The following is a 57,671-nucleotide window of genomic DNA, read 5'->3' as shown; positions in this document are numbered from 1 at the left end:
AGGCCGCCGCCTGCGACCCGGACCGGCGCGTGGTCTACCTGACGGAGGACGAGCCCGACGGCTGCTTCTACCGCTACGCCCCCGAGGTCTGGGGCGACCTGTCGCGCGGGCGGCTGGACGTGCTGTGCGAGTCGGCGGGCGGCGGCGTGGAGTGGCGCGAGGTCCCGGACCCGTCGGCGCCGCTGTTCGGGAAGCAGACGCGCCACCAGGTCCCCGCCGCCCTGCGCTTCGACGGCGGCGAGGGCTGCCACTACGCCGACGGCACCTGCTGGTTCACCACCAAGGGCGACAACCGGGTGTGGGCGTACGACGCCGGGCGGGGCGGGTTGTCGGTGGCCTACGACGCGGACTCCCCGCTGGACGGCGTGGACAACATCACCGGCACCCCCGGCGGCGACCTGTACGTGGCGGAGGACGGCGGCAACATGGAGATCAACGTCATCACGCCCGAGGGCGTGGTGGCCCCGGTGGTCCGGCTCGACGGCCACGAGGACTCCGAGATCACCGGGCCGGCCTTCTCGCCGGACGGCTCCCGGCTGTACTTCTCCTCCCAGCGCGGCACCCTGGGCGACCCGGCCGGGCTGGGCGGCATGACGTTCGAGGTGTCGGGGCCCTTCCGGCGCTGACCCCGCCCCGCCCGCACCCCGCCCGCCGTTCGCCTCCGCGCCACGCGCGCACCCTCCCCGGGTCGGCCCGACTCCCCTACTGTGAGCGCGATTTGACCCCCCACGCGGAAGGCGGCGCACATGGCACAGCAGTGGAGAAACCGGCTGGCGACGGCGGTGGCGGCGGCCGGGATCGGCACGGCGCTCGTGGCGGTCCCGCCGGCCGGGGCGGCGGACACCGGCGCGCTGCCGTACTCCGGCACCACCTCCGTCGGCGTGCACAACGCCTACGAGAAGGACAAGTTCACCTACCTCGCCGACGCCCTGGACTCCGGCGCCTCGCTGCTGGAGCTGGACGTGTGGACCAAGTACGCGGGCGGCTGGCGCGTCTCCCACGACAACCCGCTGGCCAACGACAACAACTGCGAGAACGCCTCCTCCCCCGCCGAACTGCGCACCAGGCCGCGCAACCAGAGCCTGGCCGGCTGCCTGTCCGACCTGCGCGCCTGGCACGACGCCCACCCCGGGCACCGGCCCGTCCTGATCAAGATCGAGATGAAGGACGGCTTCGCCGGCAACCACGGCCGCGGGCCCGCGCAGTTCGACGCCCTGGTGACGCAGGAGCTGGGCGACGCGCTCTACCGGCCCGGGGAGCTCGCCGCCGGCCACGCCACGCTGGACGACGCCGTACGGGCGAAGGGCTGGCCGGGCCGGAACGCGCTGGCGGGGAAGTTCCTGATCCACCTCATCCCCGGCACCGTCGAGGAGTCCAACCCCTTCGACTCCCTGTGGACCGACCGCGAGTACGCCGCCCACCTGCGCGGCCTCGCCGCCGCCGGACGGCTGGGCGAGGCCGCCGCCTTCCCCGCCGTGCACCGCGCCGAGGCCGGGGACCCGCGGACCCGCTACGCCGACGCCTCGCTGCGCCCCTGGTTCGTGGTCTTCGACGGCGACGCCTCGGCCTACGTCTCCGGCGGCATCGACACCGCCTGGTACGCCCGGAACCGCTACCTGCTGGTCATGACCGACGCCCACGGCGTGGCGCCCGCCATCAGCCCCACCGCTCCGACGGAGGCCCAGGCGCGCGACCGGGTGGCGCTGCTGGCGGCCGAACGGGCGAGCTTCGTCACCTCCGACTGGACCCGGCTGCCGTCCGTCCTCTCCACCGTCCTGCCGCGCGGCTGACGGCCGTTGGCGGCCCTATCGTGTGAGCGCCGGCGCCCACGGGGGGCTGTCCGGGCGTCGAGAGGGAGCTGCCGTGCGTGTTGTCCTGGCCGAGGACCTGTTTCTGCTGCGCGACGGCCTGGTACGGCTGCTGGAGGCGTACGACTTCGAGATCGCGGCGGCGGTGGACAACGGACCGGAGCTGAGCAGGGCCCTGGACGAACTGGACCCGGACGTGGCGGTCGTCGACGTCAGGCTGCCGCCGTCGTTCACCGACGAGGGGCTGCAGTGCGCCCTGACGGCCCGCCGCAAGCGGCCGGGGCTGCCGGTGCTGGTGCTCTCCCAGCACGTCGAGCAGCTCTACGCGCGCGAGCTGCTGGCCGACGGGAACGGCGGTGTCGGCTACCTGCTGAAGGACCGCGTCTTCGACGCGGACCAGTTCACCGATGCCGTCCGCCGCGTGGCGGCGGGCGGCACGGCCATGGATCCGCAGGTGATCCAGCAACTGTTGACGCGGCGTGAGGCGGACCGGCCGATGAGCCGTCTCACACCGCGCGAGAAGGAGGTCATGGAATTGATGGCTCAGGGCCGGTCCAACGCGGCCATCGCGGCGCACCTGGTGATCACCGAGCGGGCGGTCGCCAAGCACACCTCCAACATCTTCGGCAAGCTCGGGCTGCCCCCCTCCGACGACGACAACCGCCGCGTCCTGGCCGTCCTGGCCTACCTGGACCACGGCGGCCGGGGAAGCCAAGGGGGGCAGGGGTGAGCCGGCGGCCGGCCCCGGCCTCCCCCGCGGCGGACGCGGCCGAGGCGGCGGACGCGGTGGAGGGCACGGGAGCCAGGGGGCTGTCCCGGCGCGTGGTGCTGGGCGCCGGAACGGTGGCGGCGGGGCTCGCCGCCGCGGTCGGCCCGGGCCTGGCGACGAGCGGGGGCGGTGCGGCGGCCGCCGCGCCGCCCTTCTCCGTCGAACCCGCCGCCGCGGCGCTGCGCCGGCTGCTGCCGGACCACGCCGGGCAGTTCCGGCTGACCGCGCTGGCCCCCTCGGGCGGCGTCGAGCGCTTCCGGGTCGCGGGCGCGGCGGGGCGGGTCGAGGTGGCCGGGACGAGCCCGGCCGTCCTGCTCACCGGGGTCCACTGGTACCTCAAGGAGAGCTGCTCCGCGCACGTCTCCTGGGCGGGGCGGCAGCTCGATCTGCCCGCCACCCTGCCCGCGCCCGCGCGCCCCCTGGAGCGCTCCACCACGCTGCCCAACCGCTTCGTGCTCAACGACACCAACGACGGCTACACCGCCCCCTACGCCGACTGGGCCTACTGGGAGCGGCTCATCGACGTGCTGGCCCTGCACGGCTGCAACCAGGTGCTGGTGATCGCCGGGCAGGAGGCCGTCTACCACCGGCTGCTGAAGGACTTCGGCTACTCCGACGCCGAGGCCCGCCGCTGGCTGCCCGCCCCCTCCCACCAGCCGTGGTGGCTCCTGCAGAACCTCAGCGGCTACGGCGGCCCGCTCAGCCCGGAGCTGATCGGGCGGCGCGCCGAACTGGGCCGGCGCATCACCGCGCGGCTGCGGGAGCTGGGCATGCACCCGGTGCTGCCCGGCTACTACGGCTCGGTGCCGAAGGACTTCGCCGCGCGCGTCCCCGGCGCCCGCACCGTCCCGCAGGGCACCTGGCACGGCTTCGCCCGGCCCGACTGGCTGGATCCGCGCACCTCCGCCTTCGCCGACGTCGCCGCCGCCTTCTACCGGCACCAGCGGGAGCTGTTCGGCGAGGCGCGGCACTTCAAGATGGACCTGCTGCACGAGGGCGGGACCGCCGGCGACGTGCCCGTGGCCGACGCGGCGCGCGGTGTCGAGACCGCCCTGCGCAAGGCCCATCCGGAGGCGGTGTGGGTGATCCTGGGCTGGCAGGACAACCCGCGGCGCGAGCTGGTGGACGCCGTCGACAAGCGGCGCATGCTCATCGTCGACGGCATCTCCGAGCGCACCGAGACCGTCCACGACCGCGAGGCCGACTGGAACTCCACCCCCTACTGCTTCGGCGCGATCCCCAACTTCGGCGGCCGCACCCTGCTCGGCGCCAAGACCCACGTGTGGAACGAGCGCTTCCACGCCTGGCGCGACAAGCCCGGCAGCGCCCTGGCGGGCACCGCGTACATGCCGGAGGCCGCCGACCGCGACCCGGCCGCCTTCGACTTCTTCTCCGAGCTGGCCTGGCGCGAGGGCCCGGTGGACCTGCCCGGCTGGTTCGCGCGGTACGCCCGGTACCGCTACGGCGGCGCCGACCCGCGCGCGGAGGACGCCTGGCGCGCGCTGCACGACACCGCCTACCGGCACCGCGCCCGGCTGTACGGCTTCCCCCACGACAGCCTCTTCGCCGCCCGCCCCGACCTCGCCGCGACCCGGGCCGGCCAGTACGGGCCCACCGAGCTGACCTACGACCCGGCGCGCTTCGACGCCGCCCTCGACGGACTGCTGGGGACGGCCGCCGCACTGCGCGGCAGCGACGCGTACCGCCACGACCTGGTGGACGTCGCCCGGCAGGCCCTGGCCAACCGCAGCCGCCTGCTGCTGCCCCAGCTCCGCGCCGCCTACGAAGGCGGCGACCTGGCGTCCTTCCGGGAGCTGTCGGCGCTGTGGCTGCGGCTGATGACGCACGCCGACGAGCTGGCCGGAACCCACCGGCTGTTCCTGCTGGGCCCGTGGACGGACGCCGCCCGCCGCATGGCGGCCTCCCCGGCCGAGGAGGCGGAGCTGGAGCGCACCGCCAGGGTCCTGCTGACGGTGTGGGACGGGCGCGCCGCCTCCGACGCCGGGAAGCTGCACGACTACGCCAACCGCGACTGGCACGGGCTGATCGGCGGCTTCTACCTGCCGCGCTGGCGGCGCCTGCTGGACGAGCTGGACGCGGCGCTGGCCTCGGGGGGACGGCCGGAGCCGATCGACTGGTACGCGGTCGAGGAGCCCTGGACGCGGGAGCGCGAGGACCACCCGCTGCGGCCGGTGGGCGATCCGTACGCCATCGCCGCGCGGGTCCGCGACGTCCTCGCCCGCGCGCCCTACCAGGGGCGGCTGGAGGCGGTCGCCGAGCCGGCGGTGCTGGCGCCGGGCGGGAGCGGGGTGCTGACCGCGTCCTTCACCAACACCAACGGGCTGCGCGCCGCCGGCCCGGTCGACCTCGCCCTGTCCACCGGCTCCTCCGGTCTGGAGGCGGCGCCGCTGGACCCCACCACCGTGGACCGCGTGCCGCCGGGCGGCCGGGCCCGGGTGCGCTGGCGGGTGACCGCGCCCGGCCGGCCGCTCACCGCGCCGCTGCGGGAGCTGCCGTACAGCCTGACGGCGCGGTACGGGCCCGAGGGCGGCGGGCGCCGGGCGCGGACGGGGCACCGCGGGGGGCTGTTCCTGGCCGGGCCGCTCCCGGCGGGCCTGCGCACGGTCTCCACCAACGGCGCGGTCTTCGGCCGGCTCGGCGCGCGGTACGCCGTCCACGGCGGGGGCGCGGACCTGTGGAGGGACACCGCGGAGTTCGGCGCCCTGTACCGGCCGGGCGGGCTCGGCGAGCGGGGCTCGGTGACCGTGCGGGTCGACTCCCAGGCGGAGACCGGTCCGTGGGCGCGGGCGGGGATCCTCGTCCGCCGCGACCTGTCGCGGGCGGGCTCCCCCGGCTTCGTCAACCTGTCGGTGACCCCGGGCAACGGGGTGGTGCTGTCGTACGACTCCGACGGGGACGGCGCGCTGGACGCCTACCGCCGGATCACCGGGGTGCGGGCCCCGGTGCTGCTGCGGCTGCGGCGCGCGGGCGCCGAGTACACCGGCGAGCTGTCCACCGACGGCGGCGCGAAGTGGCGGACGGTGGCGACCGTGCGGGTGCCGGGCGCGACCGGGCGGCAGGACGCCGGACTGGGCATGACGGCGGCCGGCGGCGGGCGGAGCGGCACGGTGGAGTTCTCCGGGTGGCGGACGGACTGACGCGCGGGGGGACGGGGGGCACGGGGGCGGACGGCCGCGCGGCCGTCCGCCCCCGCGGGCGGGGACGGCGGGCGGAGCGCCGCGCTCGCTAGGGTGTTCCCATGACCACTGGGGTACGCCGCAGGATGGGTGTCGAGGAGCGTCGGCAGCAACTGATCGACGTCGCGCTGAGGTTATTCAGCGACCGTCCGCCGGAGGACGTCTCCATCGACGACATCGCCACCGCGGCCGGGATATCGAGACCGCTGGTCTACCACTACTTCCCGGGCAAGTACAGCCTCTACGAGGCGGCGGTGCGGCGGGCGGCCGACGAGCTGTCCGCCCGTTTCGACGTGCCGCGCGAGGGTCCGTTCAGCATGCGGCTGCTGCGGGTGATGGGCCGCTACTTCGACTTCGCCGAGGAGCACGCGCCGGGCTTCTCGGCGCTGCTGCGCGGCGGTTCGGCGCGGAGCGAGGCCGTGGTCGAGGAGGTGCGGCAGGCCGCCTACGAACAGCTCCTGGCCCATCTGGAGCTCACCGACCCCGGACCGCGCATGTCCCTGGTGCTCCGCACCTGGGTCGGTGTCGCCGAGACCACGGCGCTGAACTGGCTGGCCGACCGCTCGATACCGCGCCGGGAGCTGGAGCGGCAGCTCGTCCACGACCTGCTGGCCCTGGCCGCGGTGACGGCCGCCTTCGACGGGGAGACGGCCGAGGTGCTCCACCGGGTCGTCGAACAGGAGCCCGCCGACGGCCCGTTCGCGGAACTGGTGGCCCGGCTGCTGGCACTGGTCCCCGGCACTGTCGGCGGCGGCGGGTAACTTCGGTGGTGTGACCCATGGACTGACGACCGGAACACGGGGCCTGCGCTCGCTCGTGGCCTCGGCCGGGCTGCCGCCGGGCACGCTGGTGGACCGGACGGTGCTCGGCAGACTGCCCGAGCCGCTGCTGTGGCGCGCCGACGGGCCGGCCGGGCCCGACGACTGGAGCCGGATGCTCCCGGTGCGCGACGCCACCGGGCTGTGGCCCGTGCTGCTGGGCGCGCACGTCCGCGGCACCGCCGTGGAGGACGACCTGCTGCCCGGCGCGGGGGCCGGGGAGGCGGACGGGGTCGACGCCGCCGGGGCACTGGCCGCGTGGTGGCGGGAGCACGCCGCGCGGGAGCCGGCCGGGGAGACCTCCGGTGAGGTGCCGGCGTTGCGGCCGTACGGCAGGCGGTGGCCCGGGCCCGCGCGTCCCGCCCCGGGCGCCGGCGACCCGGACGCGGCGGCGGCCGGAGCGGCCCGCGCGCTGGTGGCGCGCAGCACCCTGCGCGACCCGCGCATCGCCCTGGTCCTGGCGGGGCGGAGCGCCGACGTGCCCGCCGCGATCGGCTGGGCGGGCACCCTGGCGTACGGCGGGCACACCGCGCCGTTCGGCGCCGTGCTGCGCTCCTGGGAGGAGCGGTTCGGGACGCGGCTGGTGGCGCTGGAGCCGGACGTGCTGCACCTGTCGGTGCCGGCCCCGCCGCGTACGGCGGCCGAGGCGCTGCCGGTGGCGGCCGAGCACTACGCGTTCTGCCCCGCCGTGGTGCGGCAGGGGGCCGGATCGCTGGCGCGCTACGCGGAGAGGTGGCTGGCCGGCCGGAGCGTGTGGTCGTTCTGGTGGGACTGAGCCCGCCCGGCGGACCGCACGGGGACGGGCGCGGGCACGGACGGACAGACACGGGCAGACACGGGCACGGACGGCGGGGCGGGGCGGGACCGGTCTCCCGGCCCCGCCCCGCCCCGTCCCGGGTCACCGCCCCGCGGCGGTCACCGCGCGGCGAACACCGCCACCGTGCGCGGCGGCACCGTGAAGGCGCCCTCGCCGGCGTCGAACGCGGAGTCCTTCACCACCGCGTCGGAGCCCTTCGCCTGCACCGGGTGCAGGGCGTAGGAGGCGCCGGCGAGCGAGGAGACGGTCTGGGTCTGCCGCTCGGGGGTGGCGTTGAAGACGACCACCAGGTCGCGGTCGCCGTCCCGCAGGCGCATCGTGATCACGCCCGGGGTCTCCTCCCGGCCCGACAGCGGGAAGGACAGCGCCCGCTGCACGTCGGCCGCCGTGGGCCGGCTGAAGACCTTCTCGGTGGAGCGGATCTCCAGCAGGTCGCGGTAGGCCGCCGAGGCGCCCTCGATCTCCGCGCAGGACGGGGAGAGCGTGGGCTCGGTCAGCAGCGGCTTGGCGTACGGCCACTTGTCCTGGTTGTCCCAGGCCGGGGGCAGACCGCGGCCGAAGCCGTTGCCCGCCCGGCAGTCCCAGTGGATGGAGTTGTACCAGTCGCCGGAGTTGAAGGAGTTGCGGTCCAGCGACTTCGACCGCAGCAGGTCGGTGCCCGCCTGGCTGAGGGCCGGCCCCTGGGAGAGGGCCGCGGTGGCCATGGCGAGGACCTGCATCCGGGCGCGGTCGGCGGCCGGGGTGTCCTTCGGCAGCTTGAACGCCAGGGCGTCGTAGAGGGTCTCGTTGTCGTGGGCGTCGGCGTAGGCGAGCGCGTCGCCGGGGGCGGCGGCGTATCCGGCCGGTGAGCCGTTGTAGTCGACCTGCGAGCCCGTGACCCGCTTCCCGGAGGTGTCGGTGAAGGCGTAGTCGGCGAGGTTGCCGGACAGGCCGACCTTGATCAGGTCCTGGTGGTGCAGCAGCCGCGCGCGCTGCTCCTGCCTGCTGCCGTTCGAGGCCGAGGAGTTGGGGTCGGTGTACAGGCCGCTGGCGAAGCCCTGGACGCCGGGGTCGGCGTCGAAGGGGCCGCCGCCGCGCACCGCGTCGCGGGCCCGGTCGGAGAAGGTGGCGATGCCGGTGCCCGCCATGTTCTTCTGCGTGGCCTGGACGAAGCGGGCGTCGTCCGCCACCTCGCCGAAGTTCCAGCCCTCGCCATAGAGGACGATCTTCTTCCCGTCGACGCCGTCCTCGGCGGGGGTGAGGGAGTCCAGCGCCTCGCGGACGGCCAGGATGTTGGCCTTGGGGTGGTGGCCCATCAGGTCGAAGCGGAAGCCGTCCACCTTGTACTGCCTGGCCCAGGTGACGATGGAGTCGACCGTGAGCTTGCCCATCATGGTGTGCTCGGGCGCGGTGTTGGCGCAGCAGGTGGAGGTGGCGACGGTGCCGTCCTCCAGCAGGCGGTGGTAGTAGCCGGGCACGATCTTGTCCAGGACGGACTTCTCGTGCTGCCCGGCGGCCATGGTGTGGTTGTAGACCACGTCCAGGACGACCCGCAGCCCGGCCTCGTTCAGGCTCTGGACCATCCTGCGGTACTCGACGGTGCGGGTGGTGCCGTCGGCGTCGGTGGCGTAGGAGCCCTCGGGCACGGTGTAGTGCAGCGGGTCGTAGCCCCAGTTGTAGGCGTCCCGGTCGCGGACCTCTCCGACGCACTCCTGCTGCTTCTCGGAGTCGGCGGGCAGCTCCGCCAGGTCGCAGCCGGGCTCGGCGCGGTCGGCGGGGCGCTCGGCGATGGAGGCGATGTCGAACGAGGGCAGCAGGTGGACGTGGGAGGTGCCCGCGTCCGCCAGCTCCTTCAGGTGCCTCATGCCGTCGGAGGAGCCCTCGGTGAAGGCCAGGTAGCCGCCGCGGTGCCGCTCGCTCACCGTGGGGTCGGCGACGGAGAAGTCGCGGATGTGCAGCTCCTGGATCTGCGCGTCGCGCAGCTCGCCGGCCTCGGGCTTGTCCAGCGTCCGCCAGCCCTTCGGGGCGAGCTTCGGGTCGGACAGGTCCACCACCAGGCTCTTCTCCGAGTCGGTGGTCAGGGCGGTGGAGTACGGGTCGGTGACCTTGTTGGTGACCAGCTTCCGCACCGAGGGGGCCCAGACCGTCACGTGGTAGCGGTACGGCTCGCCCTTCCAGCTCCGGTCGCCGCGCACGCTCCACACGCCGGTGGCGTCGTCGCGCCGCATCCGCACGGTGCGGCCGTCCAGTTCGAGGGAGACGTTCCGGGCGGTGGGCGCCCACAGCGACAGGGTGGGGCGTCCCGTGCGGTCGAAGACCGGGCCGAGGTCGGCCTTCGCGGCCTTCGCCCCGTAGAGGTCGTCGAGCACGCCCGGGATCTGCACCCCGGTCGCCGCCAGCAGCGCGCCCTCGGCGTTGCGCTGGGTGGCGACGACCTGGCCGCGCAGGGCGGTGCGCACCCGGTCGCGGTCGCGGGGGTCGACACGGAAGGCCGGGTAGTCCCCCAGGTGCGGGAACCTCTCCTTCTGGGCGTCGGTGAGCCCGCCGGGCACGGGGTTCAGGCGCAGCCAGCGGCCCTCGTGGTTCAGGGCGCCGTCCTCGGCCGCGATCGTGCCGCGGGCGTCGTAGGCGAGCTGCTGGCTGGTGGCGCCGGTGGCCTCGACCTTCCAGGCGACGGTGTCGCGGTCGATCCACTGGGCCTCGGCCCTGCCCAGGTCGAGGACGGGGGCGCTGCCGGTGGTGGGCAGCAGGTAGCCGGGGGTGCCGCCGAGCTTCCAGACCTCGCGGCCGTGGGAGGCGAAGTCCAGCGACTGGTCGGCGTTCTCGTCCTTGGTGTCGCCCTTGTGGATGATGTAGCTCAGCGAGGTGGCGCCCTCGGCGAGCGGGACCTCGAAGGTGACGCCGAAGGCGTCCTCCCGCACCGGCATCAGCGGCTTGGACCACTCGGTGGGCTCGGCGGCGCCGGTCCAGGTGTGCAGGCCCCAGCCGTCGTAGTCGCCGTCGGCGCGGTGGTAGTGCAGGACGGCCTTCTTCCCGTCCTGCGGCGGGTAGACGCCGTCGGGCCGGGTGCTCAGGGCCTCGCCGCCGCCCTGCTCGACCCACACCTCGCCGGTCCTCGCCAGGTCGATCGTGCGCTCGGGGCCGTCCGTCGCGCCGTCCTTGGCGATGGTGAAGGACACCTCGCCCTCGCCGTCGGCCGGCCTGATCCAGGCGAAGGCGCCGTAGGCGTCGCGGCCGGTGAAGTCGGCGGTGCGGTCGCCGGCGACCAGCTTCCAGCCGTCGTAGTCGCCGTCGGCGCGCTGGTAGTGGACGACGGCCCAGTCCCGCTCGACCGCCGAGGGCCTCTCGGGCGGCGGCGCCTGGCCGGCGGTGGTGGAGGCGGTGTCGGAGGCGGTGCGGCCCTTGCTGTCGACCACCACGGCCTTGTAGCGCAGCGGCGTCCCGGCCTTCACCTCGCGGCCGAGGTGCTGGGTGACCTTGTAGGGGGCGTGGTCGGCGGTGCCGAGGGTCTGCCACTTCCCGTCGCCCGTCTGGGCGGCGAAGACGACGCGGTTCAGCCCGCCGCCGTCCCCTCCGCCGACGTCCGCGGTGATCTCCACGGTGCCGGTCGCGCCCGCCGCGGGGGCCTTCAGCTCGATGCCGGGCGCGGCGGCCGGGTGGGCCGACGGCCTGTCGGCCCTGAACACCACGGTGGACAGGGCCGGGACGGTGACGGTCAGCTTGGCGTCGGCGCCGGTGCGCACCGTCGCGCCGCCGCCGTGGAGCTGGCGGAAGGCGGTGTTCGCCGAGCCCGTGGGGATCTCGGCGGTCCTGGCCTCCTCGCTGTTGTTGGCGGCGACGAGGTACTCGGTGCGGTCCCCGGCGTCGGTGCGCGAGAAGGCGTACAGGCCCGGGCCCTTGGCTCCCCCGTCGGCGTACCGCTCGGTCTGGACGCCGTCGCGCAGGGCCGGGTGCTCCCGGGTCAGCTTCGACAGGGCGGCGATGGAGCGGTAGAGGGGGTGGGAGGTGTCGTACGCGTCCTCGGCGTGGGTGCGGTCGGTGCCGATCCGGTCGTTCCTCTCCTCGTCCAGGTAGGCGGGCACCTGGGAGGCGAAGAGGGTCTGGCGGGCGTCCTGGTCGCCGCCGGCGCCGGTGAAGCCCTGCTCGTCGCCGTAGTAGACCACCGGATTGCCGCGGCCGAGGAACATCAGCTCGTTGGCGAGTTCGGCGCGCTTGAGCAGTTCGGCGTCGTCGGCGCCGGGGTTGTCCTGGCGCAGGAAGGTCCCGAAGCGGCCCATGTCGTGGTTGCCGGTGAAGGTGACCTGCTCGTACGCGTTGGAGCGGCCGGTGGTGTAGCGGTAGTCCTGGGCGAACAGGTCCGACAGCCTGGCCGCCGGCCCGCTCTGGGAGGCGTAGGAGCGGGCGGCCTCCTGGAAGCCGAAGTCGAGGGTGGCGTCGAGCTTGCCCCGGGTGACGTAAGGGGCCATGACGGCGGGGTCGGAGGAGTAGACCTCGCCGAACATGAAGAAGTCGTCGCGGCCCTTCTTCGCGGCGTAGGCGTCCAGGGCGGTGGCCCACTGGGTCCAGAACTCCATGTTGACGTGCTTGACCGTGTCGATGCGGAAGCCGTCGATCTGGAAGTCCTTCACCCACCGCTGGTAGATCTTCTCCATGCCCTCGACGACCTCGGGACGCTCGGTCCACAGGTCGTCCAGGCCGTGGAAGTCGCCGTGCAGGGCGCTCTCCCCGGCGAAGGTGGAGTCGCCGCGGTTGTGGTACATGGTCGGGTCGTTGAGCCAGCCGGGGACCTTCAGGTCCTTCTCGGCGGCCGGGACCGTCGGGGTGCGGGGGAAGGACTCGCGGTCGACCTGCGGGAACCTCCCGCCGGCGGCGTGGTCGGCGTCGTCGAAGGGCCGGCCGTCCCCGGTGAGGTACGGGAAGGCGCCCTTGGAGAGGTAGGAGTAGGACTTCTCCTCGTAGTCGACGACGTCGGCGGTGTGGTTGGTGATGACGTCGAAGAAGACCTTCATGCCCTTGGCATGGGCCTTGTCGATCAGCCTGCGCAGGTCCTCGTTGGTGCCGAAGTGCGGGTCGACCTGGGTGAAGTCGGTGATCCAGTAGCCGTGGTAGCCCGCGGAGGCGTTGTCGCCCTGGCCCTGCACCGGCTTGTTCTTGAAGATCGGCGCCATCCAGATGGCGGTGGTGCCCAGCCCCTTGATGTAGTCCAGCTTCTGCGTCAGGCCCTTGAGGTCGCCGCCCTGGTAGAAGCCCTTGTGGGTGGGGTCGTAGCCGGTGGCCAGGCGGTCGCCCTCCAGCCCGCCGCGGTCGTTGGAGCGGTCGCCGTTGGCGAAGCGGTCGGGCAGGACGAAGTAGAACTGCTCCCGCGTCAGGTCGTGCCGCGTGGGTTCGGCGGCCAGTTTCGCGTCGGACGGCGGCGGCGGTGGTGCGGCCTTGGCGGGGGCCGCCGCGGTGATGAGCGTCGCCAGGAGTGCGGCCGCGATGCTCGCGGCCGCTCCTCTGCGCGCCAGGGGACCTGTCACGGGTCGCTCTCCTCGGGTGCGGTGATCTCTGCGTGGTGTGTGGGGGGACCTGTGGGGGGGAGTCCTGCGGAGCCCTGCGGGGGGACGTGGGCCGCCCGGCCCGGCGGCGGGGAAGTGAGCGGGAGCCGGGCGGCCGTTCGGTGGCCGGAGCCGTCCGCGGGTCAGCCGCGCCAGGTGTCGTTCAGGACGACCCTGCCGTCGGCGGGGACGGTGGCGGTGCGGTTGGAGCCGCTCTCCCAGGTGACGTTGCCGCTGCCGTCCTTGCGGAGGTACTTGTACTCGAAGGACGTCCCGGCGGGCAGGTCCACGTCCAGCTTCCACACCGGGTAGCCCGCCGGGTCCAGCTTGAGGGCGCCGGCGGTGTTCCAGTTGCCCAGCTCGGCCCGGTTGCCGGTGACGTGGATGTTCTGGCCCATCACCGTGGTGGCGTTGACGTTGAACGAGGCGCCGTCGGCGGAGTCCCCGGGGTTCCCGCCCGAGCCGCCGCCGGAGCAGGTGCGGGCGCCGACGTGCAGGGCGAGGGCGGTGTTGGCGCCGAGGGTGGCGGTGAACTGGCCGGAGCCGTTGACGGTGACCGTCCTGCCGCTCTGGACGTCGCAGTAGTCGCCCGACGGCAGCGAGGTCTGGAAGGTGCGGCTGAGCGGGGAGCCCTCGTGGTTGATGGCGACGTACGCCTTGCTGCCGCGGCCGAAGGCGATCGCGTCGTTGCCGTTGTCCCACCAGTTGGTGACGGCCTGTCCGCGGGAGACGTTGCGGAAGGCGACCATGGAGGAGATCTCGCGCCAGGCGTGCTGGCACTTCCAGCCGCCGCTGTAGCAGGCGGTCACCGTGCCGCCGTTGGGCGGGCCGGCGTCCTTGTCGCTCCACTCGTAGCCGGAGTGGACGTCCGGGGAGCCGTAGGGCCAGGCCAGCATGAAGACGCCGGCCAGGGTGTAGTTGGCGCCGTCCTTGTAGTTGAGGGTGTCGCCGACGCGCTCGGTGTCGTGGTTGTCGACGAAGACCGCGGACCTGCCGGACTCCATGTAGCCCCAGCCCTCGCCGAAGTTCTTCAGGTGGGCGAGGCTCTCGCTGTTGAAGACGCGCTTGAGGTCGCGGGCGTAGCGGAACTCCTGCACGTCGCCGGTTCCGAGGTACTCGCTGGGCGAGACGGCCTCGCCGGCGCCGTGGATCGCCTCCTGCTTCCAGTAGGCGTTCGGGTTGGACAGCCGGGACTTGATGTTGGCCAGGTCGCTCGCGGGCATGTGCTTGGCGGCGTCGATGCGGAAGCCGTCCACGCCGAGCGAGAGCAGGTCGTTCAGGTAGGCGGCGATGCGGCCGCGGACGTAGTCCTCGCCGGTGTCGAGGTCGGCCAGGCCCACCAGCTCGCAGTTCTGGACGTTGCCCCGGTTGCGGTAGTCGGTGATCTCCGACCGGCAGTCGTCCATGTCCGGGCCGCTGTAGATGCCGGGGTAGTCGTACTTGGTGTACGGCGAGCCGCCGGTGCCGGTGCCGCTGCCCGCGGACATGTGGTTGATCACCGCGTCGGCGACGACCTTGACGCCCGCCGCGTGGCAGGTGTCGATCATGCTCTTGAACTGCGCGCGGTTGCCGAGGCGGCCGGCGATCTTGTAGCTGACGGGCTGGTACGAGGTCCACCACTGGCTGCCCTGGATGTGCTCCTGGGGCGGGGAGACCTGGACGTAGCCGTAGCCGGCCGGGCCGAGGGTGTTGGTGCACTCACGGGCGACCGAGTCGAACTTCCACTCGAAGAGGACGGCGGTGACGTCCTTGGTGCCGGGCGGGGCGGCCTGCGTCGAGTCCGGGACGGCGACGAGGGCCCCTGCCATGCCCGCGACAAGCGCGAGCGCGGCGACCGCTGATCTCTTGGCCACGTTTCCTCCTGTGGGGGGAAGCAGATGCGAATGCCTGCCTGGGGGCAACGCGCCGCGCCCGTAAGGCGGTGGAGCAGTGAATGCTCTTGCTGAAAGAAGGCTGAAAGAACGTGAAAACGTTCGCGCAGCAGACCGTAGACGGGCCCCAAGCGAGCGTCAAGACCCTGGACACGCCCCGGAAACATCGCCGTCTTCTCTGCGCAACCTCTTTCGCAAGAGATTGCACGGTGCTACGTTCAGCCACACTCCCGGTCCGGTCGGCCGGGGGACCAGGCACATGGACCCCACGCGCCCGGCCGGCCGGGCCGGGGCCTCGCGCACGCGCGCGGGCGTCCCGTGCCGTCCCCACCACGTCACGGGCGCACCGGCCCGGCGGCCCGACCGGCCGCCGGCCGTCAGGGGTTCCGTACGCGGCACGGCCGCCGCACGTCCGTGCCCGCCCGGCGGGTACGGGCCGCCCGTCGGCGCCGGCGGGCGCCCGGAGGCGGGGCTGTCAGGTCGCGCGCCTCCGGGCGTCCGCCGGCCGTACCGGCCGCCGTCCGCGGCCGGCCGGCGGAGGGGGGCGGCCCTACGACGGCGGGGCCGTCGAGCCGCGCACCACCAGCTCGGGCTGGAAGACGAACTCCGCGTGCTGCACGGGGTTCCCGCCTATCTCCTCCAGCAGCGCGTTCACCGCGGCGCTCGCCATGGCCTTGACCGGCTGGCGCACGGTCGTCAGCGGCGGGTCGGTGAAGGCGATCAGCTCGGAGTCGTCGAAGCCGACCACCGACAGGTCGCGGGGCACGTCCAGCCCGCGCTGCCGGGCCGCCCGCACCACGCCGAGCGCCATCATGTCGCTGCCGCACACCACGCCCGTGCAGCCCGCGTCGATCAGCGCGCCGGCCGCGGCGTGGCCGCCCTCCAGAGTGAACAGGGTGTGCTGGACCAGGCGGCGGACCTCCCGCTCCGGCACCCCGCGCTCGGCCAGGGCCTCGGTGAAGCCCTCGGCCTTGCGCCGCACGGGCACGTACCGGACCGGGCCGACCGCCAGGCCGATGTGCCGCGGGTCGTGCCCCAGGTCGGTGAGATGGCGTACCGCCATCCGGGCCGCGGCCCGGTCGTCGGGCGAGACGAAGGGGGCGCTGACGTGCTCGTTGAAGCCGTTGATGAGGACGAACGGCACGCCGCGCCCGGCCAGCCGCACATAGCGGCCGGGGTCGGCGGTGGTGTCGGCGTGCAGCCCGGAGAGGAAGACGATGCCGTTGACGCCGCGCTCGACGAGCTGCTCGACCAGCTCGTCCTCGGTGGCGCCGCCGGGCATCTGGGTGCACAGCACCGGGGTGTAGCCGTGCCCGGCCAGGACCTGCTCGATGACCTGGGCGAACGCCGGGAAGATCGGGTTGGTCAGCTCCGGGATGACCAGCCCGATCAGCCCGGCGCTGCGCTGCCGCAGCCGTACGGGCCGCTCGTAGCCCAGCACGTCCAGGGCGGCCAGCACCTTCTGCCGGGTGCCGGCCGCCACGCCCGCCTTGCCGTTGAGCACGCGGCTGACGGTGGCCTCGCTGACCGAGGCCTGGGCGGCGATGTCGGCGAGGCGGGCGGTGCCCGGCACGGTCCCCGCGACCGGGCCCCCCTGCGGGGGGACCGGCGCGGGAACCGTACTGGCCTCGGTCATACCGCCCACCAGACGGTGGTGTCGGCCGGGATCGCGCCCCCGTCGTACTCGCCGCTGGCCAGCAGCACCCGGCCGGGCGCGGCGGACAGCTCCACCGGCCGGTCGGTGGTGTTGGCCGTGCAGACGACGTCGCGGCCGGAGCCGTCGGCCGCGCGGCGCCGGAAGGCGAGCACGCCGGCGGGGAAGTCCTCCAGCCACTCCACGCTCTCGCCCGCGCCCAGCGCCGGGTGCTCGCGGCGCACGGCGAGCGCGCTGCGGTACAGCTCCAGCGTGGAGGTGGGGTCGCCGGTCTGCTCCTCGACCGACAGCTCGGCCCACTGCTCCGGCTGGGGCAGCCAGCTCCCGCCGGAGCCGAAGCCGTAGCTGGGGCCCTCGGGCGCCCACGGGATGGGCACGCGGCAGCCGTCGCGCAGCCCGTCCTGGCCGTTGTCCTTGAAGAAGGACGGGTCCTGGCGCACCTCGTCGGGCAGGTCGGTGACCTCCGGCAGGCCCAGCTCCTCGCCCTGGTAGACGTAGGCCGAGCCGGGCAGCGCCAGCATCAGCAGCGAGGCCGCGCGGGCGCGGGCCAGACCGCCGCCGAGCCGGGTGCGGTGGCGCACCACGTCGTGGTTGGACAGCACCCAGGTGGTGGGTGCGCCGACCGGGCGCATGGAGTCCAGCGACTCGTCGATGACCGCCCGCAGCGCCTCGGCGTTCCACGCGGTGTTCAGGTAGTGGAAGTTGAACGCCTGGTGCAGCTCGTCGGCGCGCAGGTAGAGCGCGGTGCGCTCGGGGCTGGGCGTCCAGGCCTCGGCGACGCCGATGCGCTCGCCGGGGTACTCGTCGAGGATGCGCCGCCAGGAGCGGTAGATCTCGTGGACGCCGTCCTGGTCGAAGAAGGGCAGCACCTGGTTGCCGAGCAGCTTCAGCTGTCCGGCCCGGCCCATGTCGGGCAGCCCCGCGGCCTTGACCAGTCCGTGGGCGACGTCGATGCGGAAGCCGTCCACGCCCATGTCCAGCCAGAAGCGCAGCACCGAGCGGAACTCGTCCCGCACGGCCTCGTTCTCCCAGTTGAAGTCGGGCTGCTCGGGGGCGAACAGGTGCAGGTACCACTCCCCCGGGGTGCCGTCGGGGTTCTCGGTGCGGGTCCAGGCCGGGCCGCCGAAGATGGACTCCCAGTCGTTCGGGGGCTCCTCCCCCGCCGGGCCGCGGCCGGGGCGGAAGTGGTAGCGGTCGCGCAGCGGCGAACCGGGGCCCTCCCGCAGGGCGCGCTGGAACCACTCGTGCTGGTCGGAGGAGTGGTTGGGCACCAGGTCCACGATGATGCGCAGGCCCAGGTCGTGGGCGTCGCGGATCAGCGCGTCGGCGTCGTGCAGATCGCCGAACATCGGGTCGATGGCGCGGTAGTCGGCGACGTCGTACCCGGCGTCGGCCTGCGGGGAGGCGTAGAAGGGGCTGAGCCAGACGGCGTCGACGCCCAGGTCGGCCAGGTACGGCAGCCGCGCGCGGACGCCCGCCAGATCGCCCATGCCGTCACCGTTTCCGTCGGCGAAGGAACGGGGGTAGACCTGGTAGATCACCGCGTCGCGCCACCAGCCGGTCGGCTCGCCCGAGGCGTCCGTACGGATGGCCGGGGCCGTACCGGTGGCGGGGGCTGATGAGTGCTGGGTCATGTCATCCCTGGTGTCGTGAGTGGGGGGACGCGAGGTGCCGGACGGATGGGCCGGCGGTCAGGACTTGACGGCGCCGGAGGTCAGGCCCGCGACGAGGTGCCGCTGGGCGATGCCGAAGACGATCGCGGCCGGTACGGCGATGATCACCGCGGCGGCGGTCATGGAGCCCCAGTCGCCGGCGTACTGGTTGACGAAGGTCTGCAGACCGCCGGCGAGGGTGAGGTTCTCCTCGCCGGTCATGAAGGCCGACGCGTAGGCGACCTCGGCCCAGGCCGTCACGAAGCTGTAGAAGCCGGTGACGGCCAGGCCGGGCTTGGCCAGCGGCAGGATCAGCCGCCAGAAGGTGCCGAAGGGGTTGAGCCCGTCCACGCGCCCGGACTCGTCGATGGAGACCGGGATGGTGTCGAAGAAGCCCTTCATCATCCAGGCGCAGAACGGCACCGCGATGGTGAGGTAGGTGATGATCAGGCCGACGGGCTGGTTGAGGAGGCCGAGCTGCGCCATGAGGTTGTACAGCGGCACGATCAGGATCGCCATCGGGAACATCTGCGTGATCAGCAGGGTCCACATCAGCGGCCGCATGCCGGGGAAGCGGAAGCGGCTGACGGCGTATCCGGTGGTCGCGGAGATGAACACGCCGAGCAGCGTGGTCGCCAGCACGACCACCACCGAGTTCCAGAACCAGGTCAGGAAGTAGGTCTCGCCCAGGACGTGGGTGTAGTTCTCGAGCGTGAAGTTCTCCACCAGCGAGGTGGTGAAGGTGTCCGTCTTGGGCTTGAAGGAGGTCACCAGCAGCCAGAACGGCGGGAAGACCGCGGCCACGGCGGCCGCCAGCAGTCCCGCGTGGAGGGCGACGGAGGCCAGCGGCCCGCGTTCGCCGCGTCCGCGGACGCGCCCGGGGCGCCCGCCGCCGGCCGGCGGCACGGGCGCGGTGGTGGTGGGGTCGGGTGTCGTGGTTCCGGTGGTGGTCTGTGCGGTCTTCATCGTCGTCACCACACCTCTCCCTGCTTGCGGAGCGAACGGCGGTAGAACACCGCGAAGAGCATCAGGAGCAGCAGGATCAGCACGCCCCAGGCCGCGGAGGCGGCGAAGTCGCGCGGGCTGTTGAGGAAGGACAGCCGGTAGGCGTAGGTCACCAGGATCTCGGTGGAGTCGCCCGGGCCGCCGCGGGTGAGCAGGTAGATCACCGGGAACATGTTGAACGTCCAGATGGTGCTCAGCAGGACCACCGTGCTGCTGACCGAGCGGATGCCCGGCAGGGTGACGTTGCGGAAGCGCTGCCAGGCGCTGGCGCCGTCCACCTCGGCGGCCTCCAGCAGCTCGGAGGGGATGGCCTGGAGGGCGCCCAGCAGGGCGACGAGCATGAAGGGCACGCCCAGCCAGACGTTCACCGCGATGACGGAGATCTTGGCCCAGGTCGGGTCGCCCAGCCAGGGGACGCCGTCGATGCCCCCGCCCTCCAGGATCCTGTTGAGGATGCCGTTCTTCTCGTTGAACAGCATCTGCCAGGCGAAGACGGAGACGAAGGCGGGGATGCCCCAGGGCAGGATGATGGCGATGCGGTACAGGGCCCGGCCGCGCAGCTTCCGGTTGAGCATGGAGGCCAGCACCAGGCCGAGCAGGAAGGTGACGCTGACGCAGCCCACCGTCCACAGCACCGTCCAGCCGAGCCGGTCCCAGAAGACGCTGTCGGTGAGGATGGCCTTGTAGTTGTCGAGACCGATGAACTCGTAGGTGGCCTCGATCTCGTTGACGCCGATGGTGCGGGCGACGTTGGCCTCGTCCGCGTCCGTCAGGGACAGCCAGATGCCCCGGACCAGCGGATAGCCGATGATCACCCCGATGACGATCACCACGGGGGCCACCATGGCCCACGCGTACCAGTGCGTTGCCAGCGCACGACGCAGCGGTCCGGGGGCCTCTCCGGACTTCTTGCCAGTGCCGCGGCCGCGGCCGCGGGCGTCATCGCCGCCCGCGGCCGGTGCCACCGACTGGCTGGTCTCGACAGCCATGGTCGTCGGTCAGCCTCTCCCTGAGTCTCCCTGGGGCCTTACTTCCAGTCCCCGTCCTTGAGGAGCTTGGCGTACTCCTCGCCGGACCTCTTCGCGGCGGCGTCCGGCTTGGTCTTGCCGGTCAGCACGTCGGCCACCTGGACGCGGAGCGGCTCGAAGAGGGAGTTGCCCTCGGCGATCCAGGGGCGCTCGACGGCCTTGTCCACGGCGGGCTTGAAGAACTGGACCATCTGGTTGTCCTTGACGACCTGCTCCTCGTACACCGAGGTGCGGGTCGGCAGGAGGCTCAGCTCCTCGGTGGTGCGCTTCTGGACCTCGGCGGAGCTCATGTACTTGACGAACTCGTAGGAGGCGTCGAGGTTGTCGGAGCCGGCGTAGACGGAGTAGTTGTGACCGCCCTGCGGGGCGCCCTGGCCGGCGCTGCCGGCCGGGACGGCGGCGACGCCGAGGTTGTCCTCCTTGCCCTCGAACTGCTTGCCCGCGAGGGTGTCCTCGATGGCCCAGGGGCCGTTGATCATCATCGCGACCTTGCCGTCCTTGAAGGACTTCTGCATGTTCTCCCAGCCGTTGGTCGTGTCGGTGACCGCGGCCTTGGAGTCCACCAGGTCCTTCATCACCGCGAACGCCTTCGCACCGGGCTCGTCGTCGATGGTGATCTTCTTCGCCTCGGCGTCGAGCATGTCGCCGCCCTCGCCGTAGAGGAAGGGCAGGAACCAGTACGGGTCGTCGCCGCGCAGGTAGAACGGGGTGACGTCGTTCTTCTCGAACTTGGCGGTGGAGTTCTTGATGTCCTCGACGGACTGCGGGACCTCGACGCCGGCCTTCTTCAGCAGGTCCTTGTTGTAGAAGAGGGCGAGGGTGTCGATGACCTGCGGCACGGCGTAGGTCTTGCCGTCGAACTGGGTGCTGCCCCAGGCCTGCGGCAGGTAGTCGTCCTTGTTGTCGACGGCCGCGGTGTCGTCCAGCGGGGCCAGGTAGCCGAGGTTGGCGAAGTCCGCGACCCAGGCGACCTCGGTGCGCATCACGTCGGGGGCCCCGGAACCGCCGCCCGCGGCGTTCTTGAACTTGTTGCTGGCCTCGCCGAAGGGGACGTTGACGTACTTGACGTCGACCTTGGGGTGCTTCTTCTCGAACTCCTCGGCGACCTTCTTGAAGAAGGCCTTCTCGGCGTCGCCCGACGTGTCCCAGAACTCGACGGTGCCCGACAGCTCGCCCCCGGCGTTCTTCTTCTCGCCGTCGCCGCTGTCGCTGCCTCCGCAGGCGGTGGCCGCGAGCGCGATGGCCGCGACCAGTGCGGTGGTCCCTATGCCACGCCGCATGTGAACTCCTCCATGATCCGTTGCCCGTCTCGCGGGGGCACGGGCGTACTCCGCGCGGGCCGCGCTGTCGCGGCGCCGGGCTGACGAGGAACGTAACAGCGGCGCAATGTTTTAGAAAGACCTTGCGGCAACTTTCTGCAAACGAGTCTGCAACGGCTTCCGCAAGAAGTTGCATCCCTGCTACCTTCCTCCCCGTTCCACAGGGGATCCTCCGGTTGAGGCCAGACGGGAAGAGCACGATGGAAAGCTGCATACAGCCCGGGACGTCCGATTCGGCCGGCGGGGGCGTACGGAGCGCGCGGTTCCGCCGGACCGCGGCCCTGGCCGCCGCCTGCTCCCTGGCCCTGACGGCCACCGCCTGCGGCATCCTCGGCGGCTCCCCGGAGGAGGACTCCGCCGGCGTCTCCGGGAGCGTCACCTGGTGGGACACCTCCGGCGAGGCCGAGGCCCCCCACTTCGCCGAGCTGGTCGCCGCCTTCGAGAAGGAGTACCCGGACATCGACGTCGAGCACGTCACCGTCCCCTTCGACCAGGCCCAGCAGAGGTTCCTGGACGCCGTGGAGTCCGGCCGGGACGTGCCCGACGTCCTGCGCGCGGACGTCGGCTGGACGGCCGGCTTCGCCGCCGACGGCCACCTCGCCGACCTCACCGGCACCGCCGCCCTGGACGGCGACATGTCCGGCTTCCTGCCGACCACCACCGCGAGCGTGACGCTGGAGGACGGCGGCGTCTACGGCGTCCCCCAGGTGACCGACACCCTCGCCCTGCTCTACAACCGGCGGATCTTCGAGCGGGCCGGGATCAGCCGCCCCCCGTCCACCTGGAAGGACCTCAAGGACACCGCCCTGAAGATCAAGGAGGAGACGGGGGCCGAGGGGATCGTCCTCAACCCCGACCCCTTCTTCTCCCTGCCCTTCCTCTACGGCGAGGAGAGCGACCTGGTCGACGTCGGCTCCCGGTCGATCACCGTCGCGAACGCCGCCTCGGTCCGGGGTGTCTCCACCGCCGCCGACCTGGTCGCCTCCGGCGCCGCGCCCGAGCCGCCGGAGGAGGACGCGTACGCCGCCATGCAGAACGCCTTCAAGAGCGGCGAGGCGGCCATGATGATCAACGGCCCCTGGGCGACCGCCGACATCCTCTCCTCCCCCGAGTTCGAGGACCGGGGCAACCTGGGCATCGCCGCCGTCCCGGCCGGCTCCACCGGCACCGCGGGCTCCCCCACCGGCGGCCACAACCTGGTGGTCTCCGCGAAGTCGGAGAACCTCGACGCCTCCTACCTGTTCGTCCGGTACATGACGGAGAAGGAGCAGCAGGAGAGCACCGCCCTCACCCTGGGCCTGCTGCCGACCCGCACGGCCGCCTACACCGCGAAGGTGCTGTCGGACCCGGTCCGCGACTCCTTCTACCTGGCGCTGACCAAGGCCGTCGCCCGGCCCTCCCTCCCCGAGGGCGGGGAGCTCTTCGTCGCCCTCCAGCCCCACTACACGGCCATCCTGCGCGGCGAGGAGACCCCGCGCGACGGCCTGGCCCGGACCGCCGAGGAGTGGAGCGCCCGGCTGCTGCCCGGCTACCGCGTCGAGGAGTGAGCCCCGCCCCCGGTCCCGGGCCTCGCCGGAGGCCCGGAACCAGGGGCGAAACCGTGTGGATTCGGGCAAACTCCCGGGTACGGTGGGCAGTCAGACACACGGCCGGTACAGTCCAGTGCTGTGACCGCACGGCTAGCTGACATCGCAGCCCAGGCGGGGGTCAGCGAAGCGACGGTCAGCCGCGTCCTCAACGGCAAGCCCGGCGTTTCCCCGGCCACCCGCGAGTCCGTCCTCGCCGCACTGGACCTGCTGGGGTACGAGCGGCCCGTGCGGCTGCGCCAGCGCAGCGCCGGGCTGGTCGGGCTGATCACGCCGGAGCTGGAGAACCCGATCTTCCCGGCGTTCGCCCAGGTCATCGGGCAGGCGCTGACCCGTCAGGGCTACACGCCCGTCCTCGCCACCCAGACCCCCGGCGGCTCGACGGAGGACGAGCTGACCGAGATGCTCGTGGACCGGGGCGTGGCGGGCATCATCTTCGTCTCCGGACTGCACGCCGACACCACCGCCGACATGCAGCGCTACGAGCAGCTGCGCGGCAAGGGCGTGCCGTTCGTGATGATCAACGGCTTCTCCCCCGAGGTGCGGGCGCCCTTCGTCTCCCCGGACGACCGCGCCGCGATGCGGCTGGCCGTCACCCACCTCGCCTCGCTCGGCCACGAGCGCGTCGGGCTGGCCCTGGGACCGGCCCGGTTCGTGCCCGTCCAGCGCAAGATAGAGGGCTTCACCGCCAGCCTCCAGGAGCAGCTCGGGTTCTCGCGGAGCGAGGCCGAGGGGATGGTCCGGCACTCGCTCTACACCCTGGAGGGCGGCCAGGCCGCCGCGAGCTCCCTGATCGACCGCGGCTGCACCGCCGTGGTCTGCGCCAGCGACATGATGGCGCTCGGCGCCATCCGGGCCGCCCGGCAGCGCGGGCTGGACGTGCCCGGCGACGTCTCGGTCATCGGCTTCGACGACTCCCCGCTGATCGCCTTCACCGACCCGCCCCTGACCACCATCCGCCAGCCGGTGACCGCGATGGGGCAGGCCGCGGTGCGGGCGCTGCTGGAGGAGATCGGCGGTACGCCCGCCCCGCACAGCGAGTTCGTCTTCCTGCCCGAACTCGTCGTCCGCGGCTCCACCGCCTCCGCCCCCCAGGGGCGGGGGTCCGTCTCACGGAGGACCGGAGGCGGACGGGACCAGACCGGGGGATGATCGGTCGGAGGTCCGATTCTGGCAGACTGTCGCCCCATGGGGGTTCCGATCGCGAGGACGACAGAAGAAGCCCGGGTGACCACCGTCGCCTCGGCAGGTGAACGCACGTGTGTCCCGGCACCGCGCCGCACCGTCGTCCAGCGCATCCGCGCACCCCGGCGGCCGAGGATCTGGTTCGAGATCGCGCTGATCGCGGTCAGCTACTGGACGTACTCCATGATCCGCAACGCCGTGCCGGAGCAGGAGGCGCAGGCCCTGCGGAACGCCGACTGGCTGTGGGAGGCCGAACGCGCCCTCGGCATCGCCGTCGAGCAGTCGCTCAACCACGCGGTCAACGGCGTCACCTGGCTCATCGTGTCGATGAACTACTACTACGCGACGCTGCACTTCATCGTGACCGTCGGCGTCCTGGTCTGGCTCTACCGCAGACACCCGGGCCGCTACGCCGCCACCCGCACGGTCCTGTTCGCCACCACGGCCGTCGCCCTGCTCGGCTACTACCTCTACCCCCTGGCGCCGCCGCGGCTGATGGAGAGCGTGCACTTCATCGACACCGTCAAGGTCCACGACACCTGGGGGTCGATGGCCTCGGGCAACATGGCCAACGTCTCCAACCAGTACGCGGCCATGCCGTCGATGCACATCGGCTGGTCCGTGTGGTGCGGCATCACCATCGCCCTGCTCGCGGCGCCGCTGTGGGTGAAGATCCTCGGCTGGCTCTACCCGGCGGTCACCCTCGTCGTCATCGTCTGCACCGCCAACCACTTCTGGCTGGACGCGGTGGGCGGGGTGGTCTGCCTGGGCATAGGCTTCGCGATCTCCCGCGCCTGGTACGGCGCGCCGGCCCACCGCCTGCCCCGCCTGGTCCCCGCGGCGACACGGCCCTGACGGGCCGCCCGCACGAGCCCCCGGCCCGGAGGGATCCGGAGAAGCCCGAAGAGAAGGCGCCGGGGGCTCCGCCGTTCCCGGGTCCGCTTCAGTCGGCGCCGTAGAACAGCCGGTCCACCACCGCGCGGGCGCGGCGCGTGGTGCGGCGGTAGTCCTCCAGCATCTCGCCCACGTGGCCCGGCTCGTAGCCGAGGTAGCGGCCGACGGCGGCCAGTTCGCGCGGCTCGGAGGGGAAGGTGTCGCCGGGCCGGCCGCGCACCAGCATCACGGCGTTGCGCACCCGGGTGGCCAGCAGCCACGCCTCGTCCAGGATCCCCGCGTCCTCCTCGCCGATCAGCCCGGCCTCCCGCGCGGCGGCCAGGGCGGTGCGGGTGCGGGTGGTGCGCAGCGCCGGCTCGGACGCGCCGTGGCGCAGCTGCGTCAGCTGGACGGTCCACTCCACGTCCGACAGGCCGCCCCTGCCCAGCTTGGTGTGGGTGGTGGGGTCGGCGCCGCGCGGCAGCCGCTCGGTCTCCATCCGCGCCTTGAGGCGGCGGATCTCCCGCACCGCCTCCTCCTCCAGACCGCCCTCGAGGTAGCGCAGGGGGTCGATCAGCTCGACGAAGCGGCGGCCCAGGTCGGCGTCGCCCGCCACCGGCTCGGCGCGCAGCAGCGCGTGCCGCTCCCACACCAGCGACCAGCGGCGGTAGTAGGCCGCGTAGGAGGCCAGGGTGCGCACCAGCGGGCCGCTCCTGCCCTCCGGGCGCAGGTCGGCGTCGATGAGGAGCGGCGGGTCGGAGCTGGGGAGCTGGAGGAGGCGGCGCATCTCGTTGGCGACGGCGAAGGCGGCCTCGCCCGCCTCCCGCTCGTCCACGCCCTCGCGCGGCTCGTGGACGAACAGCACGTCCGCGTCGGAGCCGTAGTTCAGCTCGCGTCCGCCGAAGCGGCCCATGCCGATGACGGCGAAGCGGGTGGGCAGGGTGTCGCCCCAGCGGGCGTCCACCGCCGCCCGCAGCGCCCCGGCGACGGTCGCGGCGTTGAGGTCGGACAGCGCCTCGCCCACCCGGTCCACGGCGGCGGCCGTGCCGTCGGGGCCGTCGGGGCCGCCGGGGGGCGGGCCCTGCGCCGGCTCCTCCCCGCTCCCCGCCTTGTAGGCGCCGATGATGTCGGCGGCGGCCGTACGGAACAGCTCGCGGCGGCGCACCCCGCGCACGGCGGCGACGGCCTGCTCGGGACCGTCGGCCCGGCCGACGGCCGCCAGCGCCTCCTGGGTCAGCGCCTCCCTGCCGCGCGGCCTCAGCCCCCCGGGGTCGCCGAGCAGGGCGACGGCCTCGGGGGCGCGCAGCAGCAGGTCGGGGGCGAGGCGTCCGGCGGACAGCACCCGGGCCAGGTTCTCGGCGGCCGCCCCCTCGTCCCGCAGCAGCCGCAGGTACCAGGGCGTCTGGCCGAGCGCGTCGGAGACCTTGCGGAAGCCCAGCAGCCCGGCGTCGGGGTCGGCGGAGTCGGCGAACCAGCCCAGCAGCACCGGCAGCAGGGTGCGCTGGATGGCGGCCTTGCGGCTGACCCCGGAGGTCAGCGCCTCCAGATGGCGCAGGGCGGCGGCCGGATCGGCGTAGCCGAGGGCCTCCAGGCGCTGCCGCGCGGCGCTGGCCGACAGCCGGATCTCACCGGGCGCGAGCTGCGCGACGGCGTCCAGCAGCGGCCGGTAGAAGAGCTTCTCGTGCAGCCGCCGCACCACCGCGGCGTGCCGCTTCCAGGCGCGGGTCAGCTCGGCCACCGGGTCCTGGCGGAAGCCCAGCGAGCGGCCCAGGCGGCGCAGCTCGGCCTGGTCCTGGGGCATCAGGTGGGTGCGGCGCAGCTTCTGGAGCTGGATGCGGTGCTCCAGGACGCGCAGGAAGCGGTACGCGTCGTCGAGCGCGGCGGCGTCCTGGCGGCCCACGTACCCGCCCGCCGCGAGCGCGTCGAGCGCGGCCAGGGTGGTGGGGCTGCGCAGGGCGGTGTCGCTGCGTCCGTGGACGAGCTGGAGGAGCTGGACGGCGAACTCCACGTCGCGCAGGCCGCCCGGGCCGAGCTTGAGCTCGCGGTCGAGCTGCGCGGCGGGGATCCCGGCCACCACGCGGCGGCGCATCTGCTGGACGTCGGTGACGAAGTTCTCGCGCTCGGCGGCCTGCCACACCAGGGGGGCCAGGGCCTCGCAGTACTCGCGGCCCAGCGCCGCGTCGCCGGCCACCGGACGGGCCTTGAGCAGCGCCTGGAACTCCCAGGTCTTGGCCCAGCGCCGGTAGTACGCCAGATGGCTGCTCAGGGTGCGCACCAGCGGGCCGTTGCGTCCCTCGGGCCGCAGGTTGGCGTCCACCGGCCAGATGGTGCCCTCGGCGGTGGTGTCGGAGCAGATCCGCATCATGCGGGAGGCGAGCCGGGTGGCGGCGCGCAGCGCCCCGGTCTCCCCGTCGTCCCCCTCCCCGCCCCCGGTGGGCTCGGCGACGAAGACGACGTCCACGTCCGAGACGTAGTTCAGCTCGTGGCCGCCGCACTTGCCCAGCCCGATCACGGCCAGCCGGCACAGCTGCGCGTCGCCCGGCTCCTCGCGCTCGGCCACCGCCAGGGCGGCGCGCAGGGTGGCGGTGGCCAGGTCGGCGAGCTCGGCGGCGGTCTCCCTGACGGCGGTGGTGCCGCAGACGTCGCGGGCGGCGATGGTGAGCAGGGCGCGGCGGTAGGCGACGCGCAGCTCGTCGGGGCCGGTCGCGGGGGCGAGCGCGGCCTCGAACTCCTCGACGCCCGGGTGGAGGTCGGTCGTCTCGTACGACTGGAGGACCCGCCAGTCGTCCGGGTGGCGCGCGAGGTGGTCCCCCAGCGCCTCGGAGGCGCCGAGCACGCCCAGCAGCCGGTCGCGCAGCGGCTTGGCGGCCAGCACGGTGCTCAGCAGCGTCTGGCGCCCGGTGTCGTCCGGCTGGGCCTCCACCAGCCGCACGAAGGACAGCAGCGCCAGGTCGGGGTCGGCGGTGGCGCCGAGCGCGTCGAGCAGCACCGCGTCGTCCCGCACCCGGGCCAGGGCGGGCGAGTCCAGCAGGCGGCCGGCCGCCCCCGGATCGGTGAACCCGTGCCGTACGAACCGTCCGAACCGGCTGTCCCGCCGACCGCCCTGCACCACCGTGGCCTTGCCTCTCGCCGCCGTCCCGCCTGTCCTGCCCGTTCCGCCGTGCCGGCCGGTCCCGCCGTGCCGGCCGTCCCCGCGAAGGCGCGCTACAGCACCGGCAGGGACTTGCGCAGCTCGAAGGCGGTGACCTCCGAGCGGTACTCCTCCCACTCCTGCTTCTTGTTGCGCAGGAAGAAATCGAAGACGTGCTCGCCCAGGGTCTCGGCGACCAGCTCGCTGCGCTCCATCAGCGTGATCGCCTCGCCCAGGTTCTGCGGCAGCGGCTCGATGCCCATCGCGCGGCGCTCGGCGTCCGACAGCGCCCACACGTCGTCCTCGGCGCCGGCCGGGAGCTCGTAGCCCTCCTCGATGCCCTTCAGCCCGGCGGCGAGCAGCACCGCGTAGGCCAGGTACGGGTTGGCCCCGGAGTCCAGGGAGCGCACCTCGATGCGGGTGGAGCCCATCTTGCCGGGCTTGTACATCGGCACCCGGATCAGCGCGGAGCGGTTGTTGTGCCCCCAGCAGATGTACGACGGCGCCTCGCCGCCGGCGCCCGCGGTGCGCTGGGCGCCGCCCCAGATGCGCTTGTAGGAGTTGACCCACTGGTTGGTGACGGCGGAGATCTCCCCCGCGTGCCTCAGCAGCCCGGCGATGAAGGAGCGGCCCACCTTGGAGAGCTGGTACTCGGCGCCGGACTCGTGGAAGGCGTTGCGGTCGCCCTCGAACAGCGACAGGTGGGTGTGCATGCCCGAGCCGGGGAACTCCGAGAACGGCTTGGGCATGAAGGTGGCCTGCACGCCCTGCTCCAGCGCGACCTGCTTCATCACCAGGCGGAACGTCATGATGTTGTCGGCCGTCGACAGGGCGTCGGCGTACCGCAGGTCGATCTCCTGCTGGCCCGGGGCGCCCTCGTGGTGGGAGAACTCCACCGAGATGCCCATCGACTCCAGCATGGTGATCGCCTGGCGGCGGAAGTCCTGGCCGACGTGCTGCGGGGTGTGGTCGAAGTAGCCGGAGGAGTCGGCCGGGGTGGGCCGGGAGCCGTCCACCGGGCGGTCCTTGAGGAGGAAGAACTCGATCTCGGGGTGGGTGTAGAAGGTGAAGCCGAGGTCGGAGGTCTTGTTCAGGGCCCGCTTGAGGACGTAGCGGGGGTCGGCGTACGAGGGGGAGCCGTCCGGCATCAGGATGTCGCAGAACATCCGCGCGGTGCCGGGGGCCTCGGCGCGCCAGGGCAGGATCTGGAACGTGCTGGGGTCGGGCTTGGCGATCATGTCCGACTCGTAGACGCGCGCGAAGCCCTCGATCGCGGAGCCGTCGAAGCCCATGCCCTCGTCGAAGGCCTGCTCGAGCTCGGCGGGCGCGACGGCGACGGACTTCAGAAAGCCCAGGACGTCGGTGAACCACAGCCGGACGAACCGGATGTCGCGCTCCTCGAGCGTCCTGAGCACGAATTCCTGCTGCTTGTCCATGGTCACCCATCCTCGCTGGTCAGACGGCCTCTCCCCGTACCGCCCGGGGAGGGGGCGGCTGGCACACCAGTATCACGGTGAGGGGTTACCGCCACATTACGCTGCCCCGACGCGCCGCCTCCCCTCACCGTGCGGCGCCGACCTCCGTGGAGCGGCCCAGGTAGGTCAGCGGGCCGGGGTCGGGCACCGCCAGCTCGTGGAAGCCGAGGCGGTCGTAGAAGCGGCGTGCGCCGGTGTTCACCGTCAGCATGCCCAGATGGACGCGCTCGGCCCCTTCCCGGCGCAGGGCGTCCAGCAGCGCGTGGACGAGCGCCGTCCCGTGCCCCGCCCGCTGGTGCCCGGGGAGGATGTCGACGTGGAGGTGCGCCGGGTGGCCGGCGAGCTCCGGCAGCACCATGCGCTCGGGCGTGTACAGCAGTTCGGTCATCCGCTCGTCGGGCGTGTCCGGCGTCCGCGCCCGCGGGTACCGCCCGGCGACGCGCGGCAGCCACTCGCGGCGGAACGCCTCGGCGAACGCGGCGGTGTCGGCGGTGCCGACCGCGTACCCCACCGCGCGCTCGCCGTCGTCCAGCACGAAGGCCAGGTGGGGCGCGAGGTGGACGTACGGCCCGGCGAAGAGGTCCGGCATCAGGTCGGGGTCCCGGTAGAGCCCCCTCGCGTCGCCGCCCGCGTCGGCGGTGCGCACGCACACGTCGTAGACCGCGTCGCGGTCCCGGGGCCGGTACGGCCGCACGACCGGCGCGCCCCCGCTGTCCGCACTCATGGGCTTCCTTCCGTCCAGCGACTGAGAGCGCTCTCAGGATGGCGGCGGCCCCCGTCCGCGGCAACCCCCCGCGGCGGCCCGCCCCGGCGGCCCCGACACGCGGCGCCCCTCGCGGAACCCGCCTCACGAGATCGCGTCAGTACGACGATTAGACTGACCGTGTGCCTCAGCTACGACTCGCCCTGAACCAGATCGACTCCACCGTCGGCGACCTCGCCGGGAACGCGGACGCGGTCGTCCGCTGGACGCGGCGCTCGGCCGAACGGGGGGCGCACCTGGTGGCGTTCCCCGAGATGATGCTCACCGGCTACCCCGTCGAGGACCTGGCCCTGCGCCCGTCCTTCGTCAAGGCCAGCCGGGCCGCCCTCACCGCCCTCGCCGGGCGCCTGGCCGACGAGGGCTTCGGGGAGATCCCCGTGGTCGTCGGCTACCTGGACAGGGCGGAGAAGGCCCAGCCGCGCTACGGCCAGCCCGCCGGCGCCCCGCAGAACGCCGCCGCGGTCCTCCACGGCGGCGAGGTGGTGCTGACGTACGCCAAGCACCACCTCCCCAACTACGGGGTCTTCGACGAGTTCCGCTACTTCGTCCCCGGCGAGACGCTGCCCGTCGTCCGGGTGCACGGGATCGACGTGGCCCTGGCCATCTGCGAGGACCTGTGGCAGGACGGCGGCCGGGTGCCCGCCGCCCGCGCCGCCGGGGCGGGCCTGCTGCTGTCGATCAACGCCTCCCCCTACGAGCGCGACAAGGACGACACCCGTCTGGACCTCGTCCGCCGCCGGGCCCGCGAGGCGGGCTGCACCACCGCCTACCTGGCGATGGTCGGCGCCCAGGACGACCTGGTCTTCGACGGCGACTCGATCGTCGTCGCCGCGGACGGCGAGGTCGTGGCGCGGGCGCCGCAGTTCGCGGAGGACTGCGTCGTCCTCGACCTCGACCTGCCCGCCGCCGCGGCCGAGCCCCCCTCCGGCAGCGTCGCCGACGGCCTGCGCATAGACCACCGCGTCCTCTCCCCCTCCCCCCTCCCGGCGTACGAGCCGCGGGCCACCGGCGCCGAGGCGCCGCGCATGGAGGACGACGAGGAGATCTACACCGCCCTCGTCACGGGCCTGCGCGCCTATGTCCTGAAGAACGGTTTCCGCTCGGTGCTCATCGGCCTCTCCGGCGGCATCGACTCCGCTCTCACCGCCGCCATCGCCTGCGACGCGGTCGGTCCGGAGAACGTGCACGGCGTCTCCATGCCCTCGCGCTACTCCTCGGAGCACTCCAGGGACGACGCGGCGGAGCTGGCCCGCCGCACCGGTCTCAACTACCGCACCGTGCCGATCGCCCCGATGTTCGACGCGTACATGGACTCGCTCCAGCTCACCGGCCTCGCGGAGGAGAACCTCCAGGCGCGGCTGCGCGGCACGCTGCTGATGGGCCTGTCCAACCAGGAGGGCCACATCGTCCTCGCCCCGGGCAACAAGTCCGAGCTGGCGTGCGGCTACTCGACGCTCTACGGCGACTCGGTGGGCGCGTACGGGCCGATCAAGGACGTCTACAAGACGACCGTCTTCCGCCTCGCCCGCTGGCGCAACAAGGCCGCGGCCGAACGCGGCGAGATCCCGCCGATCCCGGAGAACTCCATCGCCAAGCCGCCGAGCGCGGAACTGCGCCCGGGCCAGGTGGACTCCGACTCCCTCCCCGACTACGACGTCCTGGACCGGATCCTGGAGCTGTACGTGGACCGGGACCAGGGGCGCGAGGAGATCATCGCGCGGGGCTTCGACGAGGAGACCGTCACCCGGGTGCTGCGGATGACGGACACCGCCGAGTACAAGCGGCGGCAGTACCCGCCGGGCACCAAGATCTCGGCGAAGGGCTTCGGCAAGGACCGGCGCCTGCCGGTCACCAACCGCTGGCGCGAGACCGGCTGACGCCGGCTCCCCCACGACGGCGGGCGCACCCGACGGGTGCGCCCGCCGCCCATACGGTTCCACGCCCCGGGCGCCGGTCCGACGCGCCCCCGTCCCCTCCCGCACCCGGACGACCGCGGGAGGGGACGGACCGGGGCGGATGATCCGGGCACCCGGGCGTTGTCCGCGGCCACCTGACGGGCGACGAAACGGTCCACAGCCGCGGCCGTGAACGACGCCGTCCGGAACGTCCGCCCCGGACCGGCCCCGACCTCAGCGAACGCCGGCCCCGTCCCGGGCACCCGCCCCACGGGCACCCGCCCCACGAGCCACCACCCGCGACCGCCGGCCGGGCGACGCCCCGCGGTCCAGCACGCCCGCCGCCACGGCGACCGCCAGGCCCACCACCGCCAGCCCGGCGCCCACCAGCGCCGGGGACGTCCAGCCCCAGCCGGCCGCGATGGCCGTGCCGCCGGCCCACGCGCCGCCCGCGTTGGCGAGGTTGAACGCGGAGTGGTTGGAGGCCGCGGCGAGCGTGGGCGCGTGGCGCGCCTTCTCCATCACGAGCATCTGCAGCGGCGTGGTGGTCATGAACCCCACCGCGCCGATCACCACCACGGTCGCCATCGCCGCCCACGGCACGTGGACCGTGAACCGGAAGGCCACCAGCACGAGGGCCAGCGCGCCCAGCGATCCGTACAGCGTCGGCCGCAGCGCGCGGTCGGTCAGCGGCCCCGCGGCCAGCGCCCCCAGCGTCATGCCGACCCCGAAGAGCGCCAGCACCACCGTCACCGACGACTCGGCCAGGCCCGTGACCTCGGTGACCATCGACGCGAGGTAGCTGTAGAGGGCGAAGACGCCCGCGAACCCGAAGACGGCCGTCAGCAGTCCCAGCAGCACCTGCCGGTCCCCCAGGGCCCGCACCTCCCGGCGCAGCTCCCCGACGGCGCCGGCGGCACCACCGGCGGCGCCGTCCCGCCGCTCCAGCGGCAGGTGCGGCACCAGCGCCGCCAGCGCGGCCATCGCGACCAGCCCGATCACGGTGACGACCAGGAACGTGGCACGCCAGCCCAGTTGCTGGCCCAGCGCGGTACCGCCCGGCACCCCGATGATGTTGGCCACGGTCAGGCCCAGGAACATCGTGGCCACGGCACGCGCCTGCCGCCCCTCCCGCACCAGGCGGGCGGCGACGACCGCGCCGACGCCGAAGAACGCGCCGTGCGGCAGCCCGGCCAGCACCCGCCCCGCCAGGAGCGTGCCGTATCCGGGGGCGAGGGCGGAGGCGAGGTTGCCGAGGGTGAACAGGCCCATCAGGGCGATCAGCATCCGCCTGCGCGGGACGCGGACGCCGACGGCGGCCAGGAGCGGGGCGCCGATGACGACGCCGATGGCGTAGGCGGAGACGAGGTGGCCGGCAGTGGGCACGGAGACGCCCAGGTCGTCCGCGACGTTGGGCAGCAGGCCCATCATCACGAACTCGGTGGTGCCGATCCCGAAGGCCGCGACCGCGAGCGCGAGCAGGGCCAGGGGCATGGGAGAGCCTTTCGACGCGAGGGGTGGGTGCGTGGGTGGGGAAGGGGACGGAACGGGTGTGCTCCGAACGGAACCAAGTCTTGCAGCCTTTTTGTTCCGGCACAAAACAAATAGGTGACGGCCGTGCTACGAGCAGCGGACGGCCCGCCCCCGCACGGGGCGGACCGTCCGCCGGGAAATCACGGAACCCGATACCCGGTACCCGGTCCCGGAGCCCTGTCGGCCCCGGTCCCTACCAGCGCACCGACGCCGCCAGCGGCAGGTGGTCGCTGCCGGTCGGCGGCAGCGACCACGACGACACCGGCTCGACCCCCTTCACCATGATCTGGTCGATCCGGGCCATCGGGAACGACGCGGGCCAACTGAACCCGAAGCCGTCGCCCGCCGCGCCCTGCGTGGAGCGCATCTGGGAGGTGACGGACGCCAGCGCGCGGTCGTTCATCGTCCCGTTGAGGTCCCCGAGCAGCACCACCCGCCCGATGGGCTCCGCCACGATGGCCTCGCCCAGCAGGTCGGCGGCGACATCGCGCTGGCGGGCGGTGAACCCCGCCTCGAACTTCACCCGCACCGACGGCAGGTGCGCGCCGTAGACGGCGACCTCCCCGCGCGGCGTGGCGACGGTCGCGCGCATGGCGCGCGTCCAGCCGATCCCGATGTCCACCGGCCTGGCGTCGTCGATCGGGTACCTGCTCCACAGCCCGACCGTGCCCTGCACCGTGTGGTGGGGATAGGCCTCCGCCAGCGCCTCCTCGTACGCCGCCACCGAGCGGCCCGGCAGTTCCTGGAGGGCCACCACCTCGGCGCCGCTCTCCGCCAGCCGCCGTGCCGTGCCGGCCGGGTCGGGGTTGTCGGCGTTGACGTTGTGGGTGACGACCGTCAGATCGCCGCCGGTGCCGCGCTTGTCGGTGATCAGGCCGCCGAACAGGTCCACCCAGACCACCGCGGGCAGCAGCAGCGCCACCAGCGCGGTGGCCGAGCGGCGCAGCAGGGCGGCCAGGAGCAGCAGCGGGACGGCCAGGCCGACCCACGGCAGGAAGGTCTCCAGCAGGCTGCCCAGGTTGCCGACCCGGTTGGGCACGCGGGAGTGCAGTGCCATCAGCAGCGCGATCAGCACGGAGAACAGCGCGAGCACCCAGCCGCGCCGCCACCGGCCCTCGCCGCCCAGCCGGGCGATCGCGTGCCGGAACCGGGCGGCGGCGGAGGGGGCGGGTCCGGGCCGCCGGTCCGCCTCCTCCCGTGCCGTCTCCGACTCCGCCTCCGTCATGTGCGCCCGTGCCATCCGCCGTCCTCACTCACCGTCATCGCGGCCGCCATCCGGTTCCGGCGTTCCGGGTGGCGGCCGGTCTTGCCTGCTGGGCGTACCGGGCCCGCACCGGGCGACCCGTACGCCTGTACGTCTGCCAGGACGAACGCGGTCCGGCGGCGGGTTCCTGACCTCCCGGCAACACCCCGTCACTGTAACGAAACACGCACATTCCGGCACGGCGTGAGGACCCGCATGCGCGCACGGCGACCGGATCGGGCCGAACGCCGCGGAACGGGGGAAACCCCGGGAAACCCGGAAACCCCCGAGAATCCCGGGAACCTACGGGACCCCCGGGAACCCCCGGAAACCCGTGCGGAGGGGTCAGGGGCGCGGGCGGGCGCCGTCCAGCACCCCGTCCACGATCTGCTCCGCCAGCCCCTCGGGCAGTTCCCTCCACTCGTGCAGCAGCGCCCGCGAGAGCATCGGCCCGACGAACAGGTCGCCCAGCAGCTCCACGTCCAGGTCGGTGCGGATCTCGCCCTCGGCCATGCCGCGCCGCAGCACCGTGTGCAGCAGCTCGCGCCGGGCGCTGATCACGGTGTCGTGGTACTCCTGCCACAGCCGCGGACGGCTGTGGAAGTGGCTCATCATGGTGCGCAGCAGCGCGGAGTCCCGCTTGGCCAGGCCGCGCCGCCGCAGCCGCTCCAGGAACTCCACCAGGTCGTCCCGCACGGACTCGCCGCGCACCTCGGCCGGGGGCTCGTCCAGGGTGCGCATGACGTCCAGCAGCAGGGCGTCCTTGCCGGGCCAGCGGCGGTAGACGGTCGCCTTGCCCACGCCCGCCTCGCGGGCGATGCCCTCCATGGACAGCGCGTCGACGCCGACCCCCCGCTCCAGCAGCCGCAGGACGGCCTCGATGATCGCCCGGTCGGCGGCGGCGCTGCGCGGCCTGCCCCGCACGGTGCGCGCCGCCCCGGCCTCGGCCCCGGTCCCGGTCACCGTTCCGCCTCCGCCTCCGCCGCCTCCGGGGAGGAGTCGCGTCCGCGCCCCGGTCCGGGCACCCCCGCGCCCTTCACGCCCTCGCCGTCCGGCGCTCCCCGCCGGCCCGGCAGGAAGAGCGCGACGACGGCCGCGCCGAGCAGGGCGACGGCGGCGGAGCCCACGACCGTGACGTGCATGGCGTGGACGAACGCCTCGTCGGCCCGCTCCGCCAGGGCGCGGCCCGCCGGGCCCATCCGCTCCGCCAGCGCCCGGGTGGCCTCGATGGACTCGCCCGCCGCGTGGCGCGCGCCCTCGGACAGGCCGGGCACGCGGGCCAGCTCGTCCTCGATGCGGCCGCGGTAGGCCGTGGAGAGCAGCGAGCCCAGCACCGCGACCCCCAGCGCGCCGCCGACCTGCCGGAAGATGTTGTTGACCGCCGAGCCGGAGCCCGCCTTCCGCCGCGGCAGCGACTGCATGATCGTGACGGTGACGGGCGGCATGATGTGCGCCATCCCGGCGCCCTGGAGGAAGAAGAGCACCTCCAGGATCCAGATCGGGGTGCCGGTGTCCAGCAGCAGGAACGACGCCATGGTGGCGGCGATCACCAGCATGCCGCCCGTGCAGGTGGCGCGGGCGCCGAAGCGCTCGACGGCCAGCCGGGCCCGGGGGGCGAAGACCAGTTGCGCGACGGCCAGCGGCAGCAGCAGCAGTCCGGTCTGGAACGGGGTGTAGCCGCGCACGCTCTGGGTGTAGAAGACCATGAAGAACGTCACGCCCATCAGCGCGAAGAAGACCAGCGCGACGGCGGCGACGGCGGCCGAGAAGGCGGGGTCGCGGAAGTGGCCGATGTCCAGGGCCGGGTGGTCGCTGCGCTTCTCGTGGAGCACGAAGCCGGCCAGGACGGCGATGCCGCCGCCCACCGTGAGCAGCACCTCGGGGTCGGTGAAGTCGGCGAGCTGGCCGCCCTTGATGATGCCGTAGACCAGCAGCACCAGGCCGACGACCGACAGCAGCACGCCCAGGGGGTCCGGGCGGCCGGGAGCCGGGTCCTTCGACTCCGGGACCAGCAGCGCCATCGCGATCAGCGCGGTGATCACGATGGGCACGTTGACCATGAAGACCGAGCCCCACCAGAAGTGCTCCAGCAGCACGCCCCCGGTGATCGGCCCTATGGCGATGGCCAGACCGACGCCGGCGGCCCAGATCCCTATGGCCCTGGGCTGCTCGTCGCGGTCGAAGACGTTCATCAGGATGGCGAGGGTCGCGGGCATCACGAAGGCGCCGCCGAAGCCCATCAGCGCGCGGAACGCGATGAGTTCGGCGGGCGAGTCGGACAGCCCGGCGAGCACCGAGCCGACGCCGAACAGCGCCAGCCCGGCCAGCAGCACCCGCTTGCGCCCGTAGCGGTCGCCCAGCAGGCCCGAGGTGAACAGCAGCCCCGCGAAGACGAGCGTGTAGGAGTTGATCGCCCACTCCAGCTGGCTCTGGGTGGCGCCGAGGCCGGTGGGGGCCGGGGTGGCGATGGTCTTCATCGCGACGTTGAGGATCGAGTTGTCCAGCACGACGATCAGCAGGCTGAACATCAGGACGGCCAGGATCGCCCATCGCCGGCGGTGGACGGCCTCCGGTACCGGCGGATGGGCTGGTGCGGGGCTCGCTGCGCTCATGCGGCCCAGCATAGGGCACTTACGATACGGACCCGTCTCGTATCGCTGCGCGACATCCCGGCGCCGCGCCCGGGAAACCCGTGAGCCGCGGCGGCCCCCCTTCCCTCCCGCCCCGCCGGAGTGCCACCATGGACGAGGATCCGGGGACGCCGTGAGGGCGCCTCGAGACGACGAACACAGGAGCCGGCGCAATGACGCATGCCCAGCAGCAGGCGGCCGACAGCAGCAGCAAGGCGCTGTACGGCGGAACGCAGCAGCGACGCATCACCGTGAGGGACCTGGCCGCCGCCAAGGAGCGCGGCGAGAGGTGGCCCATGCTCACCGCGTACGACGCGATGACCGCGTCGGTCTTCGACGAGGCGGGCATCCCCGTCCTGCTCGTCGGGGACTCGGCGGGCAACTGCCACCTCGGCTACGACAGCACCGTGCCCGTCACCATGGACGAGATGACCATGATGTCCGCCGCCGTCGTACGCGGCACCCGGCGGGCGCTGATCGTCGGCGACCTCCCCTTCGGCTCGTACCAGGAGGGCCCCGTCCAGGCCCTGCGCAACGCCACCCGGCTGGTGAAGGAGGCCGGTGTGGGCGCGGTGAAGCTGGAGGGCGGCGAGCGGTCGCTGGCCCAGACCGAGCTGCTCGTGCGCTCCGGCATCCCCGTGATGTCCCACCTGGGCCTGACCCCGCAGTCGGTCAACGCGCTGGGCGGCTACTACGTCCAGGGCCGCGGCGACGAGGCGGCCCACCGGCTGCTGCGCGACGCCAAGGCCGCCCAGGACGCGGGCGCCTTCGCGCTCGTCCTGGAGCTGGTCCCGGCCGAGCTGGCCGCCGAGGTCACCCGCTCCCTGAGCATCCCGACCGTCGGCATCGGCGCCGGTCCCGAGTGCGACGCGCAGGTGCTGGTCTGGACGGACATGGCGGGCATGACGGCCGGCCGGATGCCGCGCTTCGTCCAGCGGTACGCGCGGCTGCGCGAGACCCTCGGCGACGCGGCGAAGGAGTTCGCGCAGGACGTGGTCGGCTCCGCCTTCCCCGCCGAGGAGCACACCTTCCACTGACCGGTGGCGGCGGCCGGCCTCCCCCACCGGCCGCCGCCTGCGGTCACCCCGCGACGGCCCGCCGGCAGCCTTCCCCCAGCCCTGCCGGCGGGCCGTCGGCCGCGTGCGGGCAGCCGCCGCCGGCCCGTTACGACACCTCCCGCCCGGATACCCGCCCCTGTGCACGACCGGCCACGACGAGGAGGGAGACGCGGCCGTGAAGATGCCAGTACGGCGGGGAGAGGGCGCCCAGCGCCCGGCACGGCACCAGCAGGGCTGGGGCCGGCACGACCCGCGCAGCGAGTTCGAGAACCTGTGGTCCGAGGTGGGCCGGTTCTTCCAGCAGGGCACGGCGCCCGCCGGCGAGCGGCCCTGGGTGCCCCTGGTCGAGGAGGAGGAGGCCGAGGACGCCTACCTGGTGCGGGCCGAGCTGCCCGGCATCCCGCGCGAGAACGTGACGGTGGAGCTGGACGCCAACGAGCTGCACATCACCGGCGGACTCCGGGAGGAGCACCACGGGAAGGTGCTCAGCCGCCGGACCGGGCGGTTCTCCTACCGCACCATGGTCCCGCACGACATCGACGACGACGCGGTGACCGCCGACCTGGCCGACGGGGTGCTCACGGTGCGCATCCCGAAGTCGGCCCAGGGCAAGCGGCGCACCATCGACGTCGGCGGCACGGCGTAGCACCGGCCGGGGCACGGGCGCCGGCGGGCACCGGGCTCGCGCCCCGGAGACCGCGCCGGGTACGGTCGGGCCCCATGAGCGCGACCGGCACCCGCACAGGCAGACAGGTCAGTCCCGTGTTCCTCGGGCTCGTCACCGTGATGGGGGTGTCGGCCTGGGGCGTGTGGACGGACTACGCGGCGAACACCGGCGTCGCGGTGTTCTTCTTCGTCGTCTCGGCGTGGATCGTCTCGCTGTGCCTGCACGAGTACGCGCACGCGCGCACCGCGCTGCACGGCGGCGACATCTCGGTCGGGGCCAAGGGCTACCTCACCCTGAACCCGCTCAAGTACACCCACGCGCTGCTGAGCGTCGTCCTTCCCGTGCTCTTCGTGATCATGGGCGGCATCGGGCTGCCCGGCGGCGCGGTGTTCATCGAGCGCGACCGCATCCGGGGCCGACTGAAGCACAGCCTGGTCTCGGCGGCCGGGCCGCTGGTCAACGCCGCCCTCGCCCTGGCGCTGGCCGCGCCGTTCCTCCTGGGTCTGATGGACGGCGCACCGGTCGCGTTCCGCTGCGCCGTGGCCTTCCTGGCGATGCTCCAGGTCACGGCCGCGATCCTCAACTTCCTGCCCGTGCCCGGGCTGGACGGCTACGGCGTCCTGGAACCGTGGCTGTCGCCGGGGGTCCGGCGGCAGGTGGAGCCCTTCGCGCCCTTCGGCCTGCTCGCGGTCTTCGCCTGCCTGTGGATCCCGGAGGTCAACGCCGTGTTCTGGGAGGGCGTCGACGCCGTGACGGCGGCGCTGGGCGTGTCCTGGCAGGAGATCGCCTACGGGCAGGACTACTTCCGCTTCTGGGAGGGTGAGCCCGGGGACGTCCTCATTCCCCGCTGACGCCGTTCGCCTCCGCCGAGGCCCGCTCCAGCATGCCGCGGCGCACGTAGTACCAGGCCATGTTGGACGCCAGCCCGGCCATCAGGACCCAGACGACCCCCACCAGCCAGGCCCCCTTCACGAAGGCCACCACCGCCGCGACGACGGCGAGGGCGCAGACGACCAGGGCGAACAGGGGAAGTCGTCGGGTCGGGGACGAGGGGGCCATGGGGGCGGGCTCCAGACGGTACGGCGTTACGACAGCCCCCATTGTCCCCCATCCGCCCGCCCCGCCCCGCCCGGCGCCCCGCGCCCGTGCCCGCCCCCGGGCGGCGGCGGCACGCGGCCTCGCGCGCCCCGCGCCCGTCCCGGGGGCCGGCGCTCAGATGTCGGTGAGCCGCACCCCCGCGTGCGCCTTGTACCGCCGGTTGACCGAGATCAGGTTGGCGACCAGCGACTCCACCTGGTGCGCGTTGCGCAGCCGCCCGGCGAACACACCGCGCATCCCCGGGATGCGTCCCGCCAGCGCCTGCACGATCTCGCAGTCGGCCCGCACCTCCCCCAGCACCATCACGTCGGTCTCGATCTCCTCGATCTCCGGGTTCTGGAGCAGGACGGCCGACAGGTGGTGGAAGGCCGCGGTCACGCGCGAGTCGGGCAGCAGGGCGGCGGCCTGCTCCGCGGCGCTGCCCTCCTCCGGCTTCAGGGCGTAGGCGCCCTTCCCGTCGAACCCGAGCGGGTTGACGCAGTCCACGACGAGCTTGCCCGCCAGCTCCCCGCGCAGGCTCTCCAGCGTCGCGGCGTGCCCCTCCCACGGCACCGCGACGATCACCACGTCGCTGCGGCGCGCGCACTCGGCGTTGTCCGCGCCCTCCACGCCCAGGCCCAGCTCCCCGGCGGCGGCGCGCGCCCGCTCGGCGGCCCGTGAGCCGATGATCACCTTCTGCCCGGCCCGTGCCAGCCGGTACGCCAGGCCGCGCCCCTGGTCGCCGGTGCCGCCCAGCACGCCGACCACCAGGCCGGAGACGTCCGGCAGGTCCCACGGGTCCTTGGCGGGGGCCTTCCCGGGAGTCTTCTCGGGGGCGTCCGCGGAAGCATCGTTCGAAGTCATGGTCCGATCCTGCCAGGAGCGCGGCGCACCGGCACACCGGGGTTACCCACCGGTAGCGGACGCGGCGGCGAACCCGGCGGGCGGCCGGCCCCGTCCCGCGGGCGCGCCCGTCAGTCGGTGTCGCCCCGCGCCGCGGGGTCGCTCCAGCGCGGGTCGTTCTCCCACCGCGCGTTGCGGTCGCGGGCCGTCTCCATCGCGTGCTCGGCCTCGGAACGGGACGCGTACGGGCCCATGCGGTCCTTGGCGGGGCACTCGGGGCCCTCCTCCACCGTGTGGTGCTCCAGGCAGTAGAACCACTCGCCGGGCCTGCCGGTCGCCTTGCGCTTGAAGAGTGCCATGTGCTCCATGCTGCCCCGAGGACGCGCCGCCTATCACGGTTAGACTCGCGCACATGTCTGGCCAGTCGCTCCTCGTTCCCGGCACCCTCTCCCCGCACCGCACCGTGCCCGCCTCGATCCCCCGCCCGGAGTACGTCGGCAAGGACGCCCCGACCCCGTACACCGGGCCCGAGGTGCAGGACTCCGAGACGGTCGAGAAGATGCGGATCGCGGGGCGGATCGCCGCCCGCGCCATGGCGGAGGCCGCCCGGCACATCGCCCCCGGCGTGACCACCGACAAGCTGGACGAGGTGGCGCACGAGTACCTGTGCGACCACGGCGCGTACCCCTCGACGCTGGGGTACCGGAAGTTCCCCAAGTCGCTGTGCACCTCGGTCAACGAGGTCATCTGCCACGGCATCCCCGACTCGACCGTCCTGCGCGACGGCGACATCGTGAACCTGGACGTGACCGCGTACATCCACGGCGTGCACGGCGACAACAACGCCACCTACCTGTGCGGCGACGTGGACGAGGAGTCGCGGCTGCTGGTCGAGCGGACGCGGGAGTCGCTGAACCGCGCGATCAAGGCGGTCCGGCCGGGCCGCCAGATCAACGTCATCGGCCGGGTCATCGAGTCGTACGCCAAGCGCTTCGGGTACGGCGTGGTGCGCGACTTCACCGGGCACGGCATCAACAGCTCGTTCCACTCCGGGCTGATCATCCCCCACTACGACGACCCGCGGGCGACCACCGTGATGAAGCCCGGCATGACGTTCACCATCGAGCCGATGCTGACGCTGGGCACGCACGAGTGGGAGATGTGGCAGGACGGCTGGACGGTCGTGACCAGGGACCGCAAGCGGACGGCGCAGTTCGAGCACACGCTCGTCGTCACCGACTCGGGGGCCGAGATCCTGACACTTCCGTGACGTTTTTCCGACAAGCCGTCGGGAAAACATTGACTTAGGCAGACCTAAGTAACGAGAATCGGCCGGGTCGGACGGCGTCCCCGAGGCGCCGCTCCGCCCCTCTGCCGCCTGGTCCCCGGAGGCCCGCCTTGGTCGCGTCCGTCACGACTCCGTTCTCCGTCCTCATCCGCGACGCCTCGCGGCAGCAGCACACGGAGGCGGAGGGGTCCGCCTTCATGGGCGCCCTGCTGGACGGCAGGCTGGGGGTGGAGGCGTACACCCGGTACACCGAGCAGCTGTGGTTCGTCTACCGGGCGCTGGAGAGCGGGGCGGAGGAGCTCGCGGACGACCCGGTCGCGGGACCGTTCCTCCGGCCCGAGCTGTTCCGCACCGCCGCCCTGGAGCGCGATCTGACCCATCTGCACGGCGGGCGGGAGGACTGGCGCGGGGCGCGGGCCCCGCTGCCCGCCACGGCCGCGTACGCCGAGCGGATCACCCGCCTGGTCCGCGAGTGGCCGGGCGGCTACGTCGCCCACCACTACACCCGCTACCTCGGCGACCTCTCGGGCGGCCAGATCATCCGCGGGAAGGCCGAGAAGACCTGGGGCTTCGCGCGCAAGGGCGACGGCGTGCGCTTCTACGTCTTCGAGGAGATCGGCAATCCGGCCGCGTTCAAGCGCGAGTACCGGGCGCTGCTGGACGCGGTGCCGGCCGACGACCTGGAGAAGCAGCGGATCGCCGAGGAGTGCCGGCGCGCGTTCGCGCTGAACACCGCCGTCTTCCGCGAGCTGGGCGAGGAGTTCCCGCTCAGCGCCTGACGGGGCCGCACTGGGCCGCACTGGGCCGCTTGGGGGGCCCTCCGGACTCGTCCGGGACGGTCGGCGGGCCGCCCCGGAGCGGGAATCGATCTCCGTCGCACCCCTTGACGCGGCACCGACAACGGATGTTCATTGGGAGCGCTCCCAGGTCCGATCGCGCATCGGCCCTCCCCCCTCAAAGATGACATCGTTGTCAGGCACCGGTTCACTGGAGTGACAGATGAGACCACGCACCGCCCGTACCACCGCAGCCGGCAGCGCCCTCCTCGGCTTACTGCTGTCGCTGTCCGGCCTCGGCCAGACCGCGCAGGCCGCCCCGGAGGCCGCCGGGGGCTCAGCCGCCGCCACCGGCCTCCACGTCAGCGACGGGCGCCTGCTGGAGGGCAACGGGAACGACTTCGTGATGCGGGGCGTCAACCACGCCCACACCTGGTACCCGGGCGAGTCCGACTCCCTCTCCCACATCAAGGCCAAGGGCGCCAACACCGTCCGGGTGGTGCTCAGCAGCGGGGACCGCTGGACGCGCAACGACGCGTCCGACGTGGCGAACGTCGTCTCCGAGTGCAAGCGGAACCGGCTGATCTGCGTGCTGGAGGTGCACGACACCACCGGCTACGGCGAGCAGAGCGGCGCCGTCTCCCTGGACCGGGCGGCCGACTACTGGATCGGCGTGAAGAGCGCGCTGGTGGGCCAGGAGGACTACGTCGTCGTCAACATCGGCAACGAGCCGCACGGCAACAGCGGCTACCAGAGCTGGACGGCCGACACCAAGGCCGCCATCCAGAAGCTGCGCGGCGCCGGCTTCGACCACGCGCTGATGGTCGACGCCCCCAACTGGGGCCAGGACTGGTCGTTCACCATGCGGGACAACGCCGCGTCGGTCTTCGCCGCCGACCCCGACCGCAACACCCTGTTCTCGATCCACATGTACGGCGTCTTCGACACCGCCGCCGAGGTGCGGGACTACCTGGGCCGCTTCGTCGACGCGCGGCTGCCCGTCCTGGTCGGCGAGTTCGGGCACGACCACTCCGACGGCAACCCGGACGAGGACGCGATCCTGGCGACCGCCCAGCAGCTCGGCCTGGGCTACCTGGGCTGGTCCTGGAGCGGCAACGGCGGCGGCGTCGAGTACCTGGACATGGTCAACGGCTTCGACCCGGACTCCCTGACCAGCTGGGGCCGGCGCATCTTCGAGGGCGCCAACGGCATCGCCGCGACCGCCAGGGAGGCCACCGTCTACGGCGGCGGCTCCGGCGGCGACACCACCGCCCCCACCCGGCCGGGCACGCCCGTGGCCTCCGGCGTGACCTCCACCGGCGTCACCCTGACCTGGGCGGCCTCCTCCGACGACACCGGGGTGACCGGGTACGACGTGGTGCGCGTCAGCGGCACGTCCGAGACCACCGTGCGGACCACCACCGGCACCTCGGCCGGCATCACCGGTCTGACGGCGGGCACCGCCTACACCTTCGCCGTGTACGCGCGGGACGCGGCGGGCAACCGCTCCGAGCGCTCCGCCGTCGTGAACGTCACCACGAGCCGGACCGGCGACCCCGTGCCGGGCGCCTGCTCGGTCGCCTACAAGGTCGTCGGCCAGTGGCAGGGCGGCTTCCAGGGCGAGGTGACCGTCCGCAACACCGGCGCCTCCGCGATCAGCGGCTGGACGCTGGGCTGGCGGTTCGCCGACGGCCAGACCATCACCAACATGTGGGGCGGGACCCCGAGCCAGAGCGGGACGGCGGTCACCGTCAGGCCCGCCTCCTACACCGCGACCATCCCGGCGGGCGGCTCGGTGACCATCGGCTTCACCGGCACCTGGAACGGCGCCAACACCGTCCCCGGCGTGTTCACGCTCGACGGCGCCCCCTGCTCGGCACCGTGACGCGGGCCGCCGCGCGGCCGGTGTGACGGACGCCCGGCCCCGCCCCCGCAGGGCCCCTCGACCGGGGCGGGGGCGGGGCCGGGCCCCGCGCCCCCATCCCGTCGCCCGGCCCCCGCGCGGCACCGGTAGGGTTCGGCCGGAGAGCCTCGTGAGGGTCCGGGAGGGGTCGGAGAGAGTGCGGACGAAGGCGCGTGGGCTGAGGGGCGCCGTGGTGCTGGCGGCGGTGCTGGCCGGGCTGGCGGGACTGCCGGGCTGCGTCACGGTGCACGGGGAGAGGGCCGTGGTCCCGGCGACGACCGAGGCGGAGGCGGCGAAGGTCCTCGACCACTTCACCGAGACCAACAACGAGGCCAACCGCACCCACGACGCCGAGCTCAACTCCACCATCGAGACGGGCCCGCTGGGCGCCGTCGACCAGGCCGGGCTGCGGGCCCGCCACGCCGTCCACCCGGACGGCAGCCCGGACCACCGGGACCTGGAGCTGACCGACGCCCGCTTCCTGATACCGCGGCAGGCGGGCTGGCCGAAGTTCTTCGTCGCCGACACCGCCTCCAGCCAGAGCCCCGGCAAGCGCTGGCTGCTGGTCTTCACCAGGAACGGCGTCGCGGAGGCGTGGAAGGCGTCGTACCTGTCGGTGCTGGCCGAGTCCGCGGTGCCGGAGTTCGCCGAGGACGGCGAGGGCCACGTCGAGGCCGTCCCCGCCGACGGGTCCGCCCGGCTGGCCGTCGCGCCGGAGGACCTGAGCCGGGCGTACGCGGACTACCTGCGCGAGGGCGGTGACGCCTTCGCCGACGGGCCGGCGACCAGCGCCCTGCGCGAGGAGCGGAGGAGGACGGCGACGAGTCCCGGCGCCCGCACCCAGTGGGCCGACCTCCCGGCCCGGGACGCGCGGTTCGCCCCGGTGGGGCTGCGCACGGAGGACGGCGGGGCGCTGGTCTTCTTCACCACGCACCACCAGATGAGGCAGACCGTGGCCGAGGGCTACACGCCGCAGGTCAAGGACCCCTACGTCAGGGCCCTGCTGGAGGGCACGCCCCGGCAGTCGGTGACGTACGTCCGCCTCGCCGTCCAGGCGGCGGCCGTGCCGCCCGCCGACGCCGCGGACCCGCGGGTCACGCTGCTGTACCGCCTCCAGCGCCTGACGGGCGCCAAGGGCGAGTGATCCCGCCCCGGCGGGCCGGCCGGGGTGTGCGCGGTACGGGGCGGCGGCCGGGGCGGCCGGCCGTCCCCCTCCCGGAGCCGCGCGTCAGCGCACCGGCCACGGAGCCGCGTGGTCCGGCTCCTCCTCCGCGTACACCGCGCACGCGTCCGTCAGCGTCTCCAGCAGCGTCAGCGGGTCGGGCAGCGGGCGCTCGGGGGCGCGCAGCCAGCCGACGGCGGGCTCGGGGTCGTCGCCGGGCAGGCGCGCGGGCGGTACGAGGACGTAGCTGCCGCGGCAGTGCCACCGCAGGCCCGGATGGTCGTCCAGGGTCTCCGGGTGGCAGTCCAGCTCGCACGGCCACCACTCGTCCTCGTCGTCCGGGGTGCCGCGGGTGGCCGTGAAGAACAGCATCCGCCCCGACCAGGGGTCGGTGCCGCACACCGCCACCGGCCCGACCTCGACGCCCGCGGCCTCCAGCCGCTCCAGCGCGGCGCGCCCCGCCCCCACCGGTACGTCCAGCACGTCGTGGGCGCGGCCGGTGGCGGTGACGAAGTTGGCCAGCGGCTGGCCGGCGGCCCAGCGGACGATCTGCTCGGGATCGGTGGTGGCCTGCGTCTGCCAGGCGAAGGAGACCGGGTGCCGGCCGGGGGTGGGACAGCCGATCCGCTCGCAGGAGCAGCCGTAGCCCTCGGGGTGCGCGGCCGGCGCCAGGGGGAAGCCCGCGGCGGCGGCCGTCAGCAGCAGGTCCTCCCGGACGCGGGCCGCCTCCTGCACGGCGCTCGCGTGCGCACCGCTGCGGGAGCGTCGGCGCAGCCACCGGGAGAATCTGCTTTCGCGTTCCATGAACCGCCTCACTCGCGACCGGGACCGTGGGTTTTCGAGGGTACGGAACCGAACGCCCGCAGCCGGGCGGAATCCACGGATCCCGGATGACCGTTTCCATCCTGCTCCTCATCGGTCGCCGATGAGTAATCGGGAGGCAGTCGCGGTCGTCACAGTGGTCCGGGCGGCCGACACCGGGCCTCCCCCGGGCGCCGCGGACTCCTCCGGCCGGATGACGTGGGGGCCGCCCGGCGGAAAAACCGCTCCGGGGCGCAGACGCCGGGGCCCGCCGGGTGGACCATGTGCTCACACAGCGCGCCCCCTCCGCCACACAGCGATCCTGTGAGGAGTCCTCCGTGTACACACCCCGCCGCTATCTGATGTGCTCACCGGCGCACTTCCGGGTCACCTACTCCATCAACCCGTGGATGGACCCCGCCAAGCCCGTCGACCTCCCGCTGGCCGTCGCCCAGTGGGAGCGGCTGCGCGACCTGTACCGCTCGCTCGGCCACACCGTCGAGGAGCTGGCCCCGGACCCGGACCTGCCCGACATGGTCTACGCCGCCAACGGCGCGCTCGTCGTCGACGGCCGGGTGCTCGGCGCCCGCTTCGCCCACCCGGAGCGGGCGGGGGAGGCCGCCGCGCACCGGGAGTGGTACCTCGCGCACGGCTTCACGGACGTGCGCGAGCCGGAGCACATCAACGAGGGCGAGGGCGACTTCGCCGTCACCGCCTCCTGGCTGCTGGCCGGCCGCGGCTTCCGCAGCAGCCCCCTCTCCCACCCCGAGGCGCAGGAGTTCTTCGGCCGCCCGGTGATCGGCCTGGACCTGGTGGACCCGCGCTTCTACCACCTGGACACCGCGCTGTGCGTGCTGGACGACGCCCGCGACGACGCCGTCATGTACCACCCGGAGGCGTTCTCCCCCGGCAGCCGGGCCGTCCTGGCCCGGCTCTTCCCCGACGCGATCGTCGCCGGGGAGGCCGACGCCCGCGCCTTCGGCCTGAACGCGGTCAGCGACGGCCGGCACGTGCTGCTGCCGCAGGCGGCGGTGGGGCTGTTCGGTCCGCTGCGCGAGCGCGGCTACGAGCCGGTCGGCGTCGACCTGGGCGAACTGCTCAAGGGCGGCGGCAGCGTGAAGTGCTGCACGGCGGAGCTGCGGGGCTGACGTCCCCGGCGCCTACGGGCGGGGCCGGCCGCCGTCCCGCTCGCCGCCCCGGCCGCCGTCCCGTTCACTGTCCCAGTCGTCGCCCCAGTCCGCGTCCCGGGCGGCGCGGTACGCCGGCCCGTGCCGCTTGGTGACGGTCTCGCGGCGCAGCCCGTCGTGCTCGGTGCACAGGTCGAGCAGGACCTGGCCCTTGCGGATCTGCGGCCTGCGCACGATCCGGGCCGGGGCGGGCGTGCCGTCCGGGCCGCCGTCCGCTCCGGGGCGGACGGCGGCCACGTAGGAGAACTTCTCGTCCTCGTACGCCAGCGAGCCTCCCTTCACCTGCCGGTGGAGGGAGGAGCGGCTGACGCGGGCGGCGAAGTGGCACCAGTCCGAGCCCGGCTCCACCGGGCACGTGCCGCTGTGCGGGCAGGGCGCCAGGACGCGCAGTCCGGCGCCGACCAGCCGGCCGCGCGCCTCGATGACCCGCCGGTAGCCGTCGGGCGTACCCGGCTCGACGATCACCACCGCCCGCCGGGCCGCCGCGGCGGCGGCGTCCACCAGGGAGTGCCGGGCGTCCTCGGCCAGCTCGTTCAGCACGTAGGAGACGGTGACCAGGTCGGCCGCCTCCAGCCCCGGCCCGGCGCCGATGCGCCCGTGCCGCCACTCGGTGCCGCGCAGCGCCGCCGAGCCGGAGGCCGCGGCCAGTTCGCGGCCGAGGGCGAGGGCGGGCTCGGCCCAGTCCAGCACGGTGGTCGTCCGCGCGCCCCCGGCGCCCGCCCCGTCGCCGTCGCCACCGCCGCCACCGCCGCCGTCGCCCCAGACGGCGGCGGCGGCCCACACGGCCGCGCCCGTGCCGCCGCCCACGTCCAGGTGGGTGGCCGGGTCCAGGCCGGGGGCCCGGTCGGCGAGGGCGCCCAGCGCGGCGGAGACGGCCTCGAAGGTGGCGGGCATCCGGTAGGCGGCGTAGGCGGCGACGTCGGCGCGGTCGCGCAGTACGGGGGTGCCGGTGGGGACGCGCCCCCGGTAGCTGGCGATCAGCCGCTCGACGGCCCCGGCGGCCTGCTTCGGCGGCAGACCGTCGAGGAGGCGGGCGAGCGCGCCGCGCAGTTCTTCGTCGATGTGGAGGGGGGCGAACACCGGGCCAAGTGTAGGCGGGCGGCCCGGAGCGCCGTCCGCCCGCACGGCAGCGCCTCCCGGCCGGTGCCGAATTCATTTCCGGCGGCCCTTCCGAATCCGTCCCCATTCACGCCGCATGACCGTTCGCCTTCTTTTCGCCGCGATGCGCGCCACGGCCCCGGGAATCGCCGGACCATTCCCTTCTCCGCCTTCGGCGAAAAAAACATGATCAACGGTTCTGGCTGTGTCGGTAGCGCCCCGGGGGGCAGACGAAACGGGGGAGTTGGAAAAACAACTCTGAAGCGAGGAGGACCGATGCCCAGGGAAGGCCACCTACCGGAGCGGTTGTCGAGCCGATTCCCGCAGTCCGGCGAGCAGGCGCGGGAGCTGGTGCGCGAGTTCGTCCGGGCGGTCGAGCCGGACGCGTCGACGACGGACGTGGACGCCGTGCTGCTGGGCGTCTCGGAGCTGGTGTCCAACGCGGTCCGCCACGCCGGCGGGGTGACGGACTTCCATCTGGAGGCGCCCAAGGACGGGGGCGTGGTGGTGGAGGTCTCGGACTCCAGCGTCCGGCGCCCGCGGACGGTCCAGATAAACCCCGCCGTCCCCGGCGGTTTCGGCTGGCTGCTGGTGCGCGAACTGGCCAGCGACGTCACGGTCACGCTCCGCCCGGGCAAGGGCAAGACGATCCGGGCCGCCTTCCCGCTCCGTCCGGCCTGACCCCCGCCGATCCGGCACCGGCCCTCCTCCTCTGCCCCGCGAACGCCCCGCGGACGCCCCGGGGCGCACGGACGGCGCCCGCCCTCACACGGCCGCGGCCGGCGGGGCCGGCTCCGAGGCCGCCCGCCCGCGTCCGGCGCCGCGCCTCGGACCGGCGCGACCCGCACGTCGTACCGCGGAATCCGCGTGTCGCGGGTCACCGGGGTCATCGCCTCGATCCGCGCCTGGGCGACCGGTACCCGGTCGAAGGGATCCCTGTGGTGATCCGGAAGCCGACCTGCCCGCACTCCGTGCCCGGCGGTGACGGGCCGACCCGTGGGCCGGCTGTCGCGTACGCGCTCGGCCGGGCTCTCCGGGCCCCTGAGCCTGCCGACGGACTGCTTGATCGGGATCTCCCACGGTGTCACGGCGCCGACGTGCACGGCGGGCTCGGTGTCGAGCAGGAGCCGCATCAGCGCGTTCCGAAGGCGCCGGCGATGTCGTCGGGCGGCCCGTCGAAGTCGTCCGGGACGTCGATGGGCCCTTGGGCGAGCCGCGGCCGGTCCGCTTCCCCCCGGGCCGGAGGGGCGCCACCGTGGCCACCGGCTCCCCCGCTTTGCCGATCGCGATCTCCCCGCCCGCGACAGCAAGCGCCCCGTCGGCCCGGTGCTCGGCTTCGGGCGGGACGCCTGGGGCGCGTTCCCCGACCACCTGCGCTGACGCACGGCCCCTTTCCGGGGCGGGCGGCGCCCGCCCCGGAAGGAGAGCCGGAGGCGTCCGTCTCAGGTGAGTTGCCTGAGCAGGGTGACGAACTGGCGCAGTTCCTCGTTCTTCCCCGGCGGCAGCGGTTGGGGATCGAAGTGTGCGATCTTGTTGCGAATGCCGCGCACTCGGTCGAGCTGGCGCACGAACTCGACCCGGTCCACCACTCCGGCCCAGCCGAGCGCCGCCCAGTTGCCGTCGGCGGCGGCGCACGCGGCCTCCTTTCGGTGGCCCTGCTTGTTGCGCTGGTCGCCGTCGAGGAGCTTCACGTAGTCGCCGAACATCAGGTCCGTGATCCGGCCGGTCTTCTCACGGGTCTGGACGGCCTTGACGGCCTCCTCGCCGAGCTTCGCTCCCAGGCACTTGCGCAGCCGGTACTCGATCTCGCCGACGAGGAAGAACGGGCGCGCGGTGTCGTCGAAGCGCTCGGTGATGTCCGCTGCCGTGACGATGCCGGTGACCGTCCCGTCGTTCTCCCGCACCAGCACGTAGCCGTGCTCCCTGATGGTGGGCAACAGGGAGAAGAACTCGTGGTAGGTCTGGGCGACCGGCGGATCGTGCTCGACGGCGTTGGCCAGCACCAGGTCCGTCCCCGTCGCGTGCGCCAGGGCGATCGAACGCCAGGTGACGACGCCGTCCAGGACGGAGTCGCCGTCCAGGACGGGCACCTGCGAGTAGTTCTTGGTCTGCATCAGGTACATCGCCCGGGTCAGTGGGTCGCCGGGGCTGACGCACTCGACGCCGCGGCGCGCGGCCGGGATATCGCCGATCGTGAAGGGTTGCTGGGGCAGTGCCCCGGACGGCAGACCCTCGTCCTCCTCCTCGACGTCGCTGTCGGGGGCCGTCCCCGACGCGGATTCCAGGACCACGACCCGGAACTCCTGCCGCAGCGTGCAGTCGGCGAAGTCCGGGTCCGTCGACAGGCCGACGTCCTTGAGGGCCTGGGTGATGTGCAGGACGGTCTGGTCGTCGCGCCTGCGCACGCCGAAGGCCTCCAGCAGGCCGGGCACGGTGAGCGTCCTGCCGCCGAGTGCGCGGAGCTCCTCCTCCGAGGGGGTGTGGGGCACTCCGCTCACCGGCCCTGCGTCTCACGGAAGACGGTCTGCTTGCCCATGGCGGACTTCACCAGCTCCAGGAGCTGCTTGGCGCGGCTGTCGTAGAAGCGCTCGAAGTCGCCGTCGTGGAGGGTGGCGGGGTCGATGAGGTGGGTGGTCAGCACGTCGTCGAACCACTCGGGGCGCACGCCCGACTCCTGGACCAGCGTCCTCAGGTACGTGGACGGGGCGCCCACCATGCTCCGGCCGGCCCGCAGCGACAGGGGCGTCTTGTTGACGATCGAGTTGACGTAGCGGGCGTGGGCGGGCGCGTTCTTCTCGACCCAGTTCCTGGGGAAGATCTGCCGCACGTCCACGTTCTGCTCGATCAGGCGGGCCGGGGACAGCGGCGCCTCGGTGAAGTACCAGTCCACCGCGCCCTGCTTGATCAGCAGGGCGTAGACGCCCTTGTAGGCGGCACTGTTGCGCGTCGCCAGGCTGTCCAGGCGATCATCGAGGAAGGCGGCCTCGGCCGCGGTGTCGGGGGTGGGGGCGTCTGCGTCGCGGATCCAGGCGATGAGCTGCTCCACGTCGCGCGGGAAGCGGCTCTCGGTGGAGCCGCCGTACATCTCGCCGAGCACACCGCACCAGTACCACTGGTTGATGCGCTCCTCGGCGCCGGGCGTGTCCGTCTCCTCGCCGACGATGGCGCGTACGGCGGCCAGCGGGACGAGCTGGGTGCGGTAGGGCAAGTCGGTGGGGCGGACGATGCACTGCCGCTCCAGGAAGGCCCCCACCCAGTGGAAGGCGTCGGCCAGGCGGGGCGCCAGGCGGTCGAAGTCGGCCAGCGGCAGCTCCAGCAGGTCGCGGCGCTTGCAGGAGACCGCGGCGCGCGGCTCCTCCTGCTTGTGCTCCCAGGTGCGCACCAGGGCGACGGCCTGGAGGAAGTCGCTGCTGCTGAGACCGTCCTCGACCCCGGCCTCCATGCGGCCGAAGACCGGGCGGGCGGAGGTCAGCTTCCGCTTGATCTCGTGCCAGACCTCGGGCAGGCGGTAGTACTCGCCGTGCCGGGCGACGTACTCCTGGTTGCCGGCGTAGGTGGCGGTGAGGAGTTCGAAGACGTTGAGGGGGACGCCGCCGGTGTTGACCCGTTCGAAGACGGCACAGACGGCGTCCATGGTGGTGGAGGCCGCGAGCTTGATCATCGGGACCTGGAAGGACTTCACGTTGTTGAGGACGTTCTCCTCGAACTGTGACCAGCGGTCCCAGTTCTCGTCGTCGACCCCCACGAAGATCTTCTTCCAGGCGTTCACCTTCTGCGTGTCGAACACCAGATGGATCGGGAAGTAGCCGGCGCGGCACTCCAGCTCGGGCGTGGTCAGGTCGAGCGCGACCCTGCGGGGGAAGCCCGTCTTCAGCACGCGGTCGTCCGGGACGGAGACCACCGCGTCGTCGCGCTCCGAGGGCGCGCCGATCGCCTTGGCGATATCGACGTAGTACCAGCGCCTGAGCGGCTTGCCGCGGGTGTCGACCGTCTCGACCGGGCTGTCGCGGTGGAGGGCCTGGAAGAGCGAGGTCATGCGCTGCTGGCCGTCCAGCAGCAGCAGGTCGGGCGCCCTGCCGTCCACGCCCTCGGCTCCCTTGATCGTTCGGGGCTTGAAGGGGGACTTGCCTCCGGTCTCCAGCGCCATCACCACGCCGAGCGGGTAGTCGAGCGTCACGGTGGCGATGAGCGCCCTGATGCGCTCGTCGTCCCACTTCCACTCGCGCTGGAAGTCAGGGAGCTGGAGGACTCCGGAGGCGACGTCCTTCAGGACGTCCTTGAGCTTCGGACTGTCGAGCGCCACGCCGTCTCTTCCCCACGTTCGGCCGAATTGTTCAAAAAGCAATTGCAGCAAGGAGATTGACGATGCGTCAAAGAATGTCTTCGTTTTCCCCCCGTCACCGCATGGATCCGGCCAGGGTGTGGTGCTGTGCGTGGAGGCGCTTCCCCTAGGGCCCGCAGCACTCTGGTGCCGGGAATTCGGTGCTCAGGCCCGTGCGCGGGACGTTCCGGGTTCGCCAGGGAGTCTCTCGCGTGGCGTCCCGGTCGGTGCGGCATGCGGCGCGATCTCGCCGTCGCCGGACTCCGGATTCCCGAGCCGGGAACCGGAGCGCGCCTGTGGCGCCCGGCGGCGCGGCGCGCGCTTCCGGCCCACCGCGAGCGGTGTGACCGCACGATCCGCGACCACCGGACCCGGCCCGCACGGCAGGCCCGGACGGCCTGTGGACGCCGTCCGGGCCGGAGGCGTCCCGTCGGGGCGGGCAGGGCGAGCCGCCGGACGGGACCGCCCTCACGCCCGCGCGCGCCTTCGGCCGCGTCCCGGGCGGCACAGCGCCGCGAAGCACCCGATCGCGACGAGGGCGCACACCAGTTGCACCAGCGCCATCGGCACGGCGGTGTCCTCGCCCGCGACGCCCACCAGCGGGGAGGCGATCGCGCCGACGAGGAACTGGGAGGTGCCCAGCAGGGCGGAGGCGGAGCCCGCCGCGTGCGGAGTGCGCATCAGACCCTGGGAGTTGGCGTTGGGCAGCACCAGCGCCATGGCGGACATCAGCGTGAACAGCCCGGCGGAGACGGGGACCAGGCCCACGTCCCCGAAGACCCCCGTCGTCATCAGCAGCAGCGCGCCGGCCGAGAGCAGGATCAGGCCCAGGCCGACGGCGATGACGCGGTCCAGGGAGACCCGGCCGACCAGGAGCTTGCCGTTGATCTGGCCGGTGGCCACCAGCCCGATGGAGTTGACCATGAACAGCAGGCTGAACGTCTGCGGCGAGGCGCCGTAGATCTCCTGGATGACGAACGGCGAGGCGGACACGTACGCGAACAGCGCCGCGAAGCCGAAGCTGCCCACCAGCAGGTAGCCGGTGAACGCCCGGTCGGCGAAGAGGCCGCGCATGGTGCGCAGGGCGTCGGTGACGCCGCCGCTGTGCCGTCGCGCGGGCGGCAGGGTCTCCGGCAGCCGCCAGGCGGTGACGAGGGTGAGGACGAGGCCGAAGCCCGCGAGGATGAGGAAGACGCCGCGCCAGTCGGTGAACCGCAGCACCTGGCCGCCGAGCACGGGCGCCAGGATCGGGGCGGCGCCGGAGATCAGCATCAGGGTGGAGAAGAAGCGGGCCATGGCGAGCCCGTCGAACAGGTCGCGGACGACCGCCCGGGCGATCACGATGCCCGCCGCCCCGGCCACTCCCTGGACGAGGCGGAAGGCGGTGAGGGACTGGATGCCGGGGGCGAGGGCGCAGGCGGCGCTGGCCAGTACGTAGCCCGCCATGCCGACCAGCAGCGGGCGGCGGCGGCCGAACCGGTCGCTCATCGGGCCGATGACGAGCTGGCCGACGGCCAGGCCCAGCAGGCAGGCGGTGAGGGTGAGCTGGACCTGGGCGGCCGGGCTGCCGTAGACGGCGCCGACGTCGGGCAGCGCCGGGAGGTACATGTCCATCGACAGCGCCGGGAGGGCGGTGAGGCTGCCGAGGATGAGGGTGATCAGCAGTCCGGCACGGGCGCGGCCGGTGGGCGGGGGCGGCTGCGGGACCCGTTCCCGCTCGGGGGACGGGGGCGTGGGGAGCTGCTGGGGTATCTCGGATTCGGCGGCGGCCGGGGACGGGCCGGGGTCGGTCATGCACCTCTCCAGGATTCGACGGAAACCGTCCAATCATCCCAGGTTTTCCGACCCCGGCACACCCCCTTTGTTCAGTACCCGGACAAACCCGGCCAAGCCGTGGCGGCGGGCTCGGGCGTCCGGCCGGGACCGGGCCCGCGTCCGGTCGGGGTCAGGCCCGCGTCCGGTCGGGGTCAGGCCCGCGTCCGACCCGGCGTCAGGCCGGCAGCAGCCCCGGCTCCCCGGCGGGCGAGACGAAGGACGCCGCGGTGGTGATCGGCGCGCCGGGGGTGGTCACGGCCGGCACCGTCCGGTAGTCGGCGCGCAGCTTCTCGCGGTCCAGGCCGAGCAGGACGTAGCCGCGCTGCCCGTTGTAGTACCTCATGTGCGGGTTGGCGGTCATCAGCGTCTGCCAGTTGGCGGGCTTGGCCGCGCCGTCCCGGCCGCTGGTGATGGAGGAGGTGACGACCTCGACCCCGGCGGTGCGGGAGCCGGGGTCGTCGGCGTCGCGCTTGATGTCGAACCCGTAGTGGACGTGGACGTCGCCGGTGAGGACGACGAGGTTGTCCACGCCCGCCGACTCCGCGCCCGCCAGGAAGCGCTCGCGGGCGCCGGGGTAGCCGTCCCAGGCGTCCATGGAGACCGGCCAGGGGCCCTCGACGCGGTTGCGGCGGCGGGAGAAGACGACCTGCTGCGGCACCACGTTCCACAGCGCCCTCGACCGGCGCCAGCCGTCGGCCAGCCAGCGCTCCTGCGTGGCGCCGAGCATGGTGCGCGAGGGGTCCTCGGACTCGGGCGTGGGCACCTTCCACCCGTCGCCGTTGGCCTGGTTGTCGCGGTACTGGCGGGTGTCGAGCACGTCGAACTGCGCCAGGCGCCCGTAGTGCAGCCGCCGGTAGAGCTGGAGGTCGGGGCCCTGGGGGCGCTGGGGGCGGCGCAGCGGCATGTTCTCGTAGTACGCGCGGTAGGCGGCGGCGCGCCGGATCAGGAACTCCTCCGGCGGCACGCCGTTCTCCGGTACGCCGTTGGCGTAGTTGTTCTCCGTCTCGTGGTCGTCCCAGGTGACGATCCACGGGTGGGCGGCGTGGGCCGCGGCGAGGTCGGGGTCGGACTTGTAGAGGGCGTACCGCAGCCGGTAGTCCTCCAGCGTCACGGTCTCGCGGGCGAACAGGTCCGGCAGCGTGCGGTCGGCGTACCTGCGGTGGCCGCCCGCGGCGTCGACGGCGTACTCGTAGAGGTAGTCGCCCAGGTGGAGGACGGCGTCGACGTCCTCCTCGCGGGCGAGGTGGCCGAACGCGGTGTAGTAGCCGTCGTGGTAGGCCTGGCAGGAGGCGAGCGCGAAGCGCAGCGAGGCGGGCGTCGCGCCGGGCGCGGGGGCCGTGCGGGTGCGGCCGGCCGGGCTGATCCAGCGGCCGGCGCGGAAGCGGTAGTGGTAGTCGCGGCCGGGGGCGAGGCCGGGGACCTCGACGTGCACGGCGTGGTGGAACTCCGGGTGCGCGGTGACGCCGCCGCGCGCGACCACCTGGCGGAAGCGCTCGTCGCGGGCGACCTCCCACCGGACGGTGACGCGCTCGGCGGGCAGTCCGCTGTCCTGCTCGTACGGCCGGGGGGCCAGGCGGGTCCACAGCACCACGGAGTCGTGGCGCGGGTCGCCGGAGGCGACGCCCAGGGTGAAGGGGTCCTCGGTGATCCGGTTCGGGTCGAGGGAGGGGGCGGCGTGGGCGGTGGACGGCAGGTTCGTGCCGAGGGCCAGCGCGGCGGCTGCCCCGGTGACGGTCAGGAACCGGCGGCGGCCCAGGTGGCGTGCGGCGGCTCTCAGTTCGGCGGTGGCGCTCGGTGAGTGCGTCATGCACGCGATTGCAGCGGGGCGGGGCGGCGGCACGGCGGCGACACGTTGGCGCGTACACGACGGTTCTGTGGCGGGCGGGTGACGCGGGCCGCGCGGCGGGC

Annotated in this window: 43 protein-coding genes (1 of these 43 running past the window's edge); 20 read left to right on the top strand and 23 right to left on the bottom strand. The window is 73.5% G+C overall.

Translation table 11 applies throughout. The features are described 5' to 3' along the window. From QC029_RS06630 to QC029_RS06605, 6 genes are all read left to right on the top strand, one after another. On the top strand, window positions 1–626 hold the 3' portion of the coding sequence (locus tag QC029_RS06630; protein ID WP_279554484.1) for an alkaline phosphatase PhoX. Its footprint begins 550 nt before the window's first position; only the last 626 of its 1,176 coding nucleotides appear in the window; its start codon lies off the left edge, out of view; its stop codon occupies window positions 624–626. A 120-nt stretch (window positions 627–746) separates the two neighbouring features. Then, the gene (locus QC029_RS06625; protein ID WP_279554483.1) at window positions 747–1,790 is read left to right on the top strand and encodes a phosphatidylinositol-specific phospholipase C domain-containing protein; all 1,044 of its coding nucleotides are present in this window, start codon (window positions 747–749) and stop codon (window positions 1,788–1,790) included. Between the two features lie 73 nt (window positions 1,791–1,863). After that, window positions 1,864–2,538, top strand: coding sequence for a response regulator transcription factor (locus QC029_RS06620; protein ID WP_279554482.1), 675 nt, complete (start codon window positions 1,864–1,866; stop codon window positions 2,536–2,538). A 149-nt stretch (window positions 2,539–2,687) separates the two neighbouring features. Next, window positions 2,688–5,735 carry an alpha-N-acetylglucosaminidase TIM-barrel domain-containing protein gene (locus QC029_RS06615; protein WP_279554497.1) on the top strand — a complete coding sequence of 1,016 codons (3,048 nt, stop codon included), beginning with the start codon at window positions 2,688–2,690 and terminating at the stop codon, window positions 5,733–5,735. A 101-nt stretch (window positions 5,736–5,836) separates the two neighbouring features. Then, a complete protein-coding gene (locus QC029_RS06610; RefSeq protein WP_279554481.1) occupies window positions 5,837–6,535 on the top strand; it encodes a TetR/AcrR family transcriptional regulator in 699 nt (232 codons plus the stop codon). A gap of 10 nt (window positions 6,536–6,545) precedes the next feature. Next, on the top strand, window positions 6,546–7,367 hold the full coding sequence (locus QC029_RS06605; protein WP_279554480.1) for a DUF4253 domain-containing protein: 822 nt from the start codon (window positions 6,546–6,548) through the stop codon (window positions 7,365–7,367). A gap of 140 nt (window positions 7,368–7,507) precedes the next feature. On the opposite strand, the gene pulA is transcribed toward QC029_RS06605, so the two are convergent. From pulA to QC029_RS06570, 7 genes are all read right to left on the bottom strand, one after another. Further along, window positions 7,508–12,907, bottom strand: a complete 5,400-nt coding sequence (gene pulA, locus QC029_RS06600; RefSeq protein WP_279554479.1) for a pullulanase-type alpha-1,6-glucosidase — start codon at window positions 12,905–12,907, stop codon at window positions 7,508–7,510. A 161-nt stretch (window positions 12,908–13,068) separates the two neighbouring features. Beyond that, complete coding sequence (locus QC029_RS06595; protein WP_279554478.1) at window positions 13,069–14,778, bottom strand: carbohydrate-binding module family 20 domain-containing protein; 1,710 nt, start codon at window positions 14,776–14,778, stop codon at window positions 13,069–13,071. Between the two features lie 568 nt (window positions 14,779–15,346). Continuing rightward, window positions 15,347–16,444: a LacI family DNA-binding transcriptional regulator gene (locus QC029_RS06590; RefSeq protein ID WP_279554496.1), complete on the bottom strand. Its 1,098-nt coding sequence runs from the start codon at window positions 16,442–16,444 to the stop codon at window positions 15,347–15,349. After that, window positions 16,429–18,084, bottom strand: coding sequence for a glycoside hydrolase family 13 protein (locus QC029_RS06585; protein ID WP_279554477.1), 1,656 nt, complete (start codon window positions 18,082–18,084; stop codon window positions 16,429–16,431). Before QC029_RS06585 ends, QC029_RS06590 begins: the two co-directional genes overlap by 16 nt. Window positions 18,085–18,141: 57 nt before the next feature. Further along, window positions 18,142–19,068, bottom strand: a complete 927-nt coding sequence (locus tag QC029_RS06580; RefSeq protein WP_279554495.1) for a sugar ABC transporter permease — start codon at window positions 19,066–19,068, stop codon at window positions 18,142–18,144. Window positions 19,069–19,073: 5 nt separating this feature from the next. Further along, entirely contained in the window at window positions 19,074–20,096 is a 1,023-nt protein-coding gene (locus QC029_RS06575) for a carbohydrate ABC transporter permease (protein ID WP_279554476.1), read from the bottom strand. A 38-nt stretch (window positions 20,097–20,134) separates the two neighbouring features. Continuing rightward, window positions 20,135–21,415, bottom strand: a complete 1,281-nt coding sequence (locus tag QC029_RS06570) for an extracellular solute-binding protein (RefSeq protein WP_279554475.1) — start codon at window positions 21,413–21,415, stop codon at window positions 20,135–20,137. A 239-nt stretch (window positions 21,416–21,654) separates the two neighbouring features. On the opposite strand from QC029_RS06570, the gene QC029_RS06565 reads away from it, so the two are divergent. The 3 genes from QC029_RS06565 (at window position 21,655) to QC029_RS06555 (ending at window position 25,080) form a co-directional block, all read left to right on the top strand. Then, window positions 21,655–23,001 (top strand): extracellular solute-binding protein, encoded by a 1,347-nt coding sequence (locus tag QC029_RS06565; protein ID WP_279554474.1) that lies wholly within the window; start codon window positions 21,655–21,657, stop codon window positions 22,999–23,001. A 120-nt stretch (window positions 23,002–23,121) separates the two neighbouring features. Then, complete coding sequence (locus QC029_RS06560; protein ID WP_279554473.1) at window positions 23,122–24,192, top strand: LacI family DNA-binding transcriptional regulator; 1,071 nt, start codon at window positions 23,122–23,124, stop codon at window positions 24,190–24,192. A 36-nt stretch (window positions 24,193–24,228) separates the two neighbouring features. After that, a complete protein-coding gene (locus QC029_RS06555; RefSeq protein ID WP_279554472.1) occupies window positions 24,229–25,080 on the top strand; it encodes a phosphatase PAP2 family protein in 852 nt (283 codons plus the stop codon). An 88-nt stretch (window positions 25,081–25,168) separates the two neighbouring features. Here QC029_RS06555 and QC029_RS06550 read toward each other — a convergent pair whose 3' ends face one another. From QC029_RS06550 to QC029_RS06540, 3 genes are all read right to left on the bottom strand, one after another. Next, window positions 25,169–28,210 (bottom strand): bifunctional [glutamine synthetase] adenylyltransferase/[glutamine synthetase]-adenylyl-L-tyrosine phosphorylase, encoded by a 3,042-nt coding sequence (locus tag QC029_RS06550; RefSeq protein WP_279554471.1) that lies wholly within the window; start codon window positions 28,208–28,210, stop codon window positions 25,169–25,171. 92 nt (window positions 28,211–28,302) lie between these two features. After that, window positions 28,303–29,664: a type I glutamate--ammonia ligase gene (glnA, locus tag QC029_RS06545; RefSeq protein ID WP_279554470.1), complete on the bottom strand. Its 1,362-nt coding sequence runs from the start codon at window positions 29,662–29,664 to the stop codon at window positions 28,303–28,305. A 124-nt stretch (window positions 29,665–29,788) separates the two neighbouring features. Continuing rightward, the gene (locus QC029_RS06540; protein ID WP_279554469.1) at window positions 29,789–30,427 is read right to left on the bottom strand and encodes a GNAT family N-acetyltransferase; all 639 of its coding nucleotides are present in this window, start codon (window positions 30,425–30,427) and stop codon (window positions 29,789–29,791) included. Between the two features lie 161 nt (window positions 30,428–30,588). Here QC029_RS06540 and QC029_RS06535 point away from each other — a divergent pair, with 161 nt between their 5' ends. Then, window positions 30,589–32,343, top strand: coding sequence for an NAD+ synthase (locus QC029_RS06535; RefSeq protein WP_279554468.1), 1,755 nt, complete (start codon window positions 30,589–30,591; stop codon window positions 32,341–32,343). 252 nt (window positions 32,344–32,595) lie between these two features. On the opposite strand, the gene QC029_RS06530 is transcribed toward QC029_RS06535, so the two are convergent. The 4 genes from QC029_RS06530 to QC029_RS06515 form a co-directional block, all read right to left on the bottom strand. Next, window positions 32,596–33,855 (bottom strand): MFS transporter, encoded by a 1,260-nt coding sequence (locus QC029_RS06530; protein WP_279554467.1) that lies wholly within the window; start codon window positions 33,853–33,855, stop codon window positions 32,596–32,598. Window positions 33,856–34,087: 232 nt separating this feature from the next. After that, the gene (locus QC029_RS06525; protein ID WP_279554466.1) at window positions 34,088–35,134 is read right to left on the bottom strand and encodes an endonuclease/exonuclease/phosphatase family protein; all 1,047 of its coding nucleotides are present in this window, start codon (window positions 35,132–35,134) and stop codon (window positions 34,088–34,090) included. A 348-nt stretch (window positions 35,135–35,482) separates the two neighbouring features. Continuing rightward, on the bottom strand, window positions 35,483–36,100 hold the full coding sequence (locus tag QC029_RS06520; RefSeq protein WP_279554465.1) for a TetR/AcrR family transcriptional regulator: 618 nt from the start codon (window positions 36,098–36,100) through the stop codon (window positions 35,483–35,485). Beyond that, complete coding sequence (locus tag QC029_RS06515) at window positions 36,097–37,749, bottom strand: MFS transporter (RefSeq protein ID WP_279554464.1); 1,653 nt, start codon at window positions 37,747–37,749, stop codon at window positions 36,097–36,099. Before QC029_RS06515 ends, QC029_RS06520 begins: the two co-directional genes overlap by 4 nt. A 191-nt stretch (window positions 37,750–37,940) precedes the next feature. On the opposite strand from QC029_RS06515, the gene panB reads away from it, so the two are divergent. The 3 genes from panB (at window position 37,941) to QC029_RS06500 (ending at window position 40,343) form a co-directional block, all read left to right on the top strand. Further along, entirely contained in the window at window positions 37,941–38,804 is an 864-nt protein-coding gene (panB, locus tag QC029_RS06510) for a 3-methyl-2-oxobutanoate hydroxymethyltransferase (RefSeq protein WP_279554463.1), read from the top strand. A 202-nt stretch (window positions 38,805–39,006) separates the two neighbouring features. Beyond that, on the top strand, window positions 39,007–39,471 hold the full coding sequence (locus QC029_RS06505; protein WP_279554494.1) for an Hsp20/alpha crystallin family protein: 465 nt from the start codon (window positions 39,007–39,009) through the stop codon (window positions 39,469–39,471). 74 nt (window positions 39,472–39,545) lie between these two features. Beyond that, entirely contained in the window at window positions 39,546–40,343 is a 798-nt protein-coding gene (locus QC029_RS06500; RefSeq protein ID WP_279554462.1) for a site-2 protease family protein, read from the top strand. Here QC029_RS06500 and QC029_RS06495 read toward each other — a convergent pair. The 3 genes from QC029_RS06495 to QC029_RS06485 all read right to left on the bottom strand — a co-directional run bounded on the left by QC029_RS06495 (window position 40,330) and on the right by QC029_RS06485 (window position 41,771). Then, window positions 40,330–40,551 carry a hypothetical protein gene (locus QC029_RS06495; protein ID WP_279554461.1) on the bottom strand — a complete coding sequence of 74 codons (222 nt, stop codon included), beginning with the start codon at window positions 40,549–40,551 and terminating at the stop codon, window positions 40,330–40,332. The genes QC029_RS06500 and QC029_RS06495 overlap by 14 nt on opposite strands. A gap of 153 nt (window positions 40,552–40,704) precedes the next feature. After that, the gene (gene npdG / locus QC029_RS06490; protein ID WP_279554460.1) at window positions 40,705–41,433 is read right to left on the bottom strand and encodes an NADPH-dependent F420 reductase; all 729 of its coding nucleotides are present in this window, start codon (window positions 41,431–41,433) and stop codon (window positions 40,705–40,707) included. Window positions 41,434–41,543: 110 nt separating this feature from the next. Then, complete coding sequence (locus QC029_RS06485) at window positions 41,544–41,771, bottom strand: hypothetical protein (RefSeq protein WP_279554459.1); 228 nt, start codon at window positions 41,769–41,771, stop codon at window positions 41,544–41,546. A gap of 53 nt (window positions 41,772–41,824) precedes the next feature. Here QC029_RS06485 and map point away from each other — a divergent pair, with 53 nt between their 5' ends. From map to QC029_RS06465, 4 genes are all read left to right on the top strand, one after another. Further along, window positions 41,825–42,682 carry a type I methionyl aminopeptidase gene (map, locus tag QC029_RS06480; RefSeq protein ID WP_279554458.1) on the top strand — a complete coding sequence of 286 codons (858 nt, stop codon included), beginning with the start codon at window positions 41,825–41,827 and terminating at the stop codon, window positions 42,680–42,682. Between the two features lie 128 nt (window positions 42,683–42,810). Further along, window positions 42,811–43,479 carry a heme oxygenase (biliverdin-producing) gene (locus QC029_RS06475; protein WP_279554456.1) on the top strand — a complete coding sequence of 223 codons (669 nt, stop codon included), beginning with the start codon at window positions 42,811–42,813 and terminating at the stop codon, window positions 43,477–43,479. Between the two features lie 220 nt (window positions 43,480–43,699). Continuing rightward, window positions 43,700–45,361 carry a cellulase family glycosylhydrolase gene (locus QC029_RS06470; RefSeq protein WP_279554453.1) on the top strand — a complete coding sequence of 554 codons (1,662 nt, stop codon included), beginning with the start codon at window positions 43,700–43,702 and terminating at the stop codon, window positions 45,359–45,361. A 175-nt stretch (window positions 45,362–45,536) separates the two neighbouring features. After that, window positions 45,537–46,523, top strand: coding sequence for a hypothetical protein (locus tag QC029_RS06465; protein ID WP_279554452.1), 987 nt, complete (start codon window positions 45,537–45,539; stop codon window positions 46,521–46,523). An 84-nt stretch (window positions 46,524–46,607) separates the two neighbouring features. On the opposite strand, the gene QC029_RS06460 is transcribed toward QC029_RS06465, so the two are convergent. Further along, window positions 46,608–47,345, bottom strand: a complete 738-nt coding sequence (locus QC029_RS06460) for a bifunctional DNA primase/polymerase (protein ID WP_279554451.1) — start codon at window positions 47,343–47,345, stop codon at window positions 46,608–46,610. Between the two features lie 359 nt (window positions 47,346–47,704). Between QC029_RS06460 and ddaH the strand changes: the two genes are divergently transcribed. Then, a complete protein-coding gene (ddaH, locus tag QC029_RS06455; protein ID WP_279554493.1) occupies window positions 47,705–48,490 on the top strand; it encodes a dimethylargininase in 786 nt (261 codons plus the stop codon). A 12-nt stretch (window positions 48,491–48,502) separates the two neighbouring features. Here ddaH and QC029_RS06450 read toward each other — a convergent pair whose 3' ends face one another. Next, window positions 48,503–49,609 carry a small ribosomal subunit Rsm22 family protein gene (locus tag QC029_RS06450; protein WP_279554449.1) on the bottom strand — a complete coding sequence of 369 codons (1,107 nt, stop codon included), beginning with the start codon at window positions 49,607–49,609 and terminating at the stop codon, window positions 48,503–48,505. Window positions 49,610–49,903: 294 nt separating this feature from the next. On the opposite strand from QC029_RS06450, the gene QC029_RS06445 reads away from it, so the two are divergent. Both QC029_RS06445 and QC029_RS31165 read left to right on the top strand, forming a co-directional pair. Beyond that, window positions 49,904–50,308: an anti-sigma regulatory factor gene (locus tag QC029_RS06445; RefSeq protein WP_279554447.1), complete on the top strand. Its 405-nt coding sequence runs from the start codon at window positions 49,904–49,906 to the stop codon at window positions 50,306–50,308. 300 nt (window positions 50,309–50,608) lie between these two features. Then, the gene (locus QC029_RS31165) at window positions 50,609–51,007 is read left to right on the top strand and encodes a DUF397 domain-containing protein (RefSeq protein WP_369281315.1); all 399 of its coding nucleotides are present in this window, start codon (window positions 50,609–50,611) and stop codon (window positions 51,005–51,007) included. Window positions 51,008–51,069: 62 nt separating this feature from the next. Here QC029_RS31165 and QC029_RS06440 read toward each other — a convergent pair whose 3' ends face one another. The 4 genes from QC029_RS06440 to QC029_RS06425 all read right to left on the bottom strand — a co-directional run bounded on the left by QC029_RS06440 (window position 51,070) and on the right by QC029_RS06425 (window position 57,570). Beyond that, window positions 51,070–52,125 (bottom strand): CBS domain-containing protein, encoded by a 1,056-nt coding sequence (locus QC029_RS06440; protein ID WP_336621560.1) that lies wholly within the window; start codon window positions 52,123–52,125, stop codon window positions 51,070–51,072. Continuing rightward, window positions 52,122–53,930 carry a DUF262 domain-containing protein gene (locus QC029_RS06435; protein WP_279554445.1) on the bottom strand — a complete coding sequence of 603 codons (1,809 nt, stop codon included), beginning with the start codon at window positions 53,928–53,930 and terminating at the stop codon, window positions 52,122–52,124. The genes QC029_RS06440 and QC029_RS06435 overlap by 4 nt, the downstream gene beginning before the upstream one ends. A gap of 486 nt (window positions 53,931–54,416) precedes the next feature. Continuing rightward, entirely contained in the window at window positions 54,417–55,742 is a 1,326-nt protein-coding gene (locus QC029_RS06430; RefSeq protein WP_279554444.1) for a multidrug effflux MFS transporter, read from the bottom strand. Window positions 55,743–55,938: 196 nt separating this feature from the next. After that, window positions 55,939–57,570 carry an alkaline phosphatase D family protein gene (locus QC029_RS06425; RefSeq protein ID WP_279554443.1) on the bottom strand — a complete coding sequence of 544 codons (1,632 nt, stop codon included), beginning with the start codon at window positions 57,568–57,570 and terminating at the stop codon, window positions 55,939–55,941. Window positions 57,571–57,671: the final 101 nt, after the last annotated feature.

Origin of the sequence: Streptomyces sp. DH37 (assembly GCF_029813835.1) — a bacterium.
In the GTDB taxonomy this organism is placed as follows: Bacteria; Actinomycetota; Actinomycetes; order Streptomycetales; family Streptomycetaceae; genus Streptomyces.
The sequence above is the reverse complement of the archived record's forward strand: the minus strand, read 5'-3'. Positions and strand labels throughout refer to the sequence as shown.

Coding starts and splice junctions, on each gene's coding strand:
- QC029_RS06625 (WP_279554483.1), top strand. CDS start 747: ATGGCACAGCAGTGGAGAAACCGGCTGGCGACGGCGGTGGCGGCGGCC.
- QC029_RS06610 (WP_279554481.1), top strand. CDS start 5,837: ATGACCACTGGGGTACGCCGCAGGATGGGTGTCGAGGAGCGTCGGCAG.
- QC029_RS06585 (WP_279554477.1), bottom strand. CDS start 18,084: ATGACCCAGCACTCATCAGCCCCCGCCACCGGTACGGCCCCGGCCATC.
- QC029_RS06580 (WP_279554495.1), bottom strand. CDS start 19,068: ATGAAGACCGCACAGACCACCACCGGAACCACGACACCCGACCCCACC.
- QC029_RS06575 (WP_279554476.1), bottom strand. CDS start 20,096: ATGGCTGTCGAGACCAGCCAGTCGGTGGCACCGGCCGCGGGCGGCGAT.
- QC029_RS06570 (WP_279554475.1), bottom strand. CDS start 21,415: ATGCGGCGTGGCATAGGGACCACCGCACTGGTCGCGGCCATCGCGCTC.
- QC029_RS06565 (WP_279554474.1), top strand. CDS start 21,655: ATGGAAAGCTGCATACAGCCCGGGACGTCCGATTCGGCCGGCGGGGGC.
- QC029_RS06555 (WP_279554472.1), top strand. CDS start 24,229: ATGGGGGTTCCGATCGCGAGGACGACAGAAGAAGCCCGGGTGACCACC.
- glnA (WP_279554470.1), bottom strand. CDS start 29,664: ATGGACAAGCAGCAGGAATTCGTGCTCAGGACGCTCGAGGAGCGCGAC.
- QC029_RS06540 (WP_279554469.1), bottom strand. CDS start 30,427: ATGAGTGCGGACAGCGGGGGCGCGCCGGTCGTGCGGCCGTACCGGCCC.
- QC029_RS06530 (WP_279554467.1), bottom strand. CDS start 33,855: ATGCCCCTGGCCCTGCTCGCGCTCGCGGTCGCGGCCTTCGGGATCGGC.
- QC029_RS06525 (WP_279554466.1), bottom strand. CDS start 35,134: ATGGCACGGGCGCACATGACGGAGGCGGAGTCGGAGACGGCACGGGAG.
- QC029_RS06515 (WP_279554464.1), bottom strand. CDS start 37,749: ATGAGCGCAGCGAGCCCCGCACCAGCCCATCCGCCGGTACCGGAGGCC.
- panB (WP_279554463.1), top strand. CDS start 37,941: ATGACGCATGCCCAGCAGCAGGCGGCCGACAGCAGCAGCAAGGCGCTG.
- QC029_RS06505 (WP_279554494.1), top strand. CDS start 39,007: ATGCCAGTACGGCGGGGAGAGGGCGCCCAGCGCCCGGCACGGCACCAG.
- QC029_RS06500 (WP_279554462.1), top strand. CDS start 39,546: ATGAGCGCGACCGGCACCCGCACAGGCAGACAGGTCAGTCCCGTGTTC.
- QC029_RS06495 (WP_279554461.1), bottom strand. CDS start 40,551: ATGGCCCCCTCGTCCCCGACCCGACGACTTCCCCTGTTCGCCCTGGTC.
- npdG (WP_279554460.1), bottom strand. CDS start 41,433: ATGACTTCGAACGATGCTTCCGCGGACGCCCCCGAGAAGACTCCCGGG.
- QC029_RS06485 (WP_279554459.1), bottom strand. CDS start 41,771: ATGGCACTCTTCAAGCGCAAGGCGACCGGCAGGCCCGGCGAGTGGTTC.
- map (WP_279554458.1), top strand. CDS start 41,825: ATGTCTGGCCAGTCGCTCCTCGTTCCCGGCACCCTCTCCCCGCACCGC.
- QC029_RS06470 (WP_279554453.1), top strand. CDS start 43,700: ATGAGACCACGCACCGCCCGTACCACCGCAGCCGGCAGCGCCCTCCTC.
- QC029_RS06460 (WP_279554451.1), bottom strand. CDS start 47,345: ATGGAACGCGAAAGCAGATTCTCCCGGTGGCTGCGCCGACGCTCCCGC.
- ddaH (WP_279554493.1), top strand. CDS start 47,705: ATGTGCTCACCGGCGCACTTCCGGGTCACCTACTCCATCAACCCGTGG.
- QC029_RS06445 (WP_279554447.1), top strand. CDS start 49,904: ATGCCCAGGGAAGGCCACCTACCGGAGCGGTTGTCGAGCCGATTCCCG.
- QC029_RS06430 (WP_279554444.1), bottom strand. CDS start 55,742: ATGACCGACCCCGGCCCGTCCCCGGCCGCCGCCGAATCCGAGATACCC.
- QC029_RS06425 (WP_279554443.1), bottom strand. CDS start 57,570: ATGACGCACTCACCGAGCGCCACCGCCGAACTGAGAGCCGCCGCACGC.